Source organism: Natrarchaeobius oligotrophus, assembly GCF_003841465.1.
GTDB classification, from domain to species: domain Archaea; phylum Halobacteriota; class Halobacteria; order Halobacteriales; family Natrialbaceae; genus Natrarchaeobius; species Natrarchaeobius oligotrophus.
On record NZ_REFZ01000001.1, the window covers coordinates 165,511 to 220,547 of the forward strand.

A 55,037-nucleotide genomic window follows, 5' to 3' on the forward strand; every position below is an offset into this window, starting at 1 on the left:
GGAGTTGTTCGAGGAGGTGTATCCGACGTTCGTTCTCGATCTGCTGGGAATCGTCGAGCTACACACGATCGAGGGGTTCGTCGGTGGATACATCTTCGCGTTCGTCTGGGTGCTCATCGCGGGGATCTACTTCGCTTACGTCAGCGGTGGCATGGTCTCGCGGGACGTTCGCACGCGCCGACTGGATCTCACGCTCGCCAGTCCCGTCTCCAGGGAGTCGGTCGTATTCCAGAAGGTCGCTGCGCTGTGGGTTCCGCTGGTCGCGCTGAACGCCGGATTGCTGGCCACGGTGCTCGTCGGTGTGACGCTCCTCGGCGAATCGATCGATCCCGTCTCCCTCGCGATGGTGCACCTGCTCGGCGTTCCATATCTGCTCGTCTGTGCCGGAATCGGGATCGTCCTGTCGGTTCGTATCGATCGTGACGAGACCGCTCAGGCCGCGGCGCTGGTCGTCACGTTCGTCCTCTGGCTGGTCGACGGCCTCTCCCAGATGAGCCCGGACTTTGAGTGGATGGGCGGTTTCACGCCGAGTCGGTACTACGATCCCTCCGCGATCCTCGTCCACCGGGAGTACGCGCTGTTCGACGCCACAATCCTCCTCGCGGCGTTTCTCGCTCTGCTCGGTATCGCCGTGGTCGTCTTCGTTCGGAGGGACATCTGAGATGACGGCCGGATTTCGCGTGTTCCGGACCGACATCGGCCGACTCGATAACGACAGCGTCCGCATCCGGTGCCATCGCGACGGGCGGCGAAACCGACTGGAGGGCGGGACGTGACGGCCATTCTCCGGGTCGAATCCAGAAAACGCGTGCGTGGCTCGGTAGTGCTGGTCGTCGTGTTCGCCCTGCTGTCGGCGCTGTACTTCTCGATGTTTCCGGGCATACAGGAGGAGATGGAAGCGTTCGAGGAGGCGTTTCCGGCGTTCATGTTCGACCTGTTCGGGATCGAAGAGCTACACACGATCGAGGGCTTCATCGCCGCCGAGATCTACTCGTTTTTCTGGGTCCTCCTTCTCGGAGTTTACTTTGCGTACGTCGGCGCCGGTTTGATCGCGAGCGACGTCGAGGACCGACGGATGGATCTCACCCTCTCCAACCCGGTCTCCCGCGAGTCGGTCGTGCTCCAGAAAGCCGCCGCCCTGTGGGTCCCGCTGGTCGCGTTGAACGTCGGGGTGGCGGTCATCGTCTACCTCGGCGCGCTCGCCATCGGCGAGTCGTTCGATCCGGTCGCGCTCGCGATGGTACACCTGCTCAGCGTCCCTTACCTGCTGGTCTGTGCTGGCATCGGGATCGTTCTATCCGTCGTCATCGAGCGAGCGAGAACAGCTCGCGCAGTGGCGCTGAGCCTGGTAGTTCTCCTCTGGCTGATCGACGGCGTATCCAGGCTGGACGACGACTACGAGTGGATCGGTGCGGCCACGCCGAGTCGGTACTACGAGGAGACGGACATTCTCGTTCACGAGGAGTACGCGTTTCTCGACGCCGGAATTTTGCTCGTCGCGTTTCTCGTCCTGCTGGCCGCCGCCGTCGTCGTCTTCACGCGTCGCGACGTGTGAGACGCTCCTGGCGTCCCGGACGAGTGCTCGTGTTGGCGACGATGAACGAAGGGACGATCTATATCCGACGAGACGGCGTACGCCTCTCGATGACAGCGAGCCGACGAGCCGTCCTCGAGCGTGCGGGGATAACGACCGTCGCCGTCGCCACCGCGGGCCGGCTCACGATCGACGCGGGAACGACCAGCGACGACGAACCGCCGGAGTTCAGCCGATGGCTTTCCCCCGAGGACGTGGTCGAGTTTACGTTCGTCGACTGGGCGAGCGTCGAAGAGGACGTACGGGGAGAACTCGAGCAGGCGCAGGCGGACGAGGAGATCGACGTTCCGCCGGAGTACGAGAACGACCCGATGGTCGCGCCCGCTTCCGACGGCGTGCTCTCGACGTACCTCTTCGTCGGGCTCGACCTCGTCGAGTTCGGGCTCGGTCGGCTTCTGGACGACGAGGCGTTCGAGTCGACCGTCGACGGACTGCTTCGTACCGGCCGGGCGTTCGTTGCGACCGGCGAAATCGACCCCGATGAAATCGACGAGCGACTGACCGGCGAGCCGGAGTTCGAGTTCGTGGTGCAGATGGAACGGACGGACGAGATCGGGGAGTACGACGTCTACACGCCGATCGACGATCGGGAGGCGGCGATCGCCGTCGGCACCGACGCGCTCCTCGTCGTCGACGAAGGTGACGATCCGAGGGCGGTACTCGAGTCGATCGTCGACGTCGCCGAAGGCGATACCGAGCGGGCCACGGACGACTCCGAACCGTTCGCGTGGCTCCTCGAGACTGCCGGCCACGGCGACGTCGTCGTGGGCCAGTACGGCGGGCCGTTCGACGCCGAGGACCTCGTCCATCCGGCGCTCGACCCACTTGCGGGCGCAGCGGGGTTCGTCTCCTCGCTCACCCTCGAAGACGAGATGACGTCGTCCGGAACGTTCGCCTCGGTTCTCGACGACCCGGACGAGGCCGCACTCGAGGACCTCCTCGGTGTTTCCGCGGACGAACGGGCGATCGACGTGGACGGGGATCGCGTCACCGCGACGGGAACCTGGCGGGAGGTGAACTGATGGACGACCGTCGATTCGACCCCCAAACCCAACTCGAACGAATAGTATATCTGAAAAACACCTTTGGTTAGTATTTAATATTATGTGAGTGTCATGAGCGTCGCCCGTTGCGCTAGCCGGGGACGTGGTGACGTCGCACCTTCGGCGGAAATCACCCAGGGTGACTCGACAATCACCATTTTCATTTGAGATTTTTACCCCGTATATTTCGGCCGCCCCGGAGCTATCACCGCCATCTGTTGTCCAACTTCGCTAGAAAACGTTCTAGAACAATCAGATAAACGGTAATACGACTGAAACAGATTTATAGGGCCTCGATAATCACCTGATAGGCAAGCTTCCGAGGATTCGATACATGACTGGAGACAATCACGATCGTGGTCAAACTCATTTCGATTTTCTGATCGGATTCTCGGTATTTATCGTGGCGGTGATGTTCGTCTTCACCTCCGTTCCGGGCCTGATCACTCCCTTCGACGAGAGCGAAACCGCGAACCCGCTGCTCGCGGATCGGATCGCCGACGACCTCTCCGAATCGACGCTGGTCGACTCGTCCGGCTCGGCACAGCTCAACGAGAGCGCGGCCGAGGCGTTTTTCGTCGACGCGAGTGAAGACGAGGTTCGTTCGATCCTCGGAATCGACGATCGACGGTCGTTCAACGTTTCGATCACGAACTCGACGACCGGCACACAGCTCGACGAGTACGCCGTCGGCGACCCCGTACCCGACGAGACGGGCCAGGTGACGGTCACACAGCGGATACTGCTGGCCGACGGCGAGTCGTACTGGCTGTCCGTCCGGGTGTGGTGACCATGGAGCGAGGACAGATTCACGCGCTGGAAGGGATCCTGGCCGCGGTGTTGCTCGTGTTGAGTCTCGTTTTCGCGCTCCAGGTGTCCGCCGTGACGCCGATGACCGAGAGCACGTCCAGCCAGCACATCGAAAACCAGCAGCGAGCCGTCGGCACCGATCTGCTCCAGGCGGCGGCCGAGGACGGATCGCTGAAAGCGGCCGTGCTCTACTGGGACAACGACAGCGCGACGTACCACGGTTCGAATCCGGACGGAATCTACACGAACGATCTCCCCGACGAACTTCGGCTCGGAAGCGAACTCGAGCGGACGCTCACCGATCGAGGGATCGCGTACAACCTGGAGGTGAACTACGTCGACGACGGCGAGGTCCGGTCGCGGACGATCGTCAAGCAGGGTGAACCGAGCGATCACGCGGTGACGGCGACGCAGGTGCTCACCCTCTACGAAGGCGATCCGCTCACGGACGAAAGCGGCGACCCCGACGGGACGGGGTTGGGAGAGGGGACGACGTTCTACGCCCCGAACGAATCGGACGAACCGCTGTACAACGTGGTCGAAATCGAGTTGAGACTATGGCGGATGTGAACGCGAGCGAGACCCGAAACCGGGGCCGACGGCGCGGACAGCTCCTGTTGATCACCGGGTTGATGCTCGCGATTACCCTCGTGTTTCTCGCGGTGCTTTTGAACGGCGTCATCTACGCCGAAAACCTGGGGACGCGCGGGAGCGATATCGGCGGTCACGAGACCGTTCGCTTCGAGACCGCCGCGGCCGACGCCGGCGAGCGGTTCGTGGTGGCGACCAATCGCGACGCCGACCCGCACGCGGACCACGCAGACCTCGTCGACCGGGTCGACGCGGCGGTCGCCGACTGGGACGACCAGTCGAGACAACACCTCGTCCGGGACGGCAGTTACAGCCGCGTCTCGCTCGCGGATGCGGAGGACGGCGCGCGGATTCACCAATCGGACTCGGGTCCCTTCGAGAGCGCCAACGACGAGGGCAACTGGACCGTCGTCGAAAACGGCGACGTGCGAAACGCCTCGATGCGGGTCGACGACGTCGACGGAACCTTCCGTCTGACCGTGACGACCGCCGCGTCGACGTGGAATCTGACCGTCGAAGACGCAGGCGACGTCGAGGTGGCCGCCGAGCTGGACGGAGCCGACGTCGCGGAGTGTTCCGTGAGTCAGCCCCCGTTCGAGATCGATTTCGTCGACGGAACCGTCGACGGCGACCGCTGTGGCGGGGAGCCGATGGTCTTCGCGGGCGGTCTCGAGGGGCCGTACGAGACGGTCGCGCTCGTCGGCGGTGACGAACTCGAAGGTGCCTACGATCTGACGACGAACGACACCGCACCGCTGTCCTCGAGCGAGTTCGAGGACCCGGGCGGGGACTCGCCGATCGCGGAATCCGAACTGTACTCCGTCGACCTCTCGCTCACGCACGAAACCGACCGCATCGACTACCAGTCGACCGTCACCGTCACACCAAACACGCACTATGGACGATAAGGCCGTTTCGACCGCGTTGAACTACGTGCTCCTGCTCGGAATCACCGTGTTACTCATGGGCGGGCTCTCCGTGGCGGCCGGCGACTTGCTCGAGACCCAACACGAGGGAGCAGTGAACGCGGAACTCGACGTGATCGGAGAGCGAATCGTCGCCGACCTCCAGACCGCGGATCGGTTGACTCGGGCCGATGGTACGGCCGAGACCGTCCTCGTTCGATCGTCGCCGCCGGAGACGATCAGCGGCGGCCACTACTCCGTGAGAATCGTCCACGTCGGCGGCGAAACGAGGCTGATCCTCGAGAGCGCGTCCGCCGACGTCACGACCGAAACGACCGTTCCGACGACGACCCCGGTCGCCGAAACGGGACTGATCGGCGGCCCGCTCGAGATTCGGTACGACGACGAGAACGGCGAACTGGTGATCGCCGATGGATGAACGCGGCGTCACCGAGTTGATCGGCTACACCGTCATCTTCGGGATCGTGCTCCTGTCGTTCAGCATGCTCTTTCTCGTCGGCACGACGAGCGTCACCGACTCCCGGGAGCGAACCCAGGTCGACAACGCGGAAGCGGCGTTCGAAATCCTCGCGGAGAACGTCGACGAGCACGCCTTCGACCGCGCGGTCGGGCGCGCGACGGAGATCAAAGTCGCCGACGCGAGCCTCTACTTCGGCCCCGAGGAGTCGGTCAACGTGACGATCATGCCCGACGGAGCAGGAAGCGGGGAGGAAAACGTCACCCTGTACGACCGGTCGTCCGAACCGATCGTCTACGAATCGCGAGACGGAACGAGCGTAGTGTACGCGAACGGGGCGCTGTTCCGGGAGGAAACCGACGAGAGCCGGATGGTCAGAGAACCCTACGCCCGAATCGACGAGAACCGAACCGTCCTGCCCCAGATCCGGTTTTCGAACGCCGAGGGCAGACTCACGATCGGCGGATCGGAGACCGTTCTCGTCCGGACCGAGCGGCTGTCACCGAGATTCGAGCAGAACACGACGTACCAGGAGTACGACCTCGAGATCACGATCACCACGACCGACCGTCGCGCCGAGGCCTGGCAGTCCTACTACGACTCGTTCGAGATTCTCGAGTGTCCCGACAGCCGGATCGTCGACCTCCCCGACGAGGGAGCCGAACTGACGTGTCAGACGGACGGTCACACGACGGCCGAAGTGTACGTTCCCGAGACGAGACTCGACGGCGAGTTCAGCTGAATCGGACCTCGACTTCGTTTTCCGTGATCTGGAGGTAGGTCACGAACCCTTCGGCCTCGTAGTCGATGTACGCGCCGGACTCGTCGTGGTCGACGCGCTGTGCGCCGGTTTTGTCCTCGACCGTCAGATCGACGTTCGGTCCGTACGCTTCGATGGTCTCGTTGAACAACTCGCCGAGTTCCCGCTGAGTACCGTCGTACTCGGCGGAGACGTTCGCCGTCAGGTCGACCTCGACGGTGTCCGGGTCGGTGCTCTGGTTCACTTCGAAGGCGTCGTCGGCGACCCACTCGTTACCGTCCGAATCCGTGAGCGTCACGTCGACCCAGCCGTGGCCCTGGCCGTGGACGTTGACGAATTCGATTCCGTCGACCTCGAGGCTCCAGTCTAAATTGTTCAGCCCGGAAGCGCCGTCGCCGGCCAGGGTCACGGTGAAGTTGTTCATCGGGTCCTCTTCCTCGGCGGCCCGGATACGGATCTTGCCGCCGTCGCTCAGCGGCGTCGCCCCGATGTCGCCGAGTGTCAGCAACTCGACGGTCGCGGTTTCGTTTCCGTGATCGACCGACACGTTCCCCTGGGTTCGTTCCTCGAAGTACGTTTCCCAGCCGCGGTAGTAGTCGCTCTGGACGGTCACCTCGATCGTGCCGTTTTCGATGGGGTTTCTGTACTCCGCGCCGTCTTTCTGATACGTCCGCGAACTGGGGTAGATGCGATCCGTCCCGCTCCGTTGGTGGGCGACGATGTCGGATTTCCCCGATCGACGCTGATCGCCGGTGACGTTGATGACCGGGAGCGTGAGCGTTCCGTATCGGTAGTGAAACTCGGGCGGCGAGACCATGGTGGTGTGGTCGTCGTCTTGCTTCCAGACGCCGCCGCCCTGGTAGGCGACCGTCGTTCCGTCGTTCGCGTACGTGACGGTGCCGAGCGAGAACGAGTCGTGACCGATCAGTTCGCGATCCCCGTCGCCGGTTCGGTTGAGGTGTGCGATCTCGATCGATCCCGCCGTCCCGTCGATCGCGTACGTTCCGTCGGTGTTGTCGACGGAGACGGTCTGTACCGAGGACTCCCCGAGCGACACTTCCGACACCTTCGATCCGAGGAGCGCGAGTTCGTTCTCCGCGGCACCCACTTCGGTCGTCTGCTGGTGTCCGTCGAGAACGGCCATTCCCGCGATAAAAAGCCCAGTGGCTGATATTATAGTAAATCCAAGTAGAAGGACGAGTCCGAGAATCTCCGATTGCGACCGATCGTCCGAAAGCACGTCGGGCTCGCTCTCGTTCACCGATCTCCGAGATATCACTGTTCGTGAGTCACACTACAGTCACAAAATAGTATTGGTAATTGCTCTATCATCTTCGTCCTCACGACTCGGCCCAGACGTCGTCACTCCGTCGACGTCGGAACGACGACTGCTGGTCGGTTCGCGCGCTCGAGGATCGTCTCGACGGTGGCTCCGACCGGTTGCGACTCGTCCGAGTGCCAGCCGTGGCTGCCGACGACGATTTCGTCGGGGTCGGTTTCGGCAGCCGCTTCGAGTAACACCGCCGCCGGATCGCCGTTGCAAAGCCGCGTATCGACGCTGGCCGTGGCAGTGAGTCGAACGGACGCGGCGTTCAGGGCGTCCTGGCAGTCCCGTCGCGCCGTCGGATCGGTCGTTGATGCGACCGCGACGACGGTGACGGTGTCGCCCGGACTCAAACGGTCGTCGAGGTAGTCACAGATCGCTGCCGTCGTGTGTACCGAATCGCTGCCGACGAGAGAGTGCATACCGTCACTTCGAGGCCGACCCGATAATCGTATGGGTTCGCGTCCAGCGTCGCCGGACTGTCGATCGATCCAGTTCGAACCGCTGATCGCTCGAGCACACTGTGTCCGGAGGCGGGGCGGATTCGAGACCGACGGCGGATTTTCCGACCCAGAAAAAACCCTCGTCACACTAATACCGAGCGGATAAAAGGAGGGTCCGGGGGACGTCCCAGGAATCCGCCCGAACATCGTCAGTCCCCCGTCAGATAGGCGGACCGGACGCCGATCAACCTCGTGGACGCGATGCCCGTCGCAGTCGGATCAACCCCGAATCGTCCGGTCCGTTCACCCACGTCCGCCGGTAGCCCGACGCCCGATCACCGGCTTCGTGGTCTGCTGTCCGTCAGTCCCGCCGCACTCGCGGACGGTCCGCGGTTGTACCGGGACGTCGGTGCATCAGACGGTCTCAGTGGGACTCTTCCACCGTGCTTCGGCCCTCCTCGATCGGAAGACGATTTCGCTCAGTGTCGTCCGTACAGCGAGTAGGTGATCGCGACGAGTCCGAGCAGTCGGCTCACGTTCTCGAAGAAAACCGTCACGATCTGATCGGTGTCGAAGAGCGTGTTGATGGCGACGTTGATCAGGAACGGAGAGACGGTCAACAACAGCAAGCCGATCGCGAGATAGAGCATCGACGGCGCGTCGTTGCGACGGTAGCCGCGGTAGGCCTGGTAGGCGATGATCGCGCCGATCAGCGCGACGAGAAAGAGGCTAGCGACGGTCAACAGCTCGAACAGCGTCGCCTCGTCGATCCGAACGACGTCCTCGCTCATCGCATCCCCTCCCACATTTTCGTGAACTTGTCCGCGACGTCTTCCTCGCGATAGGTCAACTCGAGATCGAACGCACCGTCTTCCAGCGAGAGCTCGAGACGATCGAGGTTCGCACTGTAGACGCTGTAGTGATTACCGTCCGGTGCGAGTTCCGTCTCTTCGGTGACGAGTCGACATTCCTCGAGACGATCGAGTCGCCGGTAGATCGTGGGTAGGGACGCGTCACACCGTTCACTCAGGGTACTGGCAGACATGGGTTCGACGCTCGTATGGGTGAGGATATCACGTGCGTACTCGTCGTCGAGAACCGCGAGCACCGTCGACAGGTCGACCTCCTCACTCACTGTAGCTGTTCGTTCCGGCAACGGTATCAAAAGCGACGCGGTTTCTCTGACCCAGAAAACGCCCCCGTGAATGGTCGTAATTCCTCCTCGTAGTGGGCGGTGGTTCGACTCCGAACGGCGAGTGGACGATCCGGCCTCGTGACGAGACGGCCGAACATTGATCTCGAGTCTGTCGCCCCCTCACGTTCGACCGGCGCGGTCGTTCCTGCGATTCGAGCCCTCGCCAGTTCGACGTAGCCGTTTGATAGCGGAACTTAGTACGACCATAACTAATTCCGCGAGACGGCGATCCTCCGGTAATGTGGCCGTGGGAACACGCGATCGTCGGGTATCTCGCGTACTCGGCGTTCAGTCACCTCTACTACCGACGCTCGCCCTCCGGACTCGAGGCGTTCGCGGTCGTCTTCGCGTCGGTGTTGCCGGACCTGATCGACAAACCGCTCGCCTGGGAGTTCGGCGTCTTCGAGACGGGCTACGCGCTCGGACACTCGATCCTCTTTGCCGTTCCGCTGTCGGTGGCCGTCGGGTTGCTCGCCCGCCGACTCGATCGAACGGAAGCGGGGATCGCGTTCGCACTGGGCTATCTCCTTCACCTGCCGTCGGACGTCCTCGACGGCTACCTCCGCGGCGGACGCGTGCGGACCGAGTTGATGCTGTGGCCCGTCCAGACGGTCGGCTCCGCGGAGGAGCGGATCGGGTTCGCCGACGAGTTCTGGCGGCTGTTCGAGGGGTATCAGCGGGCGCTGCTCGCCGGCGAGCTCTCGACGTACGTGCGGGTACAGCTCGCGCTCGCCGCCCTCGTGGTCGTCGTGTGGCTGTACGACGGAGCGCCCGTTCTCCGGGAGTCTCTCGGCTACTGTCGCCGCCTGGTCTCGAGCGTCGTATCCCGGCCGAAACGACCGCTCGAAGCCAACGAGGACCGCGAATGAGCCTAAATTCCGGGACGTCGCCGTTGGATTTCGGGTCGGCGGATCGCGGTCGATACCGAAAAGAAACACGTAATTGATTCGGAACTGTCGGATGTTCCGTTCTTTCGAATTCAGTGGCAGTCGGGTACGCTGTCATTTACTATCGTATCTGTCTGGGTGAGAGTAACGACGTGATGAGCGAAATGAATCAAACGCACGAACGCGAGCGAATCCTCCGCGGAGAACGGTCGCTCTCCGCGAAACCGCGGTCGCTCCGATCGCACGGGCGAGTCGTCGCGCCGCCCCTCGCGGCGTGGGTCGACGCCGATCGACCGAAGCGAGGGTGTGCATGAAGGCGGATCCTCCCCGTCGGGATGGCGCGAAGGGGTCGGACGACGTCGCCGGCCGCCGCGTTGACGGCCGCGGACCGGACGACCTCGCCCGATCGAGGCGGTCTCGCGTCTCGTCGCTTCCCGTCGACGGCGAGTTCGCGCTCTGTCTGACCCACGACGTCGACCGACCGTACAAAGGGTTCCGCTCGCTGTACTACGCGACCCGCGAGCGACCGACGTATCACCTTCGGACCGCCCTCTCGTCGGCGAACCCGTACTGGCAGTTCGAGGAGATCATGGCCCTCGAGGACGAACTGGGCGTTCGATCGGCGTTTTACTTCCTGAACGAACAACACCTGCTCGCGGACCGGCCGGTCCGCGAGTGGACGTCGCCGTCGAACTGGATCCAGCACCTGGGACGGTACGACGTCACCCGCGACGACGTCGTCGAGGTGATCCGCTCGCTCGAGGACGGCGACTGGGAGGTCGGACTCCACGGATCGTATCACACCGCCGACGACCCCCAGCGACTGCGCGAGGAAAAGGAGATCCTCGAGTCGATCCTCGACGGATCCGTGGTCGGCGGCCGCCAGCACCACCTTCGGCTCCAGGAACCCGAAACCTGGAACCACCACCGAGCGATCGGCCTTCGGTACGACGCGAGTCTCGGTTCGGGCACCGACTGTGGCTTCCACGAGGGATACCGCCCGATTCGTCCGTTCGACGACCAGTTCGTGGTCTTCCCGACGACGGTCATGGACCAGGCGCTACCGGATCCCGGATCGGAGCCGGAAGCGGCCCGCCGCGTCTGCGAACGACTCCTGCTCGATGCGGCGAGAAACGACGCCACGATGACCGTTCTCTGGCACCCCCGCTTTTTCCACGAGCGGGAGTTTCCGGGCTACCGCTCGCTGTACCGCTGGCTGATCGAACGCGCACGGGAACTCGAGGCGTGGATCGGCCCGCCCGGAGAACTGTACGGAGCGATCGAACGCGATCGGCGGTGCCGATCGGCGACGGAAACCGACCGACCGACGGGCTCGTCCGGAGCGATCGGCGTCTGTCCGCTCGAACCCGACGAACCGTCACCACAGCACTCGCACCTGCGGGGTGACTCATGAGCGAACGTCCCGCGACCGTCGTCGCCGTCGTCGCCCTGATGATCGTCTCGGGAACGCTCGGGTTCGCCGGAGTCGGCGCGGTGAGCGCCTCGAGCGCGACGCAGGCGGCCGACTCGTACGTCGTCGAGCAGGGCGACGCGTGCCAGCCGATCGAGCCGATCTCGACCAGCCGGACGGTCGAATCGTTCTACGACTACCGAAACCACGAAACTCATCCGGACAGCGAGCCCGAAGAGCGTCAGTACAGCTCGTACGGCACCGCTCACCTCCAGGAGGACGACACGAGCCACCTCATGCTCCACGAGGGAACGGACGGAGTGAGTCTCGTAATCGTCCACGATCGACTCGACAGCGAAACCGACGGCGGCGTCGCCACGTTCGACATCGTCGGACTCCCCGGCGAGAGCGAGTGGGTCGTCCAGGACGACCTGTACGACGGCGAGTCGAACATGGTCGAGTGGTACGAGGACGACAACCACTTCGGCGCCTCGTGGATCTGGGCCGAGGGCCGAACCGACGGCGGCGCGATCAGAGGGGGACTCAACGACGAGTTCTCCCTCACGATCCACCCGGCGTTCAACGAGGACGCCGAACTCTACGGAGCCGAGGACATCTACGACCCCGACTACGCGGGTGACGGCGAGATCACCGACTGGCACGTCCTCTCTGGATCGTTCGAGGACCCGGATCGGATCGAACTCTCGTCGCTCGACGAACCCGTCACGATCCGAACGGGAACGTGTGACGATCCGACGGTCACCTACGATCGAACGAACGGCGAGACGGTCGCTCACGTCACCGACGCGGCCGCGGACGATCCGATCCTGCTCCAGCCCTCGATGGAGACGGACGACGGCGTTCGGTTCGAGAAGATCGAACTGACCGGACTCGACGGCGAAGCGTCGTTCGGATTCGAGAGCGACCGACCCGACGGACTCCCAGACTCGCCCGACGACGCCGACGCACTCGGCGCGCTGACGGTCACCGGCGACTCGACCGACTATCCGGCGACGGTGACGATCAGCGTCGACGCGGACCTCCTCGAGGAACGCGACGCCGCCGCCGAGGAGATCGCCCTCTACGAGGTGAACGGAACCGAGTGGAACGAGACGGAGACGACGATCCGAAACGACGCCGGCGACGCCCACCTGTTCACGGCCGAGGTCTCGTCACTCGACGGATTCGTCGTCGGTCACCAGGAGCCCGAGCCGGACGAACGCAGCTACACGTCGCCGACGCCCGGCTTCACCGCCGGCGCAGCCGTCGCCGCCGCGTTCGTTCTCGCGCTCCTGTGGGCGGTTCGACGGCGCGGCTGAGTCGGCTCGAGCCGGTCGTCGATCCGAGTTCCGGTGGTACCGATCGAAACGCAAAACACCGCTCGCTCGGTCGGTTCGACCGTCACGTTCGTCGGCGTCGAGTGTTCGATGTTGTCGCCGACGGGACAGCGTTCCTCGACCACCGTCGCCAGCGCATCGAGAGCTTCCCGGTCAGCGTCGTCGTCGTCGATCCTCACCTCGAGTTCCTGGTAGCCCGCCCGGACGTCTTCGCCAGCACCGAGAAACGTCCGCGGGTCGAGGTCTCCCTGGATCTCGATTTCGACGCCGTCGAGATCGATTCCCCGTTCTTCGGCGACGGTGTGACGACGACGTCGAGACAGCCTGCCCACGCGCCGGTGAGACGCTCCATCACGACGCTCTCCATACTGCCCGACGGACCGTCGGTTGGGTGTCGGAGAGCGTGGCGCGTGACCGCGTATTACTGCTGCAGCGGCTTTCCGAGCGGCCGAGACTCGAGGACGTGTCGAATCTGACTGATACGGACTGTCGTACGTCGTTCCCGTCCAACCGGAGAACGTCACAGTTGCACCGGCAAGCCGTTTCACCCGTCCGTACGACGGTCTCTCGTGACGCGTTCGGTGTCGAACCAAAGGTGCGGTCGGCTCCGTTACGGGACGTTCGGTCGTGAACGACTCCGGCGATCCCCTCCGTTCGGTGCTGTCTGTGGGGGTTTATTCCTGCGACGAGGATCCGTTCACGTAGCGATACGGAGTGATTCACAACTGACGTCGATACGCGTGAGGGACCTGCAGACGGAAGGCGAGGGGATGAGTGAGCGAGACGAACGACCGGCCAGAACAAGGACACGTCCGACAGAGAGTATGACAGACGGCATCCGGAAACCAGCAGGCGACTCGAGGCGAACGGTTATCAAGAAAGGGGCACTTGCGGCCACCGCTTTTACCGTCGGTGCCGGAGCGACCGCCACCGCCGTTGCAGCGGTCAACGGTGAAGTGGCCGTCCTCCACGGAAGCGATTACTCTCCCGGTGCCGATTTCGATATTCTGACTCAGTTCGGGACGAGGACGCGAGACGACTTCTTCGAACGGTACGACGAGGACGAAGACGTGTTCACCGATCCGAGCGACTGGGAAGTGTACGTGATCCGGATCGATATCGGCGAGAGCGAAGGCGAGTTGGGGCATCTGCTGATCGACGACGACGATGACGATCTGGACGTCGAACCCGGGGACTCGGGTTCGATGGACGAGATCGCCTCGTTTCGCAATCCCGAATGGAACCTGGTCGAAACGGAGGTCGACATCTAGCCATGACACCAGACGACGGGGACAGAACGGACGAATCGACGGACTTCGGGAAACGAAGGACGGCCGCGGCTTCCGCGCTCGCGGCCGGTGCAGGTATCTCGGCCACTGCGGGCAGTGCCGGGGCCCAGGAGACTCAGGAAGTCGTCCTCAAAGCGAACGATTACTACCCGAACGAAACGTTCGTCATCTTGACGAATTTCGAGGAACGAAACCGACGGGAGTTTCTCGAAGAGTACGACGAAGACGAGGACGTGTTCGACGACCACGGGGACTGGGAAGTCTACTCGGCGCTGGTCGAGGTCGGCGAACCAGGGGGCGAGCCGGTACTCCTGCTGATCGATGACGACGCGGATCCGGATCCCGGTGATCGGGGAACGATGGGTGATTCACCCTCGTTCAAGGACGCCGAATGGGACCTGCTCGAGATCGACGTCACGTTCGACGACGACGCCGAGACTGACGACGACGGAGAGACTGGCGACGACGCCGAGGCCGAGGGCTGACGATACTGTTTTCGGCGGAATCTCGTGCTGGCAGCGCGCTTCGGTTCGACTACGGCCGGAAACCGGTCTCGAACGGCTACGCTGTTCTCGGTCTCGAACGCCCCTTTCGACTCCCTCGAGACGCCGATGGCCCTCGTTCCCAGGCGGATCGTCGCTCGGTTCGTCGATGAGGGTATGGTTTTACGTGAATAGTTGGTGCTGTTCCTCCTGGGTCTTCCAGGGAGGTGTGGAGAAAATGAGAACGACGCTGAGATACCGAGTTCCGGATCGGATTCGTGTGATGGTATGACTGTGATCGCTGAAATCACCGTGCCAGCGGATACGTTCGTCCTTGGTAAACTATTCCACACTATTCCCGACGCGGTGGTCGAGTTCGAACCGATCGTACCGCTTCAAAGCGGCTACAAAACGAGTTTGCCCCTGGTGTCGGTTTCTCGTGCCGAACCGGACGAGGTCCGAACGGCGTTGCGCGACGAAGAGTGCGTCGAGGCCGTCGATGTGATCGCGTCTACCGAGAAGAAGACGGTATTCGAAATCGAGTGGAACGATGGCGACGGTGATGGGATCGTTCAACCACTGATCGATATCGGGGGCCGAGTTCTCAAAGCAACGGGTAGAGAAACGGAGTGGGAATTTCACCTCCTTTTCGACTCGCATCTGTCACTGTCCGAATTCAATATGGCTGCGACCAGCAACGAAGTTCCGGTGACGTTGAATAAGGTATATAATTCGAACTTTCAAAACGAGAACACCGCTCCAGCAGTACGAAAAACCGTGCTCAAGCCCAGTTATAGAGAGACGCTTCTGTTGGCGTATCGAAGCGGGTACTACGACGCTCCGAGGAGTATACAGCTCGCCGAACTTGCGCAAAAAGAGAACGTTAGCGACAGCGCGCTCTCGAAACGGCTCCGCCGAGCCACTGCGGCTCTCATCGAACTCACGTTGCTCTCCGACGGAAGCGTGGCTGACACGACACGCAGGTAAGGCGGGCCGTTCCCAGGAGTTCGATGACCTCCCGGGGTGGGTCCGTGAGAAAGAAGCCGCCCCCATCGTCGACGAATCCGGTTCATACTCCGTTTATCATACGCATTAGCGTAGCTCTTCATACCATCCATAGTGACAGTAAGATGGTATTTTGACGTCGACTTACGAGGCGTAGAGAATTAGTGCAGCACGACGACTTCCTTTGTTGCCTCCGAAAGCGGCAATCGATCCGCTCACTATGACTGCGAATGGAACGGGCAAACTCGCTCTCGCATTCGCGAACAGAGTGAGCGATTCACCGCCGGAGCGGGGTGAAACCCCGCGACGGCGGCCTTTTGGCATCAACGGGTTTTGCCGGGGGTTGAGGCTGGCGGCGCAGACGCCAGCCGATGCCCCCGGTAAAAGAGGTTGCTGTACTTACCGCCAGGTCAGTAGTCCGCGAATCGGGGAAAGTGCACCTACTCACCGGAAGCTCAACAGCGAGAACGCGAAAAAGTCGCCTGGTTAGGATAACCCGATCAGTCCTCTCCGCCGTCGGCGATCGGCTTCTCGGCACGGTAATCGTCGGGTTCCCCGCCGAAGTCCTCCGCGAGATCCTCCCGAACGTCTTCGCGAAGCTCTTCGATGTTCTCCCGCAGCTCGTCGATCTCGTCGTCGGTCATCGGTCGGGTCTGATCTCGTGCCATTCTTCGAATCTCCGTATGAAGTTTACGAGGTTGTTCGCTAAATGGTCTTCGGCGCGATCCAGTGCGTGCCTCGCGGGCATGGGCGGAGCGACGTACTCGGTTCGGTACTTCTCCCCGTCACGGTAGATATCGATGTGGACGCCTTCCTCGCTGACGTCGTGACCGAACTCGCTTTTCACGTCGTGATCGTACCGAACGACCGTCGTCCAACCGCTCTCGAGTTCGTACTCCAACTGAACGACGAATCGGGTGATCTCGTCCTCGGTTCGGTTGTATCCCAATCGCTTCCGAGCACAGTGTGAGATCGGCGTCTCGTACTCCCGATCGTACTCTCGCAGTCCATCCGACATTTCGGATCTGATACTCTTTATCCAAACAGCTTAAACTGTAATGATTACGTCTCGATCTCTTCGACGCGCTCGAGGCTCCATTCGCCGTCGCCGACGTGACGGATATGGATATGCTGGTCGTCCCTAAGTTCCCCGTTCTCGTCGAGTAGCCCCTCAACGCGGAGGTCGTCTTTCGACGTAACCGACTTCGGTCCCGCCGCCAGGAGTCCGCCAGGTCAGCTGCGCTCGTCGCAGTAGCGACGGATCGTTCCCCGACTTCGACCACTTCTCGAGAGCTTCAGCGGCGATCGTGTGCACGTTCTCGAAGCTACTCGCTTTCAGCTCGGAGAGAATCGTATCGATTCGGACGCATCTGGGCTCGCCGTTCTCGTCGTACTCGATTTCGGCGCCGTTCTCGGCCAGCCACTTCTGGAACGGTGACGACTCGGCGATGTGATCGGCCAGTCCCATCACGTGCTGAATCCGGTCGACGAAGCTGTCGAGGGCGTACTCGGCGGATTCGACGAGACGACTCATCGGCTCACCTCCCCGTTCGGACGGTACTCCTCGCGGAGTTCGGCGTCGGCGAGACGTCGTCGAAACTCGTCTTCGACGAGTTCGGTCGGAACGAACTTCACGCGCCCGCACTCTCGAGGCGGGAGCAGTCCTTTCGCGCCGGTCCACTCGGTGAACTCGAGCCAGCCGGAGTCACGAAGCGTCGCGTCCGCGACGCACACCAGGGTATCCCGAAGTTCGATGAACGCCGGAGAGAAGCCGCTGGGGAGGTCCCGCGGATCGATCCGGTCAGACATCGGGCTCACCACCGTGACGCCCCTCCGACGTCTCTGGATCGGGAACGTCGACCTCGAGCCCGGCCGCGGACCCCCGACTCAGACGAGCGTAACTGTCGCACTCGCCACAGCGGTGGGCGCGGTCGCGATCGTCACCGAAGACACGACCGAACTCGTTGGTAACGTGGGCACCACAGTGAAGACATTTCGAGTTCCCGACAACGAACTGCGGCGTGGTGCTCACGCAGACCACCCCGAAAAGTAGCCGCTAATTGTCAGAGAATGCGGGAAAAGGTATATGTACCCAGTGGGCCGGCGCAGATGTCGAACAGATGCGAGACGGTCGCGCTCACTTCGTTCGCGCGCTGCGACTCGCGTGTTCGAATCTTTGCGGCTGCATTTCTGCCGCTCACGAACGCGACTCGCTTCGCTCGTCGGTTAGAATTCGCGGGCAGAAATGGGCCGGCGCAGATTCGAACTGCGGTTACGGCCACCCGAAGGCCGAAGGATACCAAGCTACCCCACCGGCCCGCATTCGAACGGTGTCCGTCCGAGCGTTTAACGGTTCCGAAAGCTCTCTTCTGGTGAAGACGAAACCGACCGAAAGCGCTCGAGAGCGCCCCATCGACACCGATCGAACGCGAGGGTGACGACACGATGACGCGTTCGTCTACACTCGATCGTACCCGTCGGTGTCGAGGTAGTGGTGTGCGATCGTGATCGCCTGATCGGCGTGCAACAGTTCGGGTCCGAGTCGCACCCGTCGAGCGGTCGCGTTCTCGAGAATCGTCGCCTCGTCGTCGGTGAAATTCCGGTGATCGGAGAGGACGAAAACGGGGTCGGTCAGGGCGGAGACGTCGGTTATCGGATCGCCGTTTTCGTGTAACTGAACGACCTGTCCCTCTGCGTCGACCTCCTCGAGCGTTTCCGCGAGTCCCCGGCGAAACACCTCGATACCGGGGCTCGGTTCGGCGGGCAACGCTCCGATGGCTTCGTCGCGGTGCTCGAGCGCGTTTCGGACCAGCGCAGCAGTGCTTCGTTCGTCGGGGTTGAGTCGACGGAGATCGCGTCCGTCGAACGCGATCGTAAGCTGATCCTGGACGACGAGGTGGACGCGAACGTCTTCGCGGATGCCGTGGGAGGTGACGAAGGAGGCGGTGATCGAGCGACAGAGAGCGTCGAGCCGGCCGGCACCGCCCGCGAGATCGTCGAGCGAGAAGTCGGGCTCGATCGGCACGTCGTGACCGACGAGTACGAACTGGCGCATACCGAGATCAGGTCGTCCGGTGGGATAGCCACACCGATTCGGCGGCGCGACGGCGACCGATCGGTCGCCGCCGCGGTCGAATCACTCGTCTCCAGCCGGCGACGCTCTCCGGTCCAACGCCGCAGAGACGTATCCGAGGCCGGGCGCACCGTCGCGGTACCAGACGAGCGCCGCGACGACGAACAGTCCGAGCTGGAACACCTCGTACGGCCCCATCGCGTAGTAGCTGAGAAACGCCTCGAGGATGCCGTCGACGGGTTCGTCGGCCGGCTGATCGACGAACGGCCACAGCAGGAATTCGGTTCCGGAGAGGTCGCCGGTGAGAACCGTCGGGGGAACGTCCGCGAGCAGGTGCGAGACGTGACCGACGACGAACGCGAATCCAACCCGTCGGTACTCGAAGCGGGTCGCGAAGACGTACACGACCAGCGTCAGCACCGCGGCGAACGCCAGCGAGTGGCCGAGCGTTCGGCCGCCGGGGAGGACGTCGAACGTCCACGCGAGGGGTTTGTCGATCAGGTCGGGAAACTGCGAGCCGATCGCGAGCGCGACGGCCGGAAGCGCGAGCGGCGGGCGGTCGAACCGACGGTGCGTGTAGGCGGTGTACAGCAGGTAGGCGACGGCGAGGTGTCCCCATGGCCACATCGTCCGATGGTTCCACGAGGGGGCGGATAGGTACTTCGACACGGCACAACCAGGGCCAACGATTACCCCTCGTCCGGCACCTGGTACGGTATGGCAAAATCACAGCAGTCCGGCGGACAGCACGGACAGCTGCTCGCGATACTCGAGGGGAGGTCCTGTCCGTCCTGTGACGACGGCGAACTCGAGCGAGGAACGTACAAGGACAACGAAGCGGTGATCTGCGACGACTGCGGGACGCCCCGGGCGCAAGTGTGGCGAGTTCCCTGACAGCGTCCTCCCCGCGAGGGGCGCGGATTAGGGAGTTCGCGCTACACCGGCCGGTTCACGTCCGACCGGGTCGCGAAGCGGTGGGCCTGACGGGCCGGCCGCAACGTGATCCCACGGAGCGGGCGAAGCGCCGCTCGGTCGCGGTGCTCACGCCAGTTCGGCGTCCGTGATCCGTATCGAGCCGCGCGTTCCCTCCCACTCGGGTTCGTACTCGAGAGCGATCCGTCGGGCCATGTGCGGTCCGTCCACGACCAGCGTTTCGAACTCGCCGCCCTCTCCGAGGACGTGGACGCCGTACTCCGCGTTGAGCGCGTCGAGTTCCTCGATGGCCTCGCGGTCGAGCGTTCTTCCCAGCCAGGACCTGTCGAGTCCGCCTGCAGCGACCTGCACGATCACGATCTCGAAGCCGACCTCGAGCATCGCGTCCGCGAGGTCGTGGGGATCGCGCTGCCACAGCGGCGCGAACAGCCGACAGCCGAGACGATCGCACATGCCCTCGATTCGGCTGGTCTGGTATTCGCTCTCGACGGCACCGGCGGTGACGCCCGCGAGTCCGCCCTCGAGTTCGCGGTCGAGGTCAGAGAGGGCGGCCTCGAGCGGCTCGAGTTCGTCGTCGCCCTGCTCGTTCGAGTCCGTGGCAGATTCGGCCCCGAGATCGCCCGGATCGACGTCGACCAGTTCGATACCGATGCTCTCGGCGGCGAGAGAAGCGAGCTCCGTCGCGGGTACGTGGTACATGTAGGAGTCGTCCGATGGGTGAACCGTGAGGAGTCGGCGGACGTCGATCCCTTCCTCGAGCGCGCGATACAGCGCCCACGAGGAGTCCTTTCCCCCGGAAAAGAGACTCACCCAGGCGCCGTCTGTCTCGGACATAATCGACGGTTGCACCAGACGAATAAGTGGTTGACGAGTGTGGCCGGCTATCGACGTACATCGGGAAGCGGTCAGAACTCGGCGTCGGTGTCGGACTCCCTGTCGCCGGAGTCGAGTTCGGGGGCGGCGTCAGTTCCTGGAGCCGTCGACGAGTCGACGCCGACCGGGCCGCCGTCGGTCACTTCCGACTCCGATCCTCGACGGTCGGTTGATTCCGCGTCCTCCCCGCGTCCGCTGACGTACATCGCGAGGCGTGCGCCGACGATACTCACGACGATGGCGGTGACGACGTACAGCGCGAGGCGCTCGCCGGCGGTCACGAGAAAACTATCGAGCGCTCGATCGCCCCACTGGATCGCCGGCACCACGACGGGATCGACGAATCCCTGTTGCTCGAGGAAGTACGAGGAGAAGCCGCGAACGACCAGGCCGACGGCGAGGACGACCGGCGGAAGGTTGAGAAACGAACTCCGGATCGGCTCTTCGCTGATCGCCTCGTCGAGCAGTCGACCGACGCTCGCGGTGAGCGCGGCGACGGTGAGCCAGGGTACGCTGTCGAATGCGAACTGCACGACTGGAACGACGATCCCGGGCGTGTCTTCGAGACTCGAGACGCCTAACGCGCCAGCGAAGAGGCCGACGAACGTCAATCCAGCGGCGACGACGTAGGTGACGACCGACACCTGCCCCGAGTACAGCGACTCGCGAACCTGGTGAGCGACGCCGGTCATGATCTCGTCGATGTTGAACCCCTTATAGAGCAAAAAGAGCCCGATGACCGAGGTGATCGCGGCCGCACCCTCCGCGGCACCGATTCGCATCGCGAGCATCGGAAAGACGAGCAGCGTCAGGCCGAGCGGAACGAGGACGGTCTGTCGGAGCTCCTCGTCCGCGAGGAACTGCTTGAGCAGGTAGTACGTCGACTCGATGTCGCGAGCCTGCCGGACGACGACTCGATCGACCGAGTCGACCCGGACGCGGCTCTCGACGATCGGGACTAGCCGCTCGTCTTCGGCGCTGTCGATGACGACGACCGCCGACTCCGGCTCGTGTTCCGCGATGAGTTCGTCGAGCTGGCGGGCCACGGCCCTGTCAGCCGAGACCATCGACTCCCGATCGCCCGAGACGACCGCGACGACCGCTTTCTCGTCGTCGTCGCGGAGATCCTGGGCGACGCGCAACGTTTCGAGCAGGGAGTTGACTCCCGAATCCTCCGGATCCGCGAGACCGATGTCCGTCACCAGCGCGCGAACCGCCTCCCAGCCGACGATGGGCGACCGAAGGCCGGTCTTTCGACCCACGTCGTCGGTCCGGTCGAGGCAGACGACCAGCGTTGTCACGGTACCCGTTCCATTCTGTGCGACGATAAAACCACTTACTCGTTTCGCTCGAGTCGAGTCCGACCGCGACTCGCCGGGTGCCGTGCTCGAGCGAGCGTCGTGCGTCCCCGTGCCGGTCGAACGCCGTCGGTCCGGTCGTCGCACTCGGCTTCGAGTCGGGTTTGAGTCGAGTCAGGTCCGAAGTCGGAACTCGCGTTCGTCCGCGAGACCGGCGACGCCGGCTCCGAAGGCGTACGCACAGCTGCGAGCGCCGGCACCGATGCGGCTCATCAACGGCCGTTCGGGCTCGAACTCCTCGACGGTCACCTCGTCCACCTCGAGACGGTCCGCGAGGTCGTCCTCGAGGTCGCGGCGAGTGCCGATGACGTCGACTAACCCCATCTCGTGGGCCGTCTCGCCGAGGTAGATGCGGGCTTCGGTCTCGCGGACGAACTCCGGGTCGAGATCGCGTCCGTCGCTGACCCGCTCGACGAACGTCTCGTAGTAGTCGTCGATCAGCCCCTGCAGGTACGCCCGTTCGTCCGCCTCGAGTTCTTTCAGCGGGGTACCCGCATCCTTGTACTCTCCGGCGGCGAGGCGCTCGTAGGAGAGGCCGACTTTCGCCGCCAGTTCGCTGGCGTTCACCCGAGAGCCGATGACGCCGATCGAGCCGACGATCGAGCCGTCTCGCGCCCAGAGTTCGTCGCAGCCGCTCGCGATCCAGTAGCCGCCGCTCGCACAGACGTCTGTGGTGTAGGCGATCGTCGGCCCGTCGAAGCGTTCGGCCGCGAGTTTGATATCGTCGCTCGGGACCACTTCGCCGCCGGGCGTGTTCAGCTTCACAAGCAGCGCGCGGACGTTCTCGTCCTCGTCCGCCCGATCGATCTGTTCGACGACGTCGTCCGCCGGCGTCGATCCCGGACTCGAAGGGAACCGTCCGCCGCCGCCGTCCCGGGTGATCGGTCCCTCCACTGCCACTTCCGCGACGTCGTAGCCGGGAAACAGCGACGCGGCGACGGAGCTCGCGATCCTGACGCCGACGAAAATCACCGCGAGCGCGAAGGCGACGCCGAACAGGTCCGTGAGCGTCTCGGGATAGAGAACGAACAGTCCGACTCCGATCACTGCGAACGCGGCCGTCGCCAGGACGACGACCGCGAGCCGCCCGATTCCCTCCGTACTAGCCATCGTGTGCACCTCGAGTCATGCACGACTCTGGGTCGGCCGGCCTGTTAAAGGGTCCTCGTTTCGCTCGGCCCGTGCGTCGATAGCGGTGGCTCGCCCGAGGCGGAAGTCGGCGGCGCTACCGAGCCGTCGCTTCAGGCGGACGGACACGAAACCAACAACGTCGGCCACAAAACGGACGGAAGACGAACCGAGTAACGCCCTAGAGTAGGCCCGTCTTCTGGAGCTTCATCAGGTCCTCGGTGTCGAGGGTTTCGCCCTCTTTGAACTTCTGATAAATCTCCTCGGCCTCCTCTTTGGCTTCCTCTTTCTTCTTGTCGCGTGCGGACTTGCGCTCTTTCTCCTCTTTCTTGTCCAGTTCGCGCAGACGCTTCTGGACGCGCACGAAGTCCTCGTGGTGCTGGTCGGCGGCCTCCTGTGCCTCCACGAACTTCTCGTGCATCTCGTCGGCCTCGTCGCGGATGTCGTCGGCCTCGCGGTAGGCCTCGATCATCTGGTTGTGGTGTTCCTGGGCCTTGTCGGCGAGCTCCGTCACCTTCTGGTGGTGCTGGGAGGCGTCCGAGCGGACCTCTTCAGCTTCCTCGACGAGTTCTTCGAGGTCCTCGTTCTGCTCGAGTTTCCCCTTGCGCTCTTCGTACTCCTCGCGCTTTCCCTCGATCTTCTCGATCAGCTCCTTTTCTTCCTCGCTCGAGAGGACCTCGGTCTGCTGTTTGAACTCGAGCTGTTCGATCTCGTTTTCGAGCTCCTCGAGGTCCTTGCCCTCGTCGAGTTCCATGTCCGACTTGAGCTGTTCGACCTTGTCGAACAGCTCGTTGGCCTCGGCGTTGAGCTCGTTTCGCTTCTCTTTGTGCTCCTGAACTTGCTCGTTCAGCTCGTCGCGTTTCTCGCGGTGCTCCTGGGCTTCGTCGACTTTCTCGCGCGTCTTCGCGTTGAGATCGTCGCGCTTGGAGGCCCGCGAAGAGGCCATCTGGTTCAGCTCGTTTCGCCGGTCTCGCAGCTGGCCGGCCATCTTGATGAGCTGTCCTTTCGATTTGTTTTCTAGGTCGTCCTCGGTCAGTTCGATGTTTTTCGATTCGTCTACCATGTGTTAGTCAAACCTCTGTGCCATACCGCACCGGAACGGACGCGGTCGAACAGCGGCCACTCGGTGACCTGTGACCGGTGTCGTCCGTCGAGAGCGATTGCTCGCGATCTGCGAAACCTCGGTGAATAAGATTTCCTGTCATCGATCGTCGAGCGATACGCGCCCCGGTGGCGTTCTGGTACTCGGGAATACTGCCGCCTCTAATTTAAATGTACCGGTCCCGAGAACCGTGAAAACCGTTAGCAGACGCCTCGTCGAGCGCGGCGGAGACTGACACGGGTTCTCGAGGTGCGTATAAAGACCGGCGAAACCCCGTTCGAGACGGAATGCGACCGGAGCGAACCTCACGATCCGAGGAGAGGGACGTCCGAGAACGGGCCGATCGAACGCTCGAGCGGCTCGCCGGCGATTTCGACGGCCGCCACCGTTCACGAACGGCCGGCGCTCAAAACAGGTTTTCGAGTCGGTCGTCGGTGAGTTGATCGACGACGTCCGGCTTCGTCTCCCCCTGTGCCCGTTTGGCCTCCCGAGCCCGCTGCATGAACGCCTCGATCCGCTCGGATCGTTCGGCACCGCCGAGCAACACCAGCGCGCCGAGTCGATCGCTCTCGAGCGGGAAGTCCCCGCCGCGGACCTGCATGCTGTCGGTTTCGTCCTCGAGCCACCGCCTGGCCTTCTCGACGCCTTTCCGGGGAATCCGCTCGGGCCGACCCGCGATCACTAACAGCGCGGCGTCGGCCGCCGTGGCGTCGGGCATGCTGGTGCCGGTCAGCAGCGCCTGTCTCGCGACGGTCATCACAGTTCTGATGTTCTCGCTGCTGTCTTCCGCGGCGACCTCGCTCGCGTAGCCGAGCACCGAGACGCCGCCCGAACGAAGCGTGTTGATGATCTCGCTCGAGTCCACCACGCTTTCGCCGACGCCGTCGACGACTTCGCCCGCTGCGAACAGCAGGCCGACGCGGCGGGCGATCTTGTCGTTGATCGTCTCGAAGGCGCCCTCGACGCTCTCGCCCTGCTGGTGCCAGGCGTCGTTGTCGATCAGCAGCGTCGAATCGGCCTCGCGAAGCAGCGTCTTCAGCGACCGACCGGCGTTGGCCTGATAGAGCGCGCCCTCGTTTCGGCCCGGGAGGATGCCGAGCGCGTAGACGGGGACGTCGTACACTCGCTGGAGGTGGTGGACGAGCGCGGGAGCGCCACCGCTTCCGGTTCCGCCGCCGAGCCCCGCGACGACGAAGATCGCCTCGGCTCGAGAGGTGATCCGACCGTCCAGGTTGCTGATCACCTGCTGGACGTCCGACTGCATGATCTCGGCTCCGAGTTCGTTATCGCCGCCGACGCCGTGACCGTTGACGCGGTCGGCGCCGATCAACTGCGTGTCGACGAACTGGAGGGACTGGAGGTCGGGTTTCGCGGAGTTGATGGCCAGGGCACCCTGGACGGCCTCGAAGCCCATGTTCGCGTCGAACCGGGTGAGCCGTTCGGTGACTTTCCCACCGGCCTGACCGACTCCGATCAGGGCGACTTTCATACACCGAATGTCATGCGCGTGAATGTAGTTGAACGTTCCGATACGTATCCTGACACTCCGCCGTCCGACACCCGTTCGAAACGCCGTCAGTTCCGACGCGTAACCTAGAGCGAGAAACCGAACGGATCCCGACGAAAGACAATTCACTTGAGGACGACCGCTGTCAGTGCCGATATGTTCCACGAACAGCGGACGTCGGTTCCCGACTCCCCCGACGACCTACGGGCGGAGTACGAAACGGATCTCAGGAGCGTCCTCGAGGGACGCGAGATCGCGGCGGTCGTCGAGGCGAGTGACGTCGACCGCGAGGATCTCGAGGCGCTTTCGGCGACGAAATCGCCCGACCTCTCGCTCGAGGAGGCGGCCGAGATCCAGGCGCTCGCGGACGGAACGCCGGATCCGGAGACGATCGTCGAGATCGCGTGCGAACACCTCTTGCTCGGCATGACGACGGCGGTCCTCGACGTCGACGCGGTCGAGAGTGAACTCGACCTCGACCTCGACGCCAAGGAGATCCAACAGAAGATCGAGCGGCGCGCGCCGATGTCGTTCGAGGAGTACGTCCACCTCCAGTACGCGATCGTCGACGCCATGCCCTGACCGCTGTCCACGCGAACGGAGAGTGCCGGGAGCGGTGCTATTATGCCCGGCGGCCGGCGAATTGCCGTATGGAGATCGTCATTCTGGGCTGTGGGTACGTCGGACTCGATCTGGGCCGACAGCTCGCGGACGGCGGCCACGCCGTAACCGGCGTTCGACGCTCCGGAGACGGCGTTCGTCGGATCGAGGACGCCGGATTCGACGCGGTTCGGGCGGACGTCACCGACGCGGCCGACCTCGAAGCCGTCCCCGACGCGGACGCGATCGTCTTCGCCGCGAGCAGCGGCGGCCGCGGAGCCGACGCCGCACGCGAAGTTTACGTCGAGGGGCTGCGGACGGCGATCGACGCCTTCGGCGCGCGGGACGATCCGCCCGAGCGGCTGATCTACACCTCCTCGACGGGCGTCCACGGGGACCACGACGGCGACTGGGTCGACGAGGAGACGCCGCTCGAGCCGACGACCGAGAAGACGGCGGTGCTCGCGGAGGCCGAACGGATCGCGATCGAGCGATCGTCCGAACGCGGCTTCGAGGGGACGGTCGTACGGTTCGCCGGCCTCTACGGGCCCGATCGGTACCGACTCGAGCGGTACCTCGACGGGCCGGTCACGGCGGGCTACCTGAACATGGTCCACCGCGACGACGCCGCGGGGGCGGTCCGACACCTGCTCGAGACGGACCGCGCCCGCGGGGAGGTCGTGCAGGTGGTCGACGACGAGCCCGTCGACAAGTGGACGTTCGCGGACTGGCTGGCCGACGAGTGCGGACTCGAGCGACCGCCAAAGCGGACGAAAGCACAGCGGCTAGCCGACGACGACCTCTCGGAGGCGGCCAGGCGACGGATCCTGACGAGCAAGCGGTGCTCGAACGAAACGCTTCGCGACCTCGGCTACGAGTTCGCGTATCCGACGTTTCGCGAGGGATACCGCGACGCGGTCGAGTCGTACTCGACGTAGAACGCGTACTCGACGTCGAACGACGATACGAGCCATCAGCCACCGACTATTTTATGATCAGGAGAACTATAACTCGAGGGGAAATTTCTTGGTTATTCACTTTGAGTGTCCGGTATGAACGGAGCGCCCCCTTCGGCGGCTCGAGCGTTCCGCCTCGACGAACGCTCCATCGAGGCGGGAACCTCGACGATCGAGGGCGGGGTCGAAGCGCTGACGGCGCTCGATCCGCTGATCCTCTCGCTGTTGATCCTCGCGGTCGTCGCCGCGTTGCTCGGCGGCTGGTGGGTGATCCGCTGGTTCCGGCGGCCGCCGGGGGTGCGACTTCAGCGGGTGCTCGCGGCCCAGGACGAGGTGACGGTGTTGATGCATCCCAACCCCGACCCCGACGCGATGTCGTGTGCGATGGGCGTCGCCGCGATCGCCGACTCGGTCGACACCGACGCGACGCTGCAGTTCCCCGGCGAGATCCGCCATCAGGAAAATCGGGCGTTTCGAACCGTCCTCGAGCTCGATCTCGAGAGCGTCGAGTCGAGCTCCGACCTCGCGTCGGAGGCGATCGTCCTCGTCGACCACAACACGGCTCGCGGGTTCACGGGCGCACAGAGCGTCGAGCCGATCGCCGTCGTCGACCACCACCCCGGAAACGGGACGGGGACGAAGTTCACCGACGTCCGCACGGAGTACGGTGCGGCCTCGACGATCGTCGTCGAGTACGTCGAGGAGATCGGCGCGACCAGAGCGAGCGAGGAGGACGACGACGAGAGGAGCGGACTCGTGCTCACCCCCGAGCTCGCGACCGGATTGCTGTACGGCATTCAGGCGGACACGAACCACCTGACCAACGGCTGTTCGCGCGCCGAGTTCGACGCCTGCGCCTACCTCTTCGACGAGATCGACGAGGACCTCTTAGAGCGGATCGCCAACCCGCAGGTCAGCGACGACGTGTTGCAGATCAAGGCGACGGCGATCACCGAAAAGCGCGTCGAAGGGTCGTTCGCGGTCTGCGACGTCGGCACGATCTCGAACGTCGACGCCATCCCGCAGGCTGCCGACGAACTCATGCACCTCGAGGGAGTCACGGCGGTCGTCGTCTACGGCGAGAGCGACGGGACGATCCACCTGTCGGGCCGGTCGCGCGACGACCGGGTGCACATGGGCGAGACGCTCCGACACGCGGTTAGCGACATCCCGATGGCCAACGCTGGCGGTCACGCCCGGATGGGCGGCGGACAGCTCTCGGTCGAACACATGCGCGGCATCGGTCCCTCCGACGGGATCGACCTCGCGGAGTTCGAAGAACGGCTCTTTTCCGCGCTCGCCGGCGAGCGGTAGCCGTACCACTTCGACGGTCTCGAACGAACGACCGAACCGACGCTCGCGTCGCGGGTTCAGCGGTCTCGACGGGCGGAACCGCACGGACGGTGGCGAGCGCCAGCGCGGCGTCCAGCGACCACTCGCGGGCGACCAGCAGGCCCGACCGCCCGACCGCAAGCGCCAGCGCCGGTCGCGCGGGGTAGCCGATCCCGAATCTCGAGCCTCGAGGGGATGACACCGCGGGATCGCGAACCCCGCGGTTGGATCGAGGCGGGCCGGCCGACTACCGGATCTCCTTCCACTCGGCGTCGCAGTCCGGGCAGATTCGAACGGTTTTGATCTCGTTCGGGTCGTTTTCGGTCTTCAGCGGCTTCTCGCACTCGCCGCAGACGAGCCGATCGTACGTGTCCTTCTCGAGTTCGCCTTCGCGCAGTGCCTTCCGGACTGATTTCATGTACGCCCTGTTAGAAGGAAGGGGAGAAAAAGACCGGTGCTTTCCCCCACTTCCTTCAGGACAAATTATAATTCAGGCCGACACGGAAAGGTCGATCGAGCGGGCGCGTCCTCCCTCGTCGGGAGAATGGACGGCGTGACCGCGAAAGACGATGATCCGTTGACGAATCAGGATCGCATCGGCGAACGCGCGGACGGCGTCGAACGCTTTCCGAGGTGGTCGCGTCCCCTCCGCCAGTCGAGAGCCGTTCGCCCCGACCGAGACCGGCGTCGCGGAGCGGATACCAGACTCGCCGGAGTCGTGGACGTTTTATCGGTTCGGCCGAACACTCCACCGATGGAGTACGTCCAGGAGCGAATCGCGACGCTCCACGACCTCGCGGGCGACGACCGCGACGGGGCTGCGACCGATCGCCTCGAGCGGGCGGTCGGTCGAACGAGCATCGTCGTTCCGATGACCGAGCGCGAACACGAGAGCCCCGCCGCAACGCGGGTGCTCTCGGAACTCGAGACGCTCGAGCCGGCGGCGGTCTTCGTGCCGGTTCGCGCCTCGGCCGAACGCGTCGACGCGGTTCGCGAGTGGCTCACCTCGTTCGACCTCCCGATCCGGGTGCTGTGGTGTAACGCACCGAACGTCGCGACGCTGCTCGACGGTGCAGGGCTGGCTGGCGAGTCCGGCAAGGGTCGAGACGTCTGGCTCGCGCTCGGGCCGGCCGCGACCGCGGGCGAATACGTGGTCGTCCACGACGCGGACGCCGCGAGCTACGAGGCCGGACACGTTCGCCGGCTGCTCGCGGCGCTCGAACAGGGGTTCGAGTTTTCGAAAGGGTACTACGCCCGCGTCGAGGACGGACAGCTGTACGGCCGCCTGTTCCGGCTGTTTTACGAGCCGATCGTCGCGGCGCTGGCGGCCGTACACGACGAGCCGATCGTCGACTACCTCGGCGCGTTCCGGTACGCGCTCGCGGGCGAGTTCGCGGCGACGGCGAAACTCGCGCGACGGCTGCGCGCTCCGCGCGCCTGGGGGCTCGAGGTCGGGACGCTCGGCGACGCCTTCGACCACGCCGGCTTCGCGGGGACCGCCCAGGTCGACCTCGGCAGACACGTCCACGACCACCGGGCGGTCGCGGGCGAGACCGGACTCGAGGGGATGAGCCGGGAAGTCGCCGCCGAGCTGTTTCGCGTCCTCGAAGAACGAGGCGTCGAACCCAGGTACGCGACGCTCCCGGAACGGTACCGGGCGGCGGGAAACCGGCTGGTCGAGCGCTACCGCGCCGACGCGACGTTCAACGGTCTCGAGTACGATCCCGCCGGCGAACGCGATCAACTGATCCGGTACGCGGCGGCAATTTCGCGGCCCGGCCCCGATCGGCGGCTGCCGCGGTGGGACGACGCTCCCCTCGAACCCGACGCGGTGCTCGCGGCCGCCCGCCCCTGGCACGAGGGACGCGTCGGCTCGCAGATGGGCGATTGACCGCCGTCGGGCGTGACCGTGAAGCGACCGCCGGACGAGGCGGCGGCGCTATCAATCTTTATCAGCGAACCCCCCGTTGTGGCGGGTATGAACGTGACCGCCGACGAACTGGCCGGCGTCGTCGACCTCTTCGGCGGGCTGACCCGGCCGGAGCTCGAGCGCGCGCTCTCGGAGGCCGCCTTCCGCGCGGACGGGAGCTCCGTCGACGGCGCGGCGCTCGAGGACGCGATCGAGGACGCGATCGCCGAGTTCGCGCTCGTCCGCTACGAGCGCGACGGGACCGCCCTGCTGGTTCCGGGTCCGACGGCGTTCCCGACGGTGCCGGACCACGCCGAAGACGTTCCGCACATCCTCGAGATCGACCGGCGGCGACTCGACCGCGACCGCCTCGGCAAGTCGACGGCCGAACGGTTCGTCGAGGCGGTCGACGCGGCGCTCGACGGCGGCGGAACCGACGAGCGACTCCGACAGCTGCTCGACGTCAGCTACGACGTCGAGGCGTGGGCACCCGTGGAACTGACGGACGAACGACGACGGCTGGAAGCGCGCCTGGAGTGAGATGACCCGATTCGATCCGAATCCGATCGCCACGCACGACCCAACCGAGATCGACGATCAACCCTACGACGCGGCCGTCCTGGCGCCGATCGTCGATCGCGACGGCGAGGACCACCTGCTGTTTACCAGACGCGCCGACCACCTGGGCGAACACCCGGGTCAGATGAGCTTTCCCGGCGGCGGCGCCGAAGCCGTCGACGAGACGATCCTCGAGACCGCGCTCAGGGAGGCCAACGAGGAGATCGGACTCGAGCGGACGGAAGCCGACGTCGTCGGCCAGCTCGACGACATCAGAACCGTCACGGAGTACGCGGTTACGCCGTTCGTCGCGCGGATCCCCGACCGCGAGTACGAGCGCGACGACTACGAAGTCGCCGAGATCGTCGTTCTTCCCCTGTCGGGGCTGCTCGATCCGGCCAACTACGAGTACGAGCGACGCGATCACCCCTACTACGGCGACATCGTCATCCACTACTTCCACGTCGGCGGCTACACCGTCTGGGGGGCGACGGGGCGCATCCTCGTCCAGTTGCTCGAGCTTTCGACGCCGTTCGAAGCGCCCGAGCGCGTCGATCGCTCCCGATGTTGACGGCGCATAACCGGGACGGACGGTTGAGGAGCTCTCAACGAACCAGCCAGACGTAAGTATGATCCACTCGAACGGGGAGCTATGCTATCGACCGTCTGCGGTGTAACGAACTACGGAGGCCGTGAAACGGCGTCGGCCGCGAAACCGACGCGACGCGTTCGCGCGCGTGATGGCCGGTGACGGACGGACCGTCGGAGGGAGACGACGGCGCGCCCGAACGTGCGGTCGGAGCCGACGCGCTCGAGCGAGACGGAAACGGCCTCGAGGTAGCCGTCGTCGGCGCGGGCGCGGTCGGCGCGACCGCAGCCTACGACCTGGCGCGGGCGGGTGCGTCGGTGACGGTGTACGAACGGGGATCGGTCGCGAGCGGCGCGAGCGGACGCGCGGCGGGAATCTGCTACGACGCGTTCGCGGACCCGTTCGACGCCGAAATCGCGGGGGAAGCGATCGAGCGATTCCGGACGCTCGCGGGGGAGGACACGTTTCCGTTCGTCGAGTGTCCGTACGTCTGGCTCGCACGCGAGGGCGACGACCACCGCGCCGACGCCGTCCGACGGCAGGTGCGACGGATGCAGGATCACGGCGTCGTCGCACTAGAGGCCGACGCCGACGCGCTCGCGGATCGGTTTCCGTCGTTACACACCGACGACGTCGCGGTCGCTGGAATCGCCGGTGCGGCGGGATACACCGATCCGTCCCGGTACACCGCCTGTCTGGCCGCCGCCGCGGACGGGGCGGGGGCGACGCTCGAGACCGAAACCGCGGTCGAGGTGGCCACCGGGCCGCCGCGGATCGTCCGCGACGGCACCGAGCGGGGGTTCGACGCGGTTCTCGTGGCGGCCGGTGCGCGCTCGAAACGGCTGCTCGCCGACGCGGGCGTCGAAATCGCGATGAAGCCCTACCGCGTGCAGGCGCTCGTCGCGGACGCCGCGCTCGAAGAACCGATGTGTTACGACGCGACGGACGACTTCTACGTGCGTCCCCACCCGGAGGGGCTGTTGGCCGGAAACGGAACCGAACGGCGGGAGGCGGATCCGGACGGGTACGATCACGAGGCCGATCCGGGCTTTGCGGACGACCTTCGCGAACGGCTCCGCCATCGGCTACCGGAGGTCGAACTCGAACCGGAACGCGCCTGGGCCGGCCTCTGTACGGCGACGCCCGACCGGAATCCGCTGGTCGGCGAGCTCCGGGACGGGCTGTACGTCGCGACGGGGTTCCAGGGACACGGCTTCATGCGCGCGCCGGCGATCGGCCAGCGACTGGCTCGAGCGATCGTCGACGGGGAGGACGTCGGCGGCTACGACCCGACGCGGTTCGACGGCGACGAGGAGTTCGACGTCACGGAGGGAATGACGTTCACGTTCGAGGAATAGCAGCTACTCCGGCGTACACGGCGCGGATCGAAGATCCAGCGAGTAGTCGGGCGAAGCCCGACGAGGCCCGACTCTCGCCGTTGCGGGGAGCTCGTTGCCGTCTCGACGTTCCGGGACGACCGCAGACGCACCCGAGTGTCCCGGAACTGACGGACGAATCGATCGTGGACGACGGACCGTCTCAGTCGTCGACCGCGAGTTCCTCCGTGGGCGTCGGCTCGACCGGCCGTCCGTCGACGTCCGCCACGTCCGTGCGGTCGAGATCGACCTGTCCCTCGTCGTCGCGTCCGTCGGCGGACTCTTTCGGGATTTCGATGCGGATCGTCCCGCTTTCCGACAGGGTCGCCGTCCCGGCGTCGGGATCGACGACCGCGTCCGACGGGAGGTCGGCTTCCCCGTCGAGGGTCAACCCCCGACCGGGAAACCGCATCTCGAACCCGTCGCGGTACTCGCGAAACCGTTCGATTCGAATCTTGACGGTGCCCTCGAGATATCTGACCTGGACGTCGTCGGGCTCCGTGCCGGGGGCGTCGAAGACGACGAGGTACGACGAGTCGTCCTCGAGAACGTCGACCGGGAGCGAGCGATAGTTCTGGACGTGACCGTTCGCCCGTCCGATCTGTCGATAAAGCGTGCGGCCGATCGATTCGCCGAATTCCGTGAGACTCACCTGCGATCACCCGCGACGAGGCCGCGGGCGCACGGCGGGGAGAGAACCGATGCGGGGACCTGAGCGTTCGCGCTGGACATGTCCGGATACGGGGCTACGACGGCCACGTTCTTATTGGTTTTGATAAATGGAAATAAACGTCTGACGAGTTGGTCGCCGCCGTCGGGCCATTCGCATCCGCTAGCACCAACAGCTACCGAAGAAGTCGGCTACGGCGGCTATTCGAGGTCGACCGGCTCGAGGCAGTCGGTCCCGCCACAGACCGGACACGAGAGACCGGTGACGTCGAAGTCGTCCGGCACGTCGTACGTGTAGTGATTCTCGAACAGATCGAGAAAGCAATCGTCGTCGGTACAGACGATTTCCTCGGTCGGTGGCATACGCGGGAGGACGAGAGCGAGCCACATTAACGCTCGGTGACGACGGGAAGACGCCCCTCGAATCGGGTGCAGTGACCGCATAGTCACCGTTTTACCGCTCGAGGCGCTACTGCGAGCCATGACAGACCCCGAGACCCTGTCGGTGACGATCGTCGACGGCTACGTCGACGAACCCGCACACTTCGGGGTGCCGCCGTACGTCTCGACGTATCCACGCTACGCGGCGGGAGCGCTCGTCGACGCGGGCGTTCCGCACGAGCGCATCACGTATCACACGATCGACGGACTGCGCGACGAACCGAATCGCTGGCGCGACGTCGACGGGGCCGACCTCACGATCTACCTCGGCGGAATGACCGTCCCCGGAAAGTACGTCGGCGGGACGCCGGCAGAACCGGACGAGGTGCGAAAGCTCGCCTGGACGGCCGGCGGGACGAGCCTGATGGGAGGACCCGTCAAGTTCGGCGTCGGCGACGAGAACGCCGGCGCGACCGAGACGGAGCGACGCGATCTCGATTTCGACTTCGTCGCGAAGGGGGACGTCGAGGCCGCCGTCTACGACCTCGTCGAGAGCGGCCTCGAGGGGTTCAACGATCGGATGCGAGACGTCGAGGAGGTCTCGCGCTGGGCGCGCGAGGGCGCGTTCGTGGTCGAACAGCATCCGAATCACCCCGACTACCTCATCTGCGAACTCGAGACGTCGCGAGGCTGTGCCTACCGGTGTTCGTTCTGTACGGAACCGCTGTACGGCAACCCGTCGTTTCGTCCGCCCGAGACCGTCGTCGACGAGGTCGACGCGCTCTCGGACCACGGGGTTAGACACTTCCGGCTCGGTCGGCAGGCTGACATCCTCGCCTACGGCGGCGACGGCGAAGCTCCCAATCCAGACGCACTCGGCGAGCTGTACGGCGGCATCCGCGACGTCGCACCCGACCTCGAGACGTTACACCTCGACAACGTGAACCCGATCACGATCGTCAACTGGCCCGATCAGAGCCGGGAGGCGCTTCGGATCATCGCGGCGCACAACACGCCGGGCGACACGGCCGCGTTCGGCCTCGAGTCGGCCGATCCGGTCGTCCAGGAGGAGAACAACCTGAACGTCAGCGCCGAGGAGTGTTTCGAGGCGGTCAGGATCGTCAACGAGGAGGCGGGGTGGCGACCGGGCGGACCGAACGACCCGGACCGGATCGACGGTGCGGACGCGGCGGTGGCGAGCGACGGCGGTCCGACCGCATCGGTCGCCGACGGATCGCCGCGTCGCCTCCCGAAGCTCCTGCCGGGGATCAACCTCCTGCACGGGCTCAAGGGCGAACGCGAGGAGACCTACGAGCGAAACCTCGCGTTCCTCGAGCGGGTGTACGACGAGGGGTACATGCTCCGACGAATCAACATCCGACAGGTGATGTCGTTCGCCGGGACGGAGATGTCCGACACCGGCGCGGCGATAGCAAACGAACACAAAAAGCTGTTCAAGCGCTACAAACGACGCGTCCGCGAGGAGATCGACAATCCGATGCTCGAGCGCGTCGCACCGATGGGGACCGTCCTGCCCGACGTCCACCTCGAGTACCACCAGGACGGACGAACGTTCGGCCGCCAGCTCGGCACCTACCCGCTGCTCGTCGGTATCCCGGGCGAGCGACCGCTCGGCGAGACGATCGACGTCGCCGTCGTCGACCACGGCTATCGCTCCGTGACCGGGGTCCCCTATCCGCTCGATCTCAACGAGGCGTCGATCGACGAACTCACCGCCATCCCGGGAATCGGCAATCGAACCGCGGGTGACGTCGTGATCGACCGCCCGTACGACTCCGTTGCCGACGTCGACCTCGAGGTTCCGGTCGATCTCTCGCGGTTCGCGACGGTTCGGCCGCTCGAGCGGGTGGAGTGAGTCGATCGCGTCGAGACGTGCGGCCGAACGTGCGACGATCGCGGCTCGTTTCACCCGACGCACGACGGTCGCGTCGGGCGGTTCGACCGACCTGCGAACGGACGTCGATTTCCAAGAATGATCACCTACAGTCGGTAGTTCTATTATGGAGGGGCCTCAGAGAGGATATTGAGGGTCTACCTGTGGAAATATCTGAAAAACTCCTGTGTCTGTTCAGTACGGAGGTTTCAGCAGAGGAGGACCGATACGTCATCGAGGTGCCCCGACAGGAAATCGAAACCGGCGACGTCGATCCGGGCGACGTCTACCGCGTTGCACTGATCTCCCGATCGGAGGAGGCGAGCAACGGCGAAACGACGACGACGACGACGTCACAGTCCCAGAGCGCGCCATCGGAGCCGCAGCCGCCGGTCGACGTCGGCGAGACGCGTTACGTCGAGATCGAAGACATCGGTAAACAGGGCGACGGGATCGCCCGCGTGGAACGGGGATACGTGATCATCGTTCCGGGTGCCGAAGTCGGAGAGCGGGTCAAGATCGAAGTCACCGAGGTCAAATCGAACTTCGCCGTCGGCGAGATCATCGAAGAGACGTTTTGAACGGGCGTCCGAACGGGTCGGCGTCGGAAGTCGACTCGTCCGGCGCGCACTCACGCGCGATAGCGTCGGCGAACGGTTTCGGTGGGAGCCGTTCGATTCCGAGCGCTGTTGCGAGCGTTGCGGGCAGCGGTTCGGAAGCTATCGACTCGGAATCGTCTCGAGAAACGTCGCCGGATCGTCGTGAAAGCAGTCGCCGACGACGACCGCGTCCGCGCCGGCCGAGAGGATCTCGGTCGCTTTCTCCGCGCTGTCGATGCCGCCCCCGTAGAGCAGCGTCGTCTCCTCGAGGTAGCGCGCGGCCGCCTCGACGTCACCGGGGCCACCGTAGGTGCCCGAGTACTCGACGTAGAAGATCGGAAAGTCGTAGAACGTCTCCGTCGCGAGCGCCGCGCCGGCGACCTCGTCGGTCGTGTAGGTCCGCCCGACGCCCGAGACGGCCGCCGCGGCCGACTCTCGGTGCTGAACGACGTACCCCTCCCCGACGATCTTCGCGGCGAGGTCCGAGACCGCGGTCTCGGCTCTCGACGCGACCAGATCGCCGACGACCGGGACGCTCGTTCCGAGGAGCTCGTCGGGCTTTCGGCCGATTTCGGCGAACAGATCGACGTGCTTTCCGACGAAGTGATCCCGGTCGCCGTTGTACACCGCGGGAACTGCGAGCGCGTCGACGCGGTCGAACGTGGCCCTGGAGACGTGCGCCGCGTCGTAGGGTTCCTGGAACACCGGGAGATCAGTCACGGCCTCGCGAATCGCGTCGATCGTCTCGAGCGTGTTGTCCTCGGTGACGTCGTCGGAGCCGCCGACGAGGATCAGGTCCGTCCCCTCGAGTACCGAGAGATCTGACGGGAGTTCCTTCGCGGGATCGACTTTCGTGACGTGGGTGATCTCCTCCCAGTCGACGTTCATGCTCGCGGCTTCGCGGACCGCAGTAAACTGTGTACCGGTATCTCGCGGACGGCTACAAGCTGCGTACGGCATCGTGACCGCGATCGAAAGCGAAACGCGGCGGCGCAGTCACTTCTCGCGGACGGTGCCGTCGATCCGTTTCGCCCCTTCGGAGTCGTGGACGACCACCTCGCCCGATCCGGGATCGACGGGTTGGTAGCCGTCCCGGACGGCGATCGCCTCCTCGAGTTCACGGATTGCCCGCTCTTTCAACGTCCGCGCGAGCGTTTCGGCGTCCTCACGCGAGATGTCCCGTCCCAGCCCCTCGCACTCGTGGGCGCGAACGACGCCCTCTTCGTCGACGGTCTCGCCCATCGGCTGGCCGAGCGCCGTCGACTCGTCGTCCCCGAGGACGACGCTGAACGGATACGTCCGACAGATCAGCGGGCGATCCTCGTGGGCGAGGCAGGCACCGACGCCCGCCTCGTCCTCGGCGTAGAAGACGCAGTCGCCGCAGGCGTCGGTCTGGAGCGCCCACTCGAAGGTCTCGCCCTCGAGGCGCGTCGCGGACGTAGCGTCGTCGGAGTCGATTCCGCCGCCGTCCGGTTCGGATTCGTCCTCGATCTCCCGGAGGCCGTACGGCATCGGACGTGCGACGTCGCGCCACTCTCGAACGGTCGCCGTCGATCCGGAGCTCGAGTCGTCTTCAGGCGGTCCGTTTCCGGAGCCGTCGGTCGGCGAGTCGACGTCGGCAGCGAGCAGGGCACGAACCTCGTCGGGAAAGACGGTCGCGGTGTGGGGGTCGCCGTCGTGGCTCGTACAGCAGGCCCCACACCGCGTACACTCGAAGCCGATCGACTCGATCGCGTCCGCGAGTTCGGACGGCTCGAGCGAACGGGCCAGTTCGAGGTCGTCCTCGAGCGATCGCATGGGTTCGGTACCGCCGCGACGCTGAAAAGACAGTCGATCGCGCGTGCGAGAAACCGGCGACGGGTTATTCGCCGCCGTCCGGGTCGGGATCCGCGTCGGGATCGTCGGTAGGGAATTCGTACGTGGCGATCTCCGTCGCGTCGCAGACCGGACACTGATCGATCGGGTCCTCGAACTTCGATCCGCAGTGTCGGCACTCGTGGAGGACCGCGTCGCCGTTCGCCGACCCGTCCTCGCGCTGGAGGAATTCGGGGAGGAGTCGATCGACCGGCATATCAACTCCGTCTCGTCGAGGAGCGGTCCCCGCCGTCGAATCCCTTCAGCGCGGACTCTTCAGTTCCGTCCGGCGAGAAGACGGTGACGACGTCGTGAGGTCGGATCTCGGTGTCGCCGTGGGGGGTGACGACGGCGTCGTCGCGTTCGATCGCGACGACGAGCGTCTCGTCCTCGAGAATTCCCTCGTGGGCGGCTTCCTCGAGCGTACAGCCGGCGATCGGGGCGTCCTCGTAGACGGTCAGTTCGACGATGTCGGCGCCGCCGGTGAGGCTGATGTAGTCGGCCAGCGGCTCGAGCCGGCGTCCTTCGGCCGGCCCGTACGGCGTGTACGGGAAGTCGTGTTCGTTCTGGAGCAGAAACTCGTCTTCGATCTCGACGTCCAGATTCTCGAGTTCGCGCCCGATGCGCCGCAGATCGGACGTGTCGGTGCCGACGGCGAGGACGTGGAGGTTCATCCGGCCGCCCATTAGCTCGCGAACGTTGATGACGCCCGGAATCGTCCCGATCCGACGGGCGACTCCCTCGACGTCGCCGAACGGTGCGTGACACAGAAACAGGTTCATCAGCGAGCCGTCGGCGTGTTCGAAGTCGACGGTCGCGTGATAGCCCTCGATGATCCCGTGTTCCTCGAGCTGTGCGATTCGGTTTCGGATCGTCGCCCCCGAGACGCTGACTTCCTCCGCGATCGCCGGAGCCGACGTGTTCCGGGCGTCGGCCATCAACGCGTAGACGATCCGTCGATCGATCTCGTCGAGTCGATAGCTTCCGCCGGTCCCATCACCCATACGCCGACTGCGCAATCGCCGAATATATAGTTATGGTGCTTTCACTTCCGCAACTATCGCCGTTGATATTTCCGGATCGTAAGCGTCGTGGCGAATCGATCCCTCGAGCCCGAGGGGGCGCCGCCGTCCGGCGTTCTGGGCCGCTACTCCCGGCCTTCGGAGCCAGGACTCCCGGTGTTCGGGTCCGTTACTACCGGTGAACGCCGGGAGACGATCGATGGAACTCGATCGGACGCGCCGAGCCGTCTGGTCGCCGGCGAAGTGTCTAGAGGACGTTTCGGTACTCGTGTTGCTCGCGAGGGTGTACTGGCGGTCGTGACGACGGCGAGGCCCGTGTCAGATCGTCGCCCGCGTCCCGTCCCACTCGAGGCGGTCTTCGACGGCGAGTTTCTCGAGGTGGGCGGCGACGGTCGCCCGCGCGAGGTCGGAGACGCCGGTGAGATCCTTCTCGTAGGCGACCTCGAGAATCCCATCGAGCGTCGCCGCGCCGGCGGCGACGGCCGCTTCGATCCGGCGCTCGCGGTCGTGTCGGTGGGAAAGCAACCGCTCGAGCGTTCGCCGGGACGACTCGATCGTCGGTCCGTGGCCGGGGTACAGCGCCGGGGGATCGATCGCCCACAGGCGACGCACCGTCGTTACGTACGCGCGCATGTCGCCCTCGGGCGCGCCGACGACGACGCTTCCCTCGGCGACGGCGCAATCGCCACAGAGGATCGGACCGTCGGGACCGACCTCGAGGCCGACGTGGTCGACGGCGTGTCCAGGGGCGTCGAGAACGCGGACGGAATCCTCGCCGATCGGAATCGTCGTTCCCGGGGAAAACGTGCGATCCGGCCGTCGGCCGGTTTCGGCGCGAAACCGGTCGGTTCGCCCGCGCCTGGCCCAGGCGGTCGCGCCGGTCTCGTCGGCGTAGGAGGCGACCGCGCCGACGTGGTCCGGGTGCGTGTGCGTGACGAGGACGTGCTCGACGGATCGAGCGTCGACCATCCGGTCGAGTTCGTCGGTGCGAGCCGCCGGATCGACGAGAATCGCCCGATCCGTTCCGATCAGATACGCGTTCGTCTCTCCGTCCGGCGCGCGCGTCGCGGTCGGGACGGGACAGCGCGTGACGTCCATGCGGTGACGTTCGAGCGAGCGAAAAAGTGCGTGTCGGCTCCGGCGGCCGCGTCTTCGAGGCGAACTGAACGGGGATCAGTGGTTGAGGAAGTACACCTGCTTTCTGGCGTCGCGGAAGCTGTACCGCGAGCCGACGAGGCCGACGTCCTCGAGGCGATTCAGCGCGTAGCGAACGGTACGATCGGGAAGGAGCGACTCCTCGGCGAGTTGTCCCTGCGAGAGCGGAGCATCGGTCTCGAGGACTTTCGCGACGAGTTTGGCGCTCGGCGGCAGGTCGCGAAGGCGGTCGCGGTACTCCTCTTCCGGGAGCGGTTCTTCGACGGCGTCGATTCGGTCTTTCGCGGTACTCGTGCTCATACCACTTCGAGCGAAATCGGCGATGGTAAAGCTTCCCTATATGTGGATACGAACAATGCAGTTTGTAATAGGCGTATAATGGATATATTAACACAAAAAATAATCTGGCCGGAGACGGGCTGAAGAGGACGAATTCCGTCGTATTACCGATCGAGTCCGTGCGATTCGGGAACGAGCGCGATCGAAAATAGAAATTCCTCGTCGATCTCGGTGGTTCGAGAGTCGCCGTCGCCGACGGCGAGTCGTCCGCCGACTCCAGTATCGTTTTATCCCCGCGCTACTGTAGTTGTGGCCAGCGTGAAAGGACAGGAATGGTACCAGGCCGACGACGTCGCCGAGGAGTACGACGATAAACGCTTCTCGCGGGGCGGTCAGTTGATCGACCGCCGCGAAAAGCGGGCGGTCCTCGACGCGATCATGCCCGTCGAGAACCGGAACGTGCTCGAGATCGCCTGCGGTACCGGGCGATTTACGGTACTGCTCGCCGACCAGGGAGCAGACGTCGTGGGACTCGACATTTCGACGGCGATGTTACAGCAGGGACGGGCGAAAGCGGGCCGAATCGAGCAGGAGGGAACGCTCGAGTTCCTGCGCGGAGACGCGGGGCGGCTACCGTTTCCGGACGACCACTTCGACACCGTCATCGCGATGCGGTTTTTCCACCTCGCCGACGATCCGGAGGCGTTCTTGCGCGAGATGCGGCGAGTATCCCGAGAACAGATCGTCTTCGACACGTTCAATCGATTTAGCGCTCGAAGCGTCTACAACTGGGCGCTGCCGATGGGGTCACGCCTCTACTCGAAGAGCGAAGTGTCGGCGCTGCTCGCGAAGACGGACCTGACGCTCGTCGACGTCGAAGACGACTTCCTCGTTCCGTACGGCCTGTATCGGTCGATTCCGAACGCGCTCGCGAGTCCGATCCGGGCGCTCGATACGGCGGTCGGCGGCCGTCCGATCACGGATCACTTCGCGTCGGTGTCATACTGGAACACGCGCCTTCGGTGACCGGCGGGCGGTCGGTGACGACACACCCTGGGACCGGGGCCGTCACCGCAGCAGTCGTCGGCAGTGACGAACCCGTTTCTTTTTACCATCTGGGAGATGTATCTGGAGGTATGGAGCTCTCGGTAGTCGTTTCGACGCTGAACGACCGGGAGCAGCTGCTGTCCTGTCTGGACGCGCTCGCCGAACGGACGCCGCCGTCGACCGAGGTGATCGTCGTCAACGGACCCTCCTCCGACGGAACGAGCGGCATCGTCCGCGAGCGCGCCGACGTCGACGTACTCGTCGAGATCTCCGAGCGAAACCCGAACGTCTCGCGAAACGCCGGACTCGGCGTCGCGACGGGCGACGTCGTCGCCTTTCTCGACGGCGAGTGTACCGTGGAAGCCAGCTGGTACGACGCGATCGAACGATCGCTCGAGACCGAGTGCGACGTCGTCACCGGGCCGATTACGGGGCGGAAATCGATCGGTGACGACGGAACGCGAACCGTCGTCCGGCGTCGCGTTACGTTCTTCGACGCCGACAACGTCGCGTTCGACCGGACCGTCCTATCAGCGCTCGACGGCTTCGACGAGTACCTCGAGGACGACGGCGCTCGCGACTGTGCACACCGGGTCGCCGGACTCGGATTCGAGGTTAGCTGGGAAGGCGAGATGGCCGTCCGGAGCGAGATCGGCGCGGACGGCGGAACGCCGACCGTCGACTGGGGGGCGAGGTATCGGTCGTTGTCCTACCGGCTCGCGAAGAACTACGGTCCGCGACCGAGCGTGGTCGCCCGAACCGTCGCGAGCGCGCTTCGTGACGGAGTAGGGGGCGTCAGGCGAGTCGTCTCGGGCGAAGAGACGCCGACGGGGTGGGTCGCCGACGGAATCGACGTCGTCACGAACGCCGCCGCCGGTCTTCGCGACGGACTCCGTGCGCGGTACGCCGACCGATCCGCGCGTCGCAATCCCAACGGCCTGTCGGTTCGACACGACCGCGCCGTGCGACTGTACGACCGTCGCGAGTCCGACGGCTGACGAACGCGAGCGAAGCGCTCACGAGCCGATCACTCGGGGTCGAACCCGCCCGCGAGGAAGTCGAGGACGAACAGCGCGAGCGCACCCACGAGCGCCCACGCGCCCGCCAGCGCGACCACCTCGGTCGTCCAGGCGTGCCCTTCGTCGATGTTGTACAGCGGTGCCGGGATCGAACCGGCGATGAGTCCGACGAGAAAGAGCAGCGTGAGCTCGCGGTGGGCCTCGAGCGCGCGCCGGACGATCCTAGCGATCGTTAAGAGGCCAACGAAACCGCCGGCGACGAAGACGGCGACGGTCGTTCCCGGCTCGAGGACGGCCGCGCTCGCGGCGTTTCCGGTGAGAAACGCACGGAGCGAATCGAGAAACGCCGACAGCTCGGACGAGAGGAAGACGTACTGATCGAGCAGAATCAAAATGAGCGCGCCGGAGACGCCCGGAAGGATCATCGCGCTGATCGCCAGCGCGCCGGCGAAAAAGATCAGGACCGGACCGCTTCCCGGCAGTTGGACGACGTTGCTCGCGACCAACAGCGCGAGCACGGTACCGGCGCACGCAGCGAGGACGTGCGCGGGCGACGCGAACGTGAGGCTCCGAAAGAGTACGACCGCGGAGGCCGCGATCAGCCCCGTGAAGAAGCCGAACAGCGCGATCGGGTGGGAGTCGGCGAGCGCGCTGACGGTGGCCGCGATCAGGGCGACCGCTGTCACCATGCCGACGCCGAGCGGGACGAGGAACTCGAGGTCCATCTCGACGAGCGCCGTCCGCGCCCGGCCGCGGCGGTCGCGGTCGTATCCGCGGAGGACGGCGAGCGCCCGCCCGGGAGTGAGCGCGGTGATGGCCGCGATCAGCCGACCGTAGAACCCGAGCAAGAGCGCGACCGTTCCGCCCGAGACGCCCGGCAACGCGTCGGCCGTCCCCATACACAGACCGTAGCCGTAGGTGCGAAGCAACTCGAGCCACTCGACGGTTCGATCCTCGACGTTATGGGCCATACTGGTCGTCCTCCGGGCCGCTCGCTCGTTTTGCGCGGGGGGATCGAAGCGACCGTTCGCCGTGCATACGTACACGTCACGGTCGACTGGTATAAACCGATCCGTTCGCTGCACCGGACGAAGCGTCGACGGGGCCGGTGCCAGCGACGCCGGGCCGGACGAAGCGCCGGAAACGACGGACCGGTCGGCGCGCCCGATCGTCAGTGCCGAAGCTCGGCGTCGGGTGCGAGCGCGTCGATTACGCGACAGGCGTTCTTCGAGAACGCGCGCCAGAGCAGATTCTCGGAGACGTCGAGGGTGAGAATTTCCATCACGGCGACGTCCGGGTGGCAGGCGGGCGCGCCGCTGCCGAAGAGGACCCGGTCCGGGTGTTCGAGCAGCGCGCGCTCGAGCAGGTCGCGATAGCGGACGAAGCTCGTCTCGAGGTAGCAGTCGTCGTACTCCTCGAGGAGACCGATCATCTCGTTCATCAGCGGCCGCGAGAGCGGGTGGCCGCCGAAGTGCGCGACGATCACCGGAAACGAGCGTCCGAGCAGCGTATCGGCGAGCGCCTCCGGTGGCGAATCGACGCTCCCGCGGACGATCACGGGGAGGCCGACGTCCTCGAGGACTGCGATCAGCTCCTCGTCGGGATAGTCGTCGACTGTCGGATCGAGGACGAAGCCGTGAAAGCGATCGTCGTACGCGTACTTCTCGACGTCCTCGGGCGTGGTGTGAAACTCCTTGCGGCGGCTGACGGCGTTGTGAAGTCGTCCGGTTGCGTTTCGCTCCGGTCGCTTCGTCCCGTTGATTCGAGCGAACGCGACGAACGGTCGGTCGACGCTGTGGCGGGCGACGCCGTTGTTCGGCGCGACGTAACTCGACTCGGAACGCGCAGGCGGGAAGACGACGGATTTCGTGATTCCCGCCTGGTGCATCTCCCGCTCGAGTTCGTCGGGAGAGCGGCGAACACCCCCGTTACCCTCGTCTGACGTGAGTTGGGTGTACACGTCGATGACGCGAAACCCGTGTTCCAGCTCCAGCATCCCACCGAATCGTTTCGCGTCGACCCATATTTTGCTACCGGCTCGGCCGTCGCGCCCGCGCGATCATCGGGCGCCCCAGGAATCGCCAGAGGGAGCGGTATCGGTAGCAAAAAGTTTATATAGAAGTGCTGACGACATACTTAGTGAGGATTCACAATGGCACAACAGCGACGCATGGGCGGACAGCCTATGTTTATTCTGAGCGAGGATAGTCAGCGAACGCAGGGTCGAGACGCCCAGTCGTCGAACATCATGGCCGGCAAGGCCGTCGCTGAAGCGGTACGGACGACACTCGGGCCCCGCGGGATGGACAAGATGCTCGTCGACTCGAGCGGCGAGGTCGTCATCACGAACGACGGGGCGACCATCCTGAACGAGATGGACATCGAACACCCCGCGGCCCAGATGATCGTCGAGGTCGCCGAATCTCAGGAGGAGGAAGTCGGTGACGGAACGACGACGGCGGCCGTGATCGCCGGCAACCTGCTCGGCGAGGCCGAAGACCTGATCGAACAGGACGTCCACGCGACGACGATCGTCGAGGGCTATCACGAAGCCGCAGAGATCGCTCTCGACGCGATTTCCGACCAGGTCGACGAGGCGGACGTCGACGACGAAATTCTCAAGCAGGTCGCAGAATCGAGCATGACCGGCAAGGGAACCGGCGGCCTCACCGCCGAGGAGCTCGCCGAGACGGTCGTCGAGGCCGTCCGGCACGTCGACGGCGAGGACGGCGTCGAACGCGAGAACGTCACCGTCCACACGCAGGTCGGCGCCTCCTCGAACGCGACCGAACTCGTCCCCGGCATCATCGTCGACGAAGAGCCCGCCCACGACGAGATGCCGAGCGAGGTCGAAGACGCGTCGATCGCCGTCCTGGACGTCGAACTCGAGGTCCGGACCGGCGAGGTCGACGCCGAGTACGCCATCGACTCGATCGACCAGCTCAACGCCGCCATCGACGCCGAAGAGAGCGAACTTCGCGGCTACGCCGAGGAGATCGTCGACAGCGGAGTCGACGTCGTCTTCACCACCGAAGACGTCGACGACCGCGTCAGCTCCGCTCTCGCCAACGAGGGCGTGTTGCTGTTCGAGGGCCTCGGCAACTCTGATGCCCGCAGCATCGTCTCGGCGACCGGCGCTCGCCGCGTCGGTGCACTCGAAGATCTCGAAGCGTCCGACTTCGGTGAGGCCGAGCGAGTTCGCGCCGAGACCTTCGGCGACGACGACCTCGTGTTCGTCGAGGGTGGTGCGGCCGCCGAGGCCGTCACCGTCTTCGTCCGCGGCGGCACCGAGCACGTCGTCGACGAACTCGAGCGGGCGATCGGAGACGCGCTCGACGTCGTCGCGACGGCGCTCGACTCGGGTGAGGTCGTTCCCGGCGCCGGCGCAACCGAGATCGCCATCGCCGACCGGATCCGCCAGGAAGCCGCCGGCATCGAGGGACGCAAACAGCTCGCGGTCAACGCTTTCGCCGACGCGCTCGACGTCGTCCCGCGGACGCTCGCCGCGAACACCGGCCAGGACCCGATCGACGCGCTCGTGGATCTCCGTGCCGCCCACGAGTCCGAAGGTCGTGCTGGGCTGATCACCGACGGCGAGGACGTCACCATCGACGATCCGTTCGAGTACGGCGTCGTCGATCCCGCGGACGTCAAGCGCGAAGCCGTCGAGAGCGCGACCGAAGCCGCGACGATGATCGTCCGCATCGACGACGTCATCGCCGCCGAGTAACTCTGTCCCGTCCGATTTCTTTCGCTCGCTCGCCGTCGAGCGCCGCGAGATCGGCCGATAATGTTATATGTTAACATGATTGAGTTCCGGACGTAATGTCCGGGAAATCACCGACGGATCAACTGACACCGGTCGAAGGCGCCACCGGCCGAACGGTCTACTACGACGAGGACCGGCAAACGTATCACGCGTGGTTTGACGACGACGAGTACGAGCCGGTGAGTACGGCGCTACTCGACGCCGTTGCCTCCGTTCTCGACGTCGATCCGCTCGAGCTCGAGCCCCTCTCGGCGTGCATCGAGCCGGATGCACTGAACGAGCTGGTCACCCACTGGCAGACGGGCGAGTCCGGAGCCGTCGACGGATCAGTCTCGTTTACGTTCTCGGACTGTGTGATTACTGTGCGTGCGGACGGCGAGATCGTCATCGATCCCGAACAGCGTCGGCTGACCGAGGCGTGACGGTCGACCGCGGTTCGTTTACGGCCGCTCGAGTCGCACTCGATCGCCAACCGCGAGATCGAAGGCTTCGTCGCCGCGGCCCTGGTTGACGTCGAGTTCGACGTAGCCGTGGCTTCCGATCGTCGCGAGTGGATCGCCGGGTGCCACGGCTGCGAAGGTTTCGCCGACCGGAACGGAGTCGCCGTCGGCGACGATCCGATCGCTTCCCGCCAGGAACCGACCCGGAACGTTCGTGATCGCGTTGCCGAAGTCGTCGACGACCAGAACCTCGCCCGCCGCCCGGTCGCCGTCGATCGTCGCCGTCGGCAACGCGAAACGCTCGTACTCCTCGACGGGTTCGAGAAATTCGAGCGAGGCGAGCGCGTCGATCGCCGTCTCGTGAACCGCGGCGGCTGCGGGCGCGAACACGTCCCGGCCGTGAAACGTGTTGCTCGCCGTTCGATCGCGGCCAGGTCCGGTCGACCGCGACGGTCCGTCGTCGTCACTCGAGTCGGCGGCCGCTCCCGAAAGTGAGCGACGCGACGGTTCGTCGCGAGTTCCCCGAGCGCCGACGGCTGGTTCCAGTTCGGCCTCGTCTACGGCGTAGGTCTCGAAATCGTCCCCGCCGGCGAGGCGGCGGGCCGCCGGGACGAGGACGCCGTTGTCGGGACCGACGAGGACGTCGTCGCCGGCACGGAGGACGAGCGCGTTGCGGTCCGTCCCGACGCCGGGATCGACGACGACGAGGTGGACCGCCGGCGGGAAGTACGGGAGCACCTCCCGGAGCCAGAACGCCGCGGTTCGGACGTCCTGTCTGGGGAAGTCGTGTGCGACGTCGACGAGTCGCGCGTCGGTTCGCCGGAGGATCACCCCCTTCATCGCGGCGGGGTACGGCGTCCCGAAGTCCGAAGAGAGCGTGAGCATGTGTGTACGTCGGTACCGCTCGCCCAAAAATCAGTTCGACGGTTCGACGACGATCGCCGTTCGACGCCATCCTGCGGACCGGTCGTCGGTGTTGGCGAAGCGAGTGATCGACTCCGCGCCGCCCGAGGCGTTTACTCGCCGTTCGAGTCGGTGTCGCTGATCATCCGGATCCGCTCGGTGCCGTCGATCTCGTCGACGACCTCGACGACCGCCTCCGGGACGAGCGACTCCCAGTCGTCGTCGTTGATCATCCGCTCGCGGACCTCGGTCCCCTCGAGCACCTCGCGGTTGAACATCGGCGACTGGCGGACCTCGATGCCGGCCTCGCGAAAGAGCTGGATGACGAGCGGGTTGTTCGAGTAGGCGACGTCGAAATCCGGGCTCATACTCTGGACGTGACTCACCCACACCGAGTTCCGCTCCAGGTCCTCGATAGGGACGGCGTACGTGACGAGATCGGTGTCGACGAGCGACTTGGTGATCATCATGATCCGTTCGCCGGCGGTGAACGGATTCCTGACCGTGTGTGAGTCGTCGGCGCTTCCGATCCCGAGGATGAGTTCGTCGACGTCGTCGGCGATCTGGGCGACCATGTTTCGGTGGCCGTTGTGAAAGGGCTGAAAGCGACCGATGTAGAACCCCCGGGTCATACCGGGAACTGTTCGACCGCGGCGCTTAAGCGTGGCGAGTTTCGGCCGGTCGTCGAACGAGTCTCGGCGACGCGCTCCGACCGTTCCGTGAGAGCCGAATCGTCGCGACAGTTCGGTCGGACTCGTCCCGACGTTCGTCACGAGCGGCAAATTCCAAACGACACCCTCGACCGCTGTACCTGTCGGTTTCAACCACTGACACCATACTCCGCATGGAGAAAGTATATCAGTGGCAATCCCTTCGAGACAGGTACCGAACAGAGTTCTATGAGCAACGATACGAACGTTGACGACCCTCCCGAAGACGCCTCAGAGACCGCTTCCGAGCAGGAGCGGGACCAGGAGCGAGAACGCTCCGAGGAGCGTCAGGGAGAGCGGTCGCCGCACGAGGAGGGCGGCGATCGAACCGAGGATGTCGACGATCTCGAGCGCCGGATCGACGGCGAACGATCGCCGCTCGACGAGGATCCGGGAGACAACGCGAACGACGAGGTCGAAACCGTCGAGGACCTCGGCAGCGCCGTGGAAGTCGATCCCGGCGTCGAAGTGGACGAAGAGATCGCCGAAGACGACCTCCTCGGCGGACTGAAAATCGAATCGACGTCCGACATCGAGGTTCCCGACCGACTCGTCGATCAGGTGATCGGCCAGGACGAAGCCCGTGACATCATCATCAAGGCGGCCAAGCAGCGCCGTCACGTCATGATGATCGGCTCACCCGGGACGGGTAAGTCGATGCTGGCGAAGGCGATGAGCCAGCTGCTTCCCCAGGAGGACCTCCAGGACGTCCTCGTCTACCACAACCCGGACGACGGGAACGCGCCAAAGGTCCGGACGGTTCCCGCCGGAAAGGGAGAACAGATCATCGACGCTCACAAGGAGGAAGCCCGAAAGCGCAACCAGATGCGCTCGATCCTGATGTGGATCATCATCGCGATCATCATCGGGTACTCGCTCATCGTCGGAAACATCCTCCTCGGGATACTCGCGGCCGGTATCATCTGGCTGATCTTCCGATACACCTCCCGCGGCACCGACGCGATGGTGCCGAACATGATCGTCGACAACGGCGACCAGCGCACCGCACCGTTCGAAGACGCCACGGGTGCCCACGCCGGCGCGCTGCTGGGCGACGTCCGCCACGACCCGTTCCAGTCCGGCGGCATGGAGACGCCGAGCCACGACCGCGTCGAACCCGGCTCGATCCACAAATCCAACAAGGGCGTGCTGTTCGTCGACGAGATCAACACGCTCGACGTCCGCACCCAGCAGAAGCTGATGACGGCGATCCAGGAGGGCGAGTTCTCCATCACGGGACAGTCCGAGCGCTCCTCGGGCGCGATGGTCCAGACCGAACCCGTCCCCTGTGACTTCGTCATGATCGCCGCGGGGAACCTGGACGCGATGGAGAACATGCATCCCGCACTGCGTTCGCGCATCAAGGGATACGGGTACGAGGTGTACATGGACGACACCATCGAGGACACCGCCGAGATGCGACGCAAGTACGCCCGGTTCGTCGCACAGGAGGTCGAACGCGACGGGCGTCTCCCCCACTTCACCCGCGAGGCCGTCGAAGAGCTCATCCTCGAGGCCAAGCGTCGGGCCGGCCGCAAGGAACACCTCACGCTGCACTTCCGGAACCTCGGCGGACTGGTCCGCGTCGCGGGCGACATCGCCCGCGCCGAAGACCGCGAACACACCACCCGCGACGACGTCCTGCAGGCCAAAGAGCGCTCGCGCTCGATCGAACAGCAACTGGCCGACGACTACATCGAACGCCGCAAGGACTACGAGCTACAGGTCACCAAGGACGGCGTCGAGGGTCGGGTCAACGGGCTCGCAGTCATGGGCGAAGACTCCGGGATCATGCTTCCGGTCATGGCCGAAATCGCCCCCGCACAGGGCGGCGGACAGGTGATCGCGACGGGCAAACTCAAGGAGATGGCCGAGGAGTCGGTCCAGAACGTCTCCGCGATCATCAAGAAGTTCTCCGACGTCGACCTCTCGGAGAAGGACATCCACATCCAGTTCGTCCAGGCCGGCCAACAGGGCGTCGACGGCGACTCCGCCTCGATCACCGTGGCGACGGCCGTCATCTCGGCGCTCGAGGACATCCCCGTCGACCAGTCGGTCGCGATGACCGGCTCGCTGTCGGTTCGCGGCGACGTCCTTCCGGTCGGCGGCGTCACCCACAAGATCGAAGCCGCAGCGAAAGCCGGCTGCAGCAAGGTCATCATCCCCAAGGCCAACGAACAGGACGTGATGATCGAAGAGGAGTACGAGGAGATGGTCGAGATCATCCCGTGTTCGAACATCAGCGAGGTGCTCGACGTCGCGCTGATGGGCGAACCGAAGAAGGACTCGCTGGTCGACCGGCTGAAGGCGATCACCGAGAGCGCCTTCGACCAGGGACAGGGGGCGGTCGGCTCGGCCAGCGGCTCGAACCCGAGCCCGCAATAGATGCCCCAGTGGGCGACGTTCGTCGGGATCACGGGCGTCGTCCTCGCGTCGCTGCTCGTTCTCTCGTATCTGACCCAGTCCGCGTTTTCGGACGCCGATCGGAGCGAACCCGAGCGAAGGAACGACTCGAGAGCCGGCAGGCCGAGCGACGACCGATCGAGAACGGTCCACGAATCGGAGTCCGCGGAGACGCCGTCCCCCGACCCCGCCACGTCCTCCGTCCGAGCGCCCGGCTCGTCTCCGGAGTCCTCCGCGGCCGAACCGTCCCCGTCAGATCCGACGACGTCGGTCGACGAATCCGGCTACCGACGGCCGGACGAACCGTCGACGGAACGCGGCGAAGACGGCCAACGGCGGATCGCCGTCGACCTCGAGGACGACCGGCCGGCTCCCCGAACCGCAGAGGGCGACGAGTTCGATCCCGCGTCGCTATCGACCGGGGCGTTGCTCGCGAACGTCGCTATCTCGCAAGGGCTGTTCGCGCTCGTGTTGCTAGGAGCCGTCCTCTACACCGGGATTCCGATGGACGCCCTCGGCGTCGAGTTCTCGCGATCGTACCTCGTGACGGGACTGATCGTGGGAACCGTCGCGGGCGTCGTCCTCTACGTCGCGAACGAACTCGTCGCGGCGTTCGCGACCCGCTTCGGCTTCGATCACGACGAGCAGTTGCGCGAGCTGCTGGCTCCCGACTCGACCGGCGGCTGGCTCGTCCTTCTCGGTCTCGTGCTCCCGACTATCGCGATCTTCGAGGAGTTGCTGTTTCGGGCGGCTCTCGTCGGCGTGATCGCCGCCGGCTACGGCGTCTCGCCGTGGTTGCTCGCCGTCCTCTCCTCAGTTGCCTTCGCGGTCGGCCACGGGATGCAGGGATCGGTCGGAGTCGTCGTCACCGGCGTACTCGGGTTCGTCCTCGCCGCGATGTTCATCCTGACCGAGAGCCTGCTGGTCGTCGTGGTCGCCCACTACTTCATCAACGCGCTCGAGTTCGTCGTCCACGAGGGGTTCGACCTCGAGTGGGCCGCGTCGCTCGAGCGGTGACGGCGAGACAAACGATCCACTCGTACCGGTAACGGACCCGCACCAGCGGCGAACGGGTCAGTACCGATATGAGGGAGGAGTCAGATCGATCGAGTATGGACATCGACGACGTTCCGGAGCGGGTGTACCGAACGATCTTCCTGGGGATCGTCCTCTACTTCGCGCTCATCGCCTATGCCGCCATCGCCGACGAGTTCCTGGCCGTCCTCGCGGCGGAGTTCGTCTTCGGCGTGATCGCGATCGGGCTCGGACTGTTGCTGTTCAGGGCGACGGACACCGAGCCGTCGGCGCTGCTCGGCGCGGCGGTCTGTCTGATCGTCGGCGGTATCCTCCAGTTCGCTCACCTGTTCACGCGGATTCCGACGATCGATCAGGCGTCGTCGATCGCCGTCTTCGTCGGCATCGGACTCTACGTCTACGCGGTGTGGCTTTCGGACTGAGACTGCCCGCTGTACGTCGTTTCCGGAGCGATCGCCCAGACGGCTCGCGGTCGCTCCGATGCGTCGGGACAACGGAGCGGACGAACGGGCGAACCGCGCGTCGCCCGTTCTCAAACGATCGTCTGGAACGACTCGAGGGACGACAGTTCGTACGTCGGCTGGTGATCGCCGGTCCGACCGCGGCCGGTGTCGACCCACACCGAATCGATCCCCATGGCGTTCGCACCGGCGACGTCCGCGTGGAGCGAATCGCCGACGTGGATCGCCACCGCCGGCTCGACGTCGAGCTCGCCGAGGGCGTACTCGAACGGCGCGGCGTCGGGTTTCGGATAGATCCCCGCGCTCGGCTCCGTGAAGACCGCGACGTCGAACGCGTCGGTGAGATTCAGCGCCTCGAGTTTCTTCGTCTGGGTCCGGCGGCCGCCGTTCGTGATGAGCCCGACGCGACCCCGATCACGGGCGTGATCGAGCGCTTCTCGTGCACCGGGGCGAAGACGGACGGCGGTCGGGTCGCGCACCTCGAGGTACCAGTCGGTGAGTCGCGACGAGACCGTCGGATCGACGTTCGCGCGGGTCGCGACCTCGGAGAACAGGTGCTCGTAGAACTCGCGGTCCGTCTCGGCGGTCGGCAGCGACGGCACCGCGTTTCGCAGATCCGAAACCGTACAGAACTGCTCGAGGCCCGCCCGCTCGAACGTGGCCTCGAGGATGGTCGAAGCGTCCTGCGTGGGCTCACAGAGGGTGTTGTCGAGGTCGAAATAGACCGCGTCGTAGCCGGCCATCGGGCGTTCTAGGAACGCGACGGTCCTCAACGTTTCGACGGTTGCACGGAAACGTCGGGTTCACTCCCCGTCGGCTCCGACGACGGTCGACTCCATCCGTCGAGACGGCCGTCGCGAACGCGGTGGCGGTCGGGACCGACCGCTCGAGCGAACGCGTTATCGGCCCGAACCGAGGTCGAACCCGTGGGTCGACCCTGGATCACGCTCGGACCGGCCGACGATCGATCGCGCCCGACCGGACGGAACGAGCGATCACTACCGGAGAGTCGGCCGAAATCACTCGCTCGAGAGGCTTTCGACCGCCTCGTGTATCTCGCGGACGTTGGAAACTTGCGTCTCGTTCGCGCTGGCGACCGACTCGATTTCGGTCGCGATCGTTTCGGCCTCCGCGACCAGTTCGTCGATCATGCTCGCGACTTCCTCGGTGCTTGCGGCCTGGTCGTCGGTCGCTCCGGAGACGTCCTGGATCCCCTGGGAGGCTTCCTGGACGGTCTGGGCGATTTCCTGGAGCGTGGTCATCGCGTCCTCGACTTTCTCCTTGCCACGATCGACCTCTCGAGTGGTCTCCTCGAGACTCGCCACGGTTTCGGCGGTAACGTCCGTGATCTCGTCGACCGTCGTCTCGATCTCGCTGGCGTGTGTCTTGGAATCCTCCGCCAGCGATTTGACTTCGTTCGCGACGACGGCGAAGCCGTCGCCAGCCTCGCCGGCCGTCGCTGCCTCGATGCTCGCGTTGAGTGCGAGCAGGTTGGTCTGATCGGCGATCGCGTTGATGACTTCGACGACCTCGTCGATCTCGTCGACGTGATCCTCGAGCCGACCGATGTCGGCCGCGACGTCCTGCGTCGAGTCGTCGACCGCCTCGATCGCGTCGATGGCTTCGGTCGCGGCCTCCCGTCCCGTTTGCGAGAGTCCCTCGGCGCGCTCGCTGGTCGCGGCGACCTCCTCCGCCGTCGACGCGATCTCTTCGACCGACGCGGACATGTCGGCCACCTCGCTCGCCACGTCGTCGATCGAGTTCGCCTGATCGTCGGCGAGTTCGTTGATCCGGTCGGTGCTCTCTGCGACCCGGTTCGCGGTTTCCTGGACCTCGAGAACGCTCGTTTCGACGTCGTTCGTCACCGCTCGCTGCTGTTCGAACTGGGAGACGTAGTTCGCGACGAACGTGAGGATCGTCTCGAGCAGCTCTCGTTCGTCGGCGAGCCAGGGGCCGTCGTCCTCCGGCGGTCGTCGCTCCGTGTAGACGACCTCGATCAGAACGGTCGTTCCGGTCTCGGTGGTCGTCTCGGTCGTGAGCGGCTGATCGGTCCGTCGAAAGCCGTCCGAGTCGACGACGACGTCGTCGATTTCGATCCTGGCTTCCGTCACCGTCGGATACTGAAACCACGTCGGCAGCTCGGTCACGTACGTGCGCACGCGGTCGGCGGGTGGACCGTCGACCGTTCCGAACAGTTCGTTCGCGCGTTTGATCGCCTCGAGTTCTTTCGTTCGCTCCTGAAGGTCCACTTTAGCCTGGGTCTCCCCGAGGCTCGCGAACTCGTCCCGGAGTCGAAAGTGCTCGGACGGAAGCCCGGACAGCTCCGATTTGGACATACTGGTAGCGCGGACGAAAGACGCATTACGTTGTTGGCCAACGAGCGGAACGAGTCAGCTGGCAGATGCGAACGAGGAGCCGAACCGTCCGGATACAGCGAACGGTATATTTTCGTGCCGTCGGATGAAGCGGTATGGACGTCGTCAAACGCGTACACGTCGCGCCGGTCGGCTACGAGTTCGACCGGATCCTCGAGCCGATCGAACGCCAGC

63 protein-coding genes, 1 tRNA gene and 1 pseudogene (2 of these 65 only partly in view) are annotated in these 55,037 nt (G+C 64.9%); 32 read left to right on the top strand and 33 right to left on the bottom strand.

Annotated features, from left to right (window positions below):
• The 8 genes from EA472_RS00875 to EA472_RS00910 all read left to right on the top strand — a co-directional run.
• Positions 1-661 carry the 3' portion of an ABC transporter permease gene (locus EA472_RS00875; protein WP_124189633.1) on the top strand. Its footprint begins 122 nt before the window's first position, so 661 of the gene's 783 nt are visible here — the last part of the coding sequence; the start codon falls outside the window, past its left edge; the stop codon is at positions 659-661.
• Between the two features lie 111 nt (positions 662-772).
• Positions 773-1,555 (top strand): ABC transporter permease, encoded by a 783-nt coding sequence (locus EA472_RS00880; RefSeq protein WP_124189634.1) that lies wholly within the window; start codon positions 773-775, stop codon positions 1,553-1,555.
• A gap of 89 nt (positions 1,556-1,644) precedes the next feature.
• Positions 1,645-2,616: a hypothetical protein gene (locus tag EA472_RS00885; protein WP_124189635.1), complete on the top strand. Its 972-nt coding sequence runs from the start codon at positions 1,645-1,647 to the stop codon at positions 2,614-2,616.
• 355 nt (positions 2,617-2,971) lie between these two features.
• Positions 2,972-3,427, top strand: coding sequence for a DUF7287 family protein (locus tag EA472_RS00890; RefSeq protein ID WP_449289226.1), 456 nt, complete (start codon positions 2,972-2,974; stop codon positions 3,425-3,427).
• Positions 3,428-3,429: 2 nt separating this feature from the next.
• Positions 3,430-4,017 (top strand): DUF7288 family protein, encoded by a 588-nt coding sequence (locus EA472_RS00895; RefSeq protein WP_124189637.1) that lies wholly within the window; start codon positions 3,430-3,432, stop codon positions 4,015-4,017.
• Positions 4,005-4,946, top strand: a complete 942-nt coding sequence (locus EA472_RS00900; RefSeq protein WP_124189638.1) for a DUF7261 family protein — start codon at positions 4,005-4,007, stop codon at positions 4,944-4,946. Before EA472_RS00895 ends, EA472_RS00900 begins: the two co-directional genes overlap by 13 nt.
• Positions 4,936-5,382, top strand: a complete 447-nt coding sequence (locus tag EA472_RS00905) for a DUF7266 family protein (RefSeq protein WP_124189639.1) — start codon at positions 4,936-4,938, stop codon at positions 5,380-5,382. The genes EA472_RS00900 and EA472_RS00905 overlap by 11 nt, the downstream gene beginning before the upstream one ends.
• A complete protein-coding gene (locus tag EA472_RS00910; protein ID WP_124189640.1) occupies positions 5,375-6,163 on the top strand; it encodes a DUF7289 family protein in 789 nt (262 codons plus the stop codon). Before EA472_RS00905 ends, EA472_RS00910 begins: the two co-directional genes overlap by 8 nt.
• Here the strand turns inward: EA472_RS00910 and EA472_RS00915 are convergent.
• The 4 genes from EA472_RS00915 to EA472_RS00930 all read right to left on the bottom strand — a co-directional run bounded on the left by EA472_RS00915 (position 6,156) and on the right by EA472_RS00930 (position 9,083).
• Positions 6,156-7,460 (bottom strand): DUF7289 family protein, encoded by a 1,305-nt coding sequence (locus tag EA472_RS00915; RefSeq protein ID WP_124189641.1) that lies wholly within the window; start codon positions 7,458-7,460, stop codon positions 6,156-6,158. The genes EA472_RS00910 and EA472_RS00915 overlap by 8 nt on opposite strands.
• A gap of 83 nt (positions 7,461-7,543) precedes the next feature.
• Positions 7,544-7,927: a universal stress protein gene (locus EA472_RS00920; protein ID WP_124189642.1), complete on the bottom strand. Its 384-nt coding sequence runs from the start codon at positions 7,925-7,927 to the stop codon at positions 7,544-7,546.
• A gap of 500 nt (positions 7,928-8,427) precedes the next feature.
• On the bottom strand, positions 8,428-8,739 hold the full coding sequence (locus EA472_RS00925; RefSeq protein ID WP_124189643.1) for a DUF7521 family protein: 312 nt from the start codon (positions 8,737-8,739) through the stop codon (positions 8,428-8,430).
• Positions 8,736-9,083: an ArsR/SmtB family transcription factor gene (locus EA472_RS00930; RefSeq protein ID WP_124189644.1), complete on the bottom strand. Its 348-nt coding sequence runs from the start codon at positions 9,081-9,083 to the stop codon at positions 8,736-8,738. Before EA472_RS00930 ends, EA472_RS00925 begins: the two co-directional genes overlap by 4 nt.
• Positions 9,084-9,382: 299 nt before the next feature.
• On the opposite strand from EA472_RS00930, the gene EA472_RS00935 reads away from it, so the two are divergent.
• From EA472_RS00935 to EA472_RS00945, 3 genes are all read left to right on the top strand, one after another.
• Positions 9,383-10,012: a metal-dependent hydrolase gene (locus tag EA472_RS00935; protein WP_124189645.1), complete on the top strand. Its 630-nt coding sequence runs from the start codon at positions 9,383-9,385 to the stop codon at positions 10,010-10,012.
• 328 nt (positions 10,013-10,340) lie between these two features.
• The gene (locus EA472_RS00940) at positions 10,341-11,444 is read left to right on the top strand and encodes a polysaccharide deacetylase family protein (RefSeq protein ID WP_243637740.1); all 1,104 of its coding nucleotides are present in this window, start codon (positions 10,341-10,343) and stop codon (positions 11,442-11,444) included.
• Positions 11,441-12,760, top strand: a complete 1,320-nt coding sequence (locus EA472_RS00945) for a hypothetical protein (RefSeq protein WP_124189646.1) — start codon at positions 11,441-11,443, stop codon at positions 12,758-12,760. The genes EA472_RS00940 and EA472_RS00945 overlap by 4 nt, the downstream gene beginning before the upstream one ends.
• Here the strand turns inward: EA472_RS00945 and EA472_RS00950 are convergent.
• On the bottom strand, positions 12,667-13,110 hold the full coding sequence (locus EA472_RS00950; RefSeq protein ID WP_207891104.1) for an OsmC family protein: 444 nt from the start codon (positions 13,108-13,110) through the stop codon (positions 12,667-12,669). The genes EA472_RS00945 and EA472_RS00950 overlap by 94 nt on opposite strands.
• A gap of 492 nt (positions 13,111-13,602) precedes the next feature.
• Between EA472_RS00950 and EA472_RS00955 the strand changes: the two genes are divergently transcribed.
• The 3 genes from EA472_RS00955 to EA472_RS00965 all read left to right on the top strand — a co-directional run bounded on the left by EA472_RS00955 (position 13,603) and on the right by EA472_RS00965 (position 15,536).
• Entirely contained in the window at positions 13,603-14,049 is a 447-nt protein-coding gene (locus EA472_RS00955; protein WP_124189647.1) for a calcium-binding protein, read from the top strand.
• A 2-nt stretch (positions 14,050-14,051) separates the two neighbouring features.
• Positions 14,052-14,552: a calcium-binding protein gene (locus tag EA472_RS00960; RefSeq protein WP_124189648.1), complete on the top strand. Its 501-nt coding sequence runs from the start codon at positions 14,052-14,054 to the stop codon at positions 14,550-14,552.
• A 195-nt stretch (positions 14,553-14,747) separates the two neighbouring features.
• Positions 14,748-15,536 (top strand): helix-turn-helix domain-containing protein, encoded by a 789-nt coding sequence (locus tag EA472_RS00965; RefSeq protein WP_243637741.1) that lies wholly within the window; start codon positions 14,748-14,750, stop codon positions 15,534-15,536.
• 518 nt (positions 15,537-16,054) lie between these two features.
• Here EA472_RS00965 and EA472_RS22295 read toward each other — a convergent pair.
• The 8 genes and pseudogenes from EA472_RS22295 to EA472_RS01000 all read right to left on the bottom strand — a co-directional run bounded on the left by EA472_RS22295 (position 16,055) and on the right by EA472_RS01000 (position 19,254).
• Positions 16,055-16,198 carry a hypothetical protein gene (locus tag EA472_RS22295; RefSeq protein WP_165874785.1) on the bottom strand — a complete coding sequence of 48 codons (144 nt, stop codon included), beginning with the start codon at positions 16,196-16,198 and terminating at the stop codon, positions 16,055-16,057.
• Positions 16,195-16,572: a DUF7718 family protein gene (locus EA472_RS00970; protein WP_124189649.1), complete on the bottom strand. Its 378-nt coding sequence runs from the start codon at positions 16,570-16,572 to the stop codon at positions 16,195-16,197. The genes EA472_RS22295 and EA472_RS00970 overlap by 4 nt, the downstream gene beginning before the upstream one ends.
• Before the next feature lie 153 nt (positions 16,573-16,725).
• A pseudogene (locus EA472_RS00975) lies at positions 16,726-17,094 on the bottom strand (DNA-binding protein); the annotation flags it as partial.
• Positions 17,085-17,363 (bottom strand): hypothetical protein, encoded by a 279-nt coding sequence (locus tag EA472_RS00980; RefSeq protein ID WP_124189650.1) that lies wholly within the window; start codon positions 17,361-17,363, stop codon positions 17,085-17,087. The gene EA472_RS00980 and the pseudogene EA472_RS00975, both read right to left, overlap by 10 nt.
• Entirely contained in the window at positions 17,356-17,595 is a 240-nt protein-coding gene (locus EA472_RS22855) for a DUF7563 family protein (protein ID WP_124189651.1), read from the bottom strand. Before EA472_RS22855 ends, EA472_RS00980 begins: the two co-directional genes overlap by 8 nt.
• A 205-nt stretch (positions 17,596-17,800) precedes the next feature.
• Positions 17,801-17,873 (bottom strand) — tRNA-Pro (locus tag EA472_RS00990).
• A gap of 139 nt (positions 17,874-18,012) precedes the next feature.
• On the bottom strand, positions 18,013-18,609 hold the full coding sequence (trmY, locus tag EA472_RS00995; protein ID WP_124189652.1) for a tRNA (pseudouridine(54)-N(1))-methyltransferase TrmY: 597 nt from the start codon (positions 18,607-18,609) through the stop codon (positions 18,013-18,015).
• 81 nt (positions 18,610-18,690) lie between these two features.
• Positions 18,691-19,254: a metal-dependent hydrolase gene (locus EA472_RS01000; protein WP_124189653.1), complete on the bottom strand. Its 564-nt coding sequence runs from the start codon at positions 19,252-19,254 to the stop codon at positions 18,691-18,693.
• A 90-nt stretch (positions 19,255-19,344) separates the two neighbouring features.
• Between EA472_RS01000 and EA472_RS22300 the strand changes: the two genes are divergently transcribed.
• Positions 19,345-19,521 (top strand): HVO_A0556 family zinc finger protein, encoded by a 177-nt coding sequence (locus EA472_RS22300; protein ID WP_165874786.1) that lies wholly within the window; start codon positions 19,345-19,347, stop codon positions 19,519-19,521.
• Between the two features lie 147 nt (positions 19,522-19,668).
• Here EA472_RS22300 and EA472_RS01005 read toward each other — a convergent pair whose 3' ends face one another.
• From EA472_RS01005 to EA472_RS01025, 5 genes are all read right to left on the bottom strand, one after another.
• The gene (locus EA472_RS01005; RefSeq protein ID WP_124189654.1) at positions 19,669-20,394 is read right to left on the bottom strand and encodes a diphthine--ammonia ligase; all 726 of its coding nucleotides are present in this window, start codon (positions 20,392-20,394) and stop codon (positions 19,669-19,671) included.
• 71 nt (positions 20,395-20,465) lie between these two features.
• The gene (locus EA472_RS01010; RefSeq protein WP_124189655.1) at positions 20,466-21,734 is read right to left on the bottom strand and encodes a DUF373 family protein; all 1,269 of its coding nucleotides are present in this window, start codon (positions 21,732-21,734) and stop codon (positions 20,466-20,468) included.
• A 171-nt stretch (positions 21,735-21,905) separates the two neighbouring features.
• Positions 21,906-22,901 carry a signal peptide peptidase SppA gene (gene sppA / locus EA472_RS01015; RefSeq protein ID WP_124189656.1) on the bottom strand — a complete coding sequence of 332 codons (996 nt, stop codon included), beginning with the start codon at positions 22,899-22,901 and terminating at the stop codon, positions 21,906-21,908.
• A gap of 199 nt (positions 22,902-23,100) precedes the next feature.
• Positions 23,101-23,982: a coiled-coil protein gene (locus EA472_RS01020; RefSeq protein WP_124189657.1), complete on the bottom strand. Its 882-nt coding sequence runs from the start codon at positions 23,980-23,982 to the stop codon at positions 23,101-23,103.
• A gap of 445 nt (positions 23,983-24,427) precedes the next feature.
• A complete protein-coding gene (locus tag EA472_RS01025; RefSeq protein ID WP_124189658.1) occupies positions 24,428-25,510 on the bottom strand; it encodes a tubulin/FtsZ family protein in 1,083 nt (360 codons plus the stop codon).
• Between the two features lie 174 nt (positions 25,511-25,684).
• Here EA472_RS01025 and EA472_RS01030 point away from each other — a divergent pair, with 174 nt between their 5' ends.
• The 3 genes from EA472_RS01030 (at position 25,685) to EA472_RS01040 (ending at position 28,398) form a co-directional block, all read left to right on the top strand.
• Positions 25,685-26,110: a DUF5791 family protein gene (locus EA472_RS01030; protein ID WP_124189659.1), complete on the top strand. Its 426-nt coding sequence runs from the start codon at positions 25,685-25,687 to the stop codon at positions 26,108-26,110.
• Positions 26,111-26,178: 68 nt separating this feature from the next.
• Positions 26,179-27,066: an SDR family oxidoreductase gene (locus tag EA472_RS01035; RefSeq protein WP_124189660.1), complete on the top strand. Its 888-nt coding sequence runs from the start codon at positions 26,179-26,181 to the stop codon at positions 27,064-27,066.
• Positions 27,067-27,180: 114 nt separating this feature from the next.
• Entirely contained in the window at positions 27,181-28,398 is a 1,218-nt protein-coding gene (locus EA472_RS01040) for a DHH family phosphoesterase (protein ID WP_124189661.1), read from the top strand.
• 265 nt (positions 28,399-28,663) lie between these two features.
• Here EA472_RS01040 and EA472_RS22305 read toward each other — a convergent pair whose 3' ends face one another.
• Positions 28,664-28,834, bottom strand: coding sequence for an HVO_0758 family zinc finger protein (locus EA472_RS22305; protein ID WP_165874787.1), 171 nt, complete (start codon positions 28,832-28,834; stop codon positions 28,664-28,666).
• A 336-nt stretch (positions 28,835-29,170) separates the two neighbouring features.
• Between EA472_RS22305 and EA472_RS01045 the strand changes: the two genes are divergently transcribed.
• From EA472_RS01045 to EA472_RS01060, 4 genes are all read left to right on the top strand, one after another.
• Complete coding sequence (locus EA472_RS01045; protein ID WP_124189662.1) at positions 29,171-30,307, top strand: glycosyl transferase family 2; 1,137 nt, start codon at positions 29,171-29,173, stop codon at positions 30,305-30,307.
• Between the two features lie 87 nt (positions 30,308-30,394).
• Complete coding sequence (locus EA472_RS01050; protein WP_124189663.1) at positions 30,395-30,865, top strand: DUF7109 family protein; 471 nt, start codon at positions 30,395-30,397, stop codon at positions 30,863-30,865.
• 1 nt (position 30,866) lies between these two features.
• On the top strand, positions 30,867-31,454 hold the full coding sequence (locus tag EA472_RS01055) for an NUDIX hydrolase (protein WP_124189664.1): 588 nt from the start codon (positions 30,867-30,869) through the stop codon (positions 31,452-31,454).
• 176 nt (positions 31,455-31,630) lie between these two features.
• Entirely contained in the window at positions 31,631-32,830 is a 1,200-nt protein-coding gene (locus EA472_RS01060; RefSeq protein WP_124189665.1) for an NAD(P)/FAD-dependent oxidoreductase, read from the top strand.
• A 181-nt stretch (positions 32,831-33,011) separates the two neighbouring features.
• Here EA472_RS01060 and EA472_RS01065 read toward each other — a convergent pair whose 3' ends face one another.
• Together EA472_RS01065 and EA472_RS22310 are read right to left on the bottom strand one after the other, a co-directional pair.
• Positions 33,012-33,500, bottom strand: coding sequence for an Hsp20/alpha crystallin family protein (locus tag EA472_RS01065; protein WP_124189666.1), 489 nt, complete (start codon positions 33,498-33,500; stop codon positions 33,012-33,014).
• Positions 33,501-33,718: 218 nt separating this feature from the next.
• A complete protein-coding gene (locus tag EA472_RS22310) occupies positions 33,719-33,880 on the bottom strand; it encodes a DUF7559 family protein (RefSeq protein WP_165874788.1) in 162 nt (53 codons plus the stop codon).
• Positions 33,881-33,998: 118 nt separating this feature from the next.
• Between EA472_RS22310 and EA472_RS01070 the strand changes: the two genes are divergently transcribed.
• Together EA472_RS01070 and EA472_RS01075 are read left to right on the top strand one after the other, a co-directional pair.
• Positions 33,999-35,774, top strand: coding sequence for a radical SAM protein (locus EA472_RS01070; RefSeq protein WP_124189667.1), 1,776 nt, complete (start codon positions 33,999-34,001; stop codon positions 35,772-35,774).
• Positions 35,775-35,956: 182 nt separating this feature from the next.
• Positions 35,957-36,373 (top strand): TRAM domain-containing protein, encoded by a 417-nt coding sequence (locus EA472_RS01075; protein WP_124189668.1) that lies wholly within the window; start codon positions 35,957-35,959, stop codon positions 36,371-36,373.
• A gap of 138 nt (positions 36,374-36,511) precedes the next feature.
• Here the strand turns inward: EA472_RS01075 and EA472_RS01080 are convergent, their stop codons facing one another.
• The 6 genes from EA472_RS01080 to EA472_RS01105 all read right to left on the bottom strand — a co-directional run bounded on the left by EA472_RS01080 (position 36,512) and on the right by EA472_RS01105 (position 40,722).
• A complete protein-coding gene (locus EA472_RS01080) occupies positions 36,512-37,279 on the bottom strand; it encodes a heptaprenylglyceryl phosphate synthase (protein WP_124189669.1) in 768 nt (255 codons plus the stop codon).
• Between the two features lie 108 nt (positions 37,280-37,387).
• Positions 37,388-38,188 carry a YkgJ family cysteine cluster protein gene (locus tag EA472_RS01085; protein ID WP_124189670.1) on the bottom strand — a complete coding sequence of 267 codons (801 nt, stop codon included), beginning with the start codon at positions 38,186-38,188 and terminating at the stop codon, positions 37,388-37,390.
• Positions 38,189-38,252: 64 nt separating this feature from the next.
• Positions 38,253-38,462, bottom strand: a complete 210-nt coding sequence (locus EA472_RS01090) for a hypothetical protein (protein ID WP_124189671.1) — start codon at positions 38,460-38,462, stop codon at positions 38,253-38,255.
• Position 38,463: 1 nt separating this feature from the next.
• On the bottom strand, positions 38,464-39,249 hold the full coding sequence (locus tag EA472_RS01095; RefSeq protein ID WP_124189672.1) for an Lrp/AsnC family transcriptional regulator: 786 nt from the start codon (positions 39,247-39,249) through the stop codon (positions 38,464-38,466).
• A 336-nt stretch (positions 39,250-39,585) separates the two neighbouring features.
• Positions 39,586-40,365, bottom strand: coding sequence for an MBL fold metallo-hydrolase (locus EA472_RS01100; RefSeq protein ID WP_124189673.1), 780 nt, complete (start codon positions 40,363-40,365; stop codon positions 39,586-39,588).
• A gap of 75 nt (positions 40,366-40,440) precedes the next feature.
• The gene (locus EA472_RS01105) at positions 40,441-40,722 is read right to left on the bottom strand and encodes a MarR family transcriptional regulator (protein ID WP_124189674.1); all 282 of its coding nucleotides are present in this window, start codon (positions 40,720-40,722) and stop codon (positions 40,441-40,443) included.
• A gap of 297 nt (positions 40,723-41,019) precedes the next feature.
• Here EA472_RS01105 and EA472_RS01110 point away from each other — a divergent pair, with 297 nt between their 5' ends.
• Positions 41,020-41,727 (top strand): class I SAM-dependent methyltransferase, encoded by a 708-nt coding sequence (locus EA472_RS01110; RefSeq protein ID WP_124189675.1) that lies wholly within the window; start codon positions 41,020-41,022, stop codon positions 41,725-41,727.
• A 110-nt stretch (positions 41,728-41,837) separates the two neighbouring features.
• Positions 41,838-42,746 (top strand): glycosyltransferase family 2 protein, encoded by a 909-nt coding sequence (locus EA472_RS01115; protein ID WP_124189676.1) that lies wholly within the window; start codon positions 41,838-41,840, stop codon positions 42,744-42,746.
• Positions 42,747-42,775: 29 nt separating this feature from the next.
• Here EA472_RS01115 and EA472_RS01120 read toward each other — a convergent pair whose 3' ends face one another.
• Together EA472_RS01120 and EA472_RS01125 are read right to left on the bottom strand one after the other, a co-directional pair.
• Complete coding sequence (locus EA472_RS01120) at positions 42,776-43,738, bottom strand: DUF368 domain-containing protein (protein ID WP_124189677.1); 963 nt, start codon at positions 43,736-43,738, stop codon at positions 42,776-42,778.
• 200 nt (positions 43,739-43,938) lie between these two features.
• Positions 43,939-44,763 (bottom strand): amidohydrolase family protein, encoded by an 825-nt coding sequence (locus EA472_RS01125; RefSeq protein ID WP_124189678.1) that lies wholly within the window; start codon positions 44,761-44,763, stop codon positions 43,939-43,941.
• A gap of 189 nt (positions 44,764-44,952) precedes the next feature.
• Here EA472_RS01125 and thsA point away from each other — a divergent pair, with 189 nt between their 5' ends.
• Positions 44,953-46,497, top strand: coding sequence for a thermosome subunit alpha (gene thsA / locus EA472_RS01130; protein ID WP_124189982.1), 1,545 nt, complete (start codon positions 44,953-44,955; stop codon positions 46,495-46,497).
• Positions 46,498-46,592: 95 nt separating this feature from the next.
• Positions 46,593-46,958 (top strand): HalOD1 output domain-containing protein, encoded by a 366-nt coding sequence (locus EA472_RS01135; RefSeq protein WP_124189679.1) that lies wholly within the window; start codon positions 46,593-46,595, stop codon positions 46,956-46,958.
• 18 nt (positions 46,959-46,976) lie between these two features.
• Here the strand turns inward: EA472_RS01135 and EA472_RS01140 are convergent, their stop codons facing one another.
• A complete protein-coding gene (locus EA472_RS01140) occupies positions 46,977-47,861 on the bottom strand; it encodes an SAM hydrolase/SAM-dependent halogenase family protein (protein ID WP_124189680.1) in 885 nt (294 codons plus the stop codon).
• Positions 47,862-47,992: 131 nt separating this feature from the next.
• The gene (locus EA472_RS01145; RefSeq protein WP_124189681.1) at positions 47,993-48,511 is read right to left on the bottom strand and encodes a nicotinamide-nucleotide adenylyltransferase; all 519 of its coding nucleotides are present in this window, start codon (positions 48,509-48,511) and stop codon (positions 47,993-47,995) included.
• A 267-nt stretch (positions 48,512-48,778) separates the two neighbouring features.
• Between EA472_RS01145 and lonB the strand changes: the two genes are divergently transcribed.
• The 3 genes from lonB to EA472_RS01160 all read left to right on the top strand — a co-directional run bounded on the left by lonB (position 48,779) and on the right by EA472_RS01160 (position 52,449).
• Positions 48,779-50,974, top strand: a complete 2,196-nt coding sequence (gene lonB / locus EA472_RS01150; RefSeq protein ID WP_124189682.1) for an ATP-dependent protease LonB — start codon at positions 48,779-48,781, stop codon at positions 50,972-50,974.
• The gene (locus tag EA472_RS01155) at positions 50,975-52,009 is read left to right on the top strand and encodes a CPBP family intramembrane glutamic endopeptidase (RefSeq protein WP_124189683.1); all 1,035 of its coding nucleotides are present in this window, start codon (positions 50,975-50,977) and stop codon (positions 52,007-52,009) included.
• A 95-nt stretch (positions 52,010-52,104) separates the two neighbouring features.
• Positions 52,105-52,449 (top strand): hypothetical protein, encoded by a 345-nt coding sequence (locus EA472_RS01160; protein WP_124189684.1) that lies wholly within the window; start codon positions 52,105-52,107, stop codon positions 52,447-52,449.
• 110 nt (positions 52,450-52,559) lie between these two features.
• Here the strand turns inward: EA472_RS01160 and EA472_RS01165 are convergent, their stop codons facing one another.
• Both EA472_RS01165 and EA472_RS01170 read right to left on the bottom strand, forming a co-directional pair.
• Positions 52,560-53,231 (bottom strand): HAD family hydrolase, encoded by a 672-nt coding sequence (locus tag EA472_RS01165; RefSeq protein ID WP_124189685.1) that lies wholly within the window; start codon positions 53,229-53,231, stop codon positions 52,560-52,562.
• Positions 53,232-53,507: 276 nt separating this feature from the next.
• The gene (locus tag EA472_RS01170; protein ID WP_124189686.1) at positions 53,508-54,824 is read right to left on the bottom strand and encodes a methyl-accepting chemotaxis protein; all 1,317 of its coding nucleotides are present in this window, start codon (positions 54,822-54,824) and stop codon (positions 53,508-53,510) included.
• A gap of 134 nt (positions 54,825-54,958) precedes the next feature.
• On the opposite strand from EA472_RS01170, the gene EA472_RS01175 reads away from it, so the two are divergent.
• Positions 54,959-55,037, top strand: partial view of an HFX_2341 family transcriptional regulator domain-containing protein gene (locus EA472_RS01175; protein ID WP_124189687.1) — the 5' portion only. Its footprint extends 746 nt past the window's final position; only the first 79 of its 825 coding nucleotides appear in the window; the start codon lies at positions 54,959-54,961; its stop codon lies off the right edge, out of view.

Bases quoted from the DNA above. Each gene is read 5' to 3' on its own strand.
- EA472_RS01160 (WP_124189684.1), top strand. From the start codon at position 52,105: ATGGACATCGACGACGTTCCGGAGCGGGTGTACCGAACGATCTTCCTG.
- EA472_RS00970 (WP_124189649.1), bottom strand. From the start codon at position 16,572: ATGTCGGATGGACTGCGAGAGTACGATCGGGAGTACGAGACGCCGATC.
- EA472_RS01055 (WP_124189664.1), top strand. From the start codon at position 30,867: ATGACCCGATTCGATCCGAATCCGATCGCCACGCACGACCCAACCGAG.
- EA472_RS00910 (WP_124189640.1), top strand. From the start codon at position 5,375: ATGGATGAACGCGGCGTCACCGAGTTGATCGGCTACACCGTCATCTTC.
- EA472_RS00920 (WP_124189642.1), bottom strand. From the start codon at position 7,927: ATGCACTCTCTCGTCGGCAGCGATTCGGTACACACGACGGCAGCGATC.
- EA472_RS01165 (WP_124189685.1), bottom strand. From the start codon at position 53,231: ATGGCCGGCTACGACGCGGTCTATTTCGACCTCGACAACACCCTCTGT.
- EA472_RS00890 (WP_449289226.1), top strand. From the start codon at position 2,972: ATGACTGGAGACAATCACGATCGTGGTCAAACTCATTTCGATTTTCTG.
- EA472_RS01035 (WP_124189660.1), top strand. From the start codon at position 26,179: ATGGAGATCGTCATTCTGGGCTGTGGGTACGTCGGACTCGATCTGGGC.
- EA472_RS00925 (WP_124189643.1), bottom strand. From the start codon at position 8,739: ATGAGCGAGGACGTCGTTCGGATCGACGAGGCGACGCTGTTCGAGCTG.
- EA472_RS00900 (WP_124189638.1), top strand. From the start codon at position 4,005: ATGGCGGATGTGAACGCGAGCGAGACCCGAAACCGGGGCCGACGGCGC.
- EA472_RS01120 (WP_124189677.1), bottom strand. From the start codon at position 43,738: ATGGCCCATAACGTCGAGGATCGAACCGTCGAGTGGCTCGAGTTGCTT.
- EA472_RS01115 (WP_124189676.1), top strand. From the start codon at position 41,838: ATGGAGCTCTCGGTAGTCGTTTCGACGCTGAACGACCGGGAGCAGCTG.
- EA472_RS01000 (WP_124189653.1), bottom strand. From the start codon at position 19,254: ATGTGGCCATGGGGACACCTCGCCGTCGCCTACCTGCTGTACACCGCC.
- EA472_RS01080 (WP_124189669.1), bottom strand. From the start codon at position 37,279: ATGAACGTCGACTGGGAGGAGATCACCCACGTCACGAAAGTCGATCCC.
- EA472_RS01070 (WP_124189667.1), top strand. From the start codon at position 33,999: ATGACAGACCCCGAGACCCTGTCGGTGACGATCGTCGACGGCTACGTC.
- EA472_RS00945 (WP_124189646.1), top strand. From the start codon at position 11,441: ATGAGCGAACGTCCCGCGACCGTCGTCGCCGTCGTCGCCCTGATGATC.
- EA472_RS01105 (WP_124189674.1), bottom strand. From the start codon at position 40,722: ATGAGCACGAGTACCGCGAAAGACCGAATCGACGCCGTCGAAGAACCG.
- EA472_RS01145 (WP_124189681.1), bottom strand. From the start codon at position 48,511: ATGACCCGGGGGTTCTACATCGGTCGCTTTCAGCCCTTTCACAACGGC.
- EA472_RS01135 (WP_124189679.1), top strand. From the start codon at position 46,593: ATGTCCGGGAAATCACCGACGGATCAACTGACACCGGTCGAAGGCGCC.
- sppA (WP_124189656.1), bottom strand. From the start codon at position 22,901: ATGGCTAGTACGGAGGGAATCGGGCGGCTCGCGGTCGTCGTCCTGGCG.
- trmY (WP_124189652.1), bottom strand. From the start codon at position 18,609: ATGCGCCAGTTCGTACTCGTCGGTCACGACGTGCCGATCGAGCCCGAC.
- EA472_RS22300 (WP_165874786.1), top strand. From the start codon at position 19,345: ATGGCAAAATCACAGCAGTCCGGCGGACAGCACGGACAGCTGCTCGCG.
- EA472_RS01050 (WP_124189663.1), top strand. From the start codon at position 30,395: ATGAACGTGACCGCCGACGAACTGGCCGGCGTCGTCGACCTCTTCGGC.
- EA472_RS00885 (WP_124189635.1), top strand. From the start codon at position 1,645: ATGACAGCGAGCCGACGAGCCGTCCTCGAGCGTGCGGGGATAACGACC.
- EA472_RS00955 (WP_124189647.1), top strand. From the start codon at position 13,603: ATGACAGACGGCATCCGGAAACCAGCAGGCGACTCGAGGCGAACGGTT.
- EA472_RS00980 (WP_124189650.1), bottom strand. From the start codon at position 17,363: ATGTCTGACCGGATCGATCCGCGGGACCTCCCCAGCGGCTTCTCTCCG.
- EA472_RS01140 (WP_124189680.1), bottom strand. From the start codon at position 47,861: ATGCTCACGCTCTCTTCGGACTTCGGGACGCCGTACCCCGCCGCGATG.
- EA472_RS00895 (WP_124189637.1), top strand. From the start codon at position 3,430: ATGGAGCGAGGACAGATTCACGCGCTGGAAGGGATCCTGGCCGCGGTG.
- EA472_RS00935 (WP_124189645.1), top strand. From the start codon at position 9,383: ATGTGGCCGTGGGAACACGCGATCGTCGGGTATCTCGCGTACTCGGCG.
- EA472_RS01040 (WP_124189661.1), top strand. From the start codon at position 27,181: ATGAACGGAGCGCCCCCTTCGGCGGCTCGAGCGTTCCGCCTCGACGAA.
- EA472_RS22295 (WP_165874785.1), bottom strand. From the start codon at position 16,198: ATGACCGACGACGAGATCGACGAGCTGCGGGAGAACATCGAAGAGCTT.
- thsA (WP_124189982.1), top strand. From the start codon at position 44,953: ATGTTTATTCTGAGCGAGGATAGTCAGCGAACGCAGGGTCGAGACGCC.
- EA472_RS22305 (WP_165874787.1), bottom strand. From the start codon at position 28,834: ATGAAATCAGTCCGGAAGGCACTGCGCGAAGGCGAACTCGAGAAGGAC.
- lonB (WP_124189682.1), top strand. From the start codon at position 48,779: ATGAGCAACGATACGAACGTTGACGACCCTCCCGAAGACGCCTCAGAG.
- EA472_RS01155 (WP_124189683.1), top strand. From the start codon at position 50,975: ATGCCCCAGTGGGCGACGTTCGTCGGGATCACGGGCGTCGTCCTCGCG.
- EA472_RS01095 (WP_124189672.1), bottom strand. From the start codon at position 39,249: ATGGGTGATGGGACCGGCGGAAGCTATCGACTCGACGAGATCGATCGA.
- EA472_RS01090 (WP_124189671.1), bottom strand. From the start codon at position 38,462: ATGCCGGTCGATCGACTCCTCCCCGAATTCCTCCAGCGCGAGGACGGG.
- EA472_RS01005 (WP_124189654.1), bottom strand. From the start codon at position 20,394: ATGTCCGAGACAGACGGCGCCTGGGTGAGTCTCTTTTCCGGGGGAAAG.
- EA472_RS01030 (WP_124189659.1), top strand. From the start codon at position 25,685: ATGTTCCACGAACAGCGGACGTCGGTTCCCGACTCCCCCGACGACCTA.
- EA472_RS00960 (WP_124189648.1), top strand. From the start codon at position 14,052: ATGACACCAGACGACGGGGACAGAACGGACGAATCGACGGACTTCGGG.
- EA472_RS22310 (WP_165874788.1), bottom strand. From the start codon at position 33,880: ATGCCACCGACCGAGGAAATCGTCTGTACCGACGACGATTGCTTTCTC.
- EA472_RS01125 (WP_124189678.1), bottom strand. From the start codon at position 44,763: ATGCTGGAGCTGGAACACGGGTTTCGCGTCATCGACGTGTACACCCAA.
- EA472_RS01100 (WP_124189673.1), bottom strand. From the start codon at position 40,365: ATGGACGTCACGCGCTGTCCCGTCCCGACCGCGACGCGCGCGCCGGAC.
- EA472_RS01170 (WP_124189686.1), bottom strand. From the start codon at position 54,824: ATGTCCAAATCGGAGCTGTCCGGGCTTCCGTCCGAGCACTTTCGACTC.
- EA472_RS01025 (WP_124189658.1), bottom strand. From the start codon at position 25,510: ATGAAAGTCGCCCTGATCGGAGTCGGTCAGGCCGGTGGGAAAGTCACC.
- EA472_RS00940 (WP_243637740.1), top strand. From the start codon at position 10,341: ATGAAGGCGGATCCTCCCCGTCGGGATGGCGCGAAGGGGTCGGACGAC.
- EA472_RS01020 (WP_124189657.1), bottom strand. From the start codon at position 23,982: ATGGTAGACGAATCGAAAAACATCGAACTGACCGAGGACGACCTAGAA.
- EA472_RS00905 (WP_124189639.1), top strand. From the start codon at position 4,936: ATGGACGATAAGGCCGTTTCGACCGCGTTGAACTACGTGCTCCTGCTC.
- EA472_RS01085 (WP_124189670.1), bottom strand. From the start codon at position 38,188: ATGCGATCGCTCGAGGACGACCTCGAACTGGCCCGTTCGCTCGAGCCG.
- EA472_RS01045 (WP_124189662.1), top strand. From the start codon at position 29,171: ATGGAGTACGTCCAGGAGCGAATCGCGACGCTCCACGACCTCGCGGGC.